Annotated in this window: 44 protein-coding genes (1 of these 44 only partly in view); 21 read left to right on the forward strand and 23 right to left on the reverse strand. The window is 66.6% G+C overall.

Features of this window, described 5'->3' with window-relative positions; all coding sequences use genetic code 11:
- From ACFU5V_RS10710 to ACFU5V_RS10720, 3 genes are all read left to right on the forward strand, one after another.
- Positions 1 to 431: the 3' end of an acyl-CoA dehydrogenase family protein gene (locus tag ACFU5V_RS10710; RefSeq protein WP_378698992.1), read on the forward strand. 712 nt of this gene lie to the left of the window's left edge; 431 of the gene's 1,143 nt are visible here — the last part of the coding sequence; its start codon lies beyond the left edge, outside the window; the stop codon is at positions 429 to 431.
- A gap of 89 nt (positions 432 to 520) precedes the next feature.
- Positions 521 to 1,183 (forward strand): TetR/AcrR family transcriptional regulator, encoded by a 663-nt coding sequence (locus ACFU5V_RS10715; RefSeq protein WP_378437463.1) that lies wholly within the window; start codon positions 521 to 523, stop codon positions 1,181 to 1,183.
- Entirely contained in the window at positions 1,180 to 1,779 is a 600-nt protein-coding gene (locus ACFU5V_RS10720; protein WP_378698995.1) for a hypothetical protein, read from the forward strand. Before ACFU5V_RS10715 ends, ACFU5V_RS10720 begins: the two co-directional genes overlap by 4 nt.
- Here the strand turns inward: ACFU5V_RS10720 and ACFU5V_RS10725 are convergent.
- Together ACFU5V_RS10725 and ACFU5V_RS10730 are read right to left on the reverse strand one after the other, a co-directional pair.
- Entirely contained in the window at positions 1,776 to 2,033 is a 258-nt protein-coding gene (locus tag ACFU5V_RS10725) for a Txe/YoeB family addiction module toxin (protein ID WP_378437467.1), read from the reverse strand. The two genes, ACFU5V_RS10720 and ACFU5V_RS10725, sit on opposite strands and share 4 nt — an antisense overlap.
- The gene (locus ACFU5V_RS10730) at positions 2,030 to 2,278 is read right to left on the reverse strand and encodes a type II toxin-antitoxin system Phd/YefM family antitoxin (RefSeq protein WP_378437469.1); all 249 of its coding nucleotides are present in this window, start codon (positions 2,276 to 2,278) and stop codon (positions 2,030 to 2,032) included. The genes ACFU5V_RS10725 and ACFU5V_RS10730 overlap by 4 nt, the downstream gene beginning before the upstream one ends.
- Positions 2,279 to 2,597: 319 nt before the next feature.
- Here ACFU5V_RS10730 and ACFU5V_RS10735 point away from each other — a divergent pair, with 319 nt between their 5' ends.
- Positions 2,598 to 3,206 carry a hypothetical protein gene (locus ACFU5V_RS10735; RefSeq protein ID WP_378698998.1) on the forward strand — a complete coding sequence of 203 codons (609 nt, stop codon included), beginning with the start codon at positions 2,598 to 2,600 and terminating at the stop codon, positions 3,204 to 3,206.
- Position 3,207: 1 nt separating this feature from the next.
- Here ACFU5V_RS10735 and ACFU5V_RS10740 read toward each other — a convergent pair whose 3' ends face one another.
- From ACFU5V_RS10740 to ACFU5V_RS10760, 5 genes are all read right to left on the reverse strand, one after another.
- A complete protein-coding gene (locus ACFU5V_RS10740; protein ID WP_378699000.1) occupies positions 3,208 to 4,536 on the reverse strand; it encodes an MFS transporter in 1,329 nt (442 codons plus the stop codon).
- Positions 4,529 to 5,917, reverse strand: coding sequence for an aromatic amino acid ammonia-lyase (locus tag ACFU5V_RS10745; protein ID WP_378699095.1), 1,389 nt, complete (start codon positions 5,915 to 5,917; stop codon positions 4,529 to 4,531). The genes ACFU5V_RS10740 and ACFU5V_RS10745 overlap by 8 nt, the downstream gene beginning before the upstream one ends.
- A 214-nt stretch (positions 5,918 to 6,131) precedes the next feature.
- On the reverse strand, positions 6,132 to 6,950 hold the full coding sequence (locus tag ACFU5V_RS10750; protein WP_378699002.1) for a hypothetical protein: 819 nt from the start codon (positions 6,948 to 6,950) through the stop codon (positions 6,132 to 6,134).
- A 224-nt stretch (positions 6,951 to 7,174) separates the two neighbouring features.
- On the reverse strand, positions 7,175 to 8,101 hold the full coding sequence (locus ACFU5V_RS10755) for a LysR family transcriptional regulator (RefSeq protein WP_378699004.1): 927 nt from the start codon (positions 8,099 to 8,101) through the stop codon (positions 7,175 to 7,177).
- Between the two features lie 217 nt (positions 8,102 to 8,318).
- Positions 8,319 to 9,845, reverse strand: a complete 1,527-nt coding sequence (locus ACFU5V_RS10760) for a purine-cytosine permease family protein (protein ID WP_378699006.1) — start codon at positions 9,843 to 9,845, stop codon at positions 8,319 to 8,321.
- 214 nt (positions 9,846 to 10,059) lie between these two features.
- On the opposite strand from ACFU5V_RS10760, the gene ACFU5V_RS10765 reads away from it, so the two are divergent.
- The 3 genes from ACFU5V_RS10765 to ACFU5V_RS10775 all read left to right on the forward strand — a co-directional run bounded on the left by ACFU5V_RS10765 (position 10,060) and on the right by ACFU5V_RS10775 (position 12,561).
- Positions 10,060 to 11,112 (forward strand): Rieske 2Fe-2S domain-containing protein, encoded by a 1,053-nt coding sequence (locus ACFU5V_RS10765; RefSeq protein ID WP_378699008.1) that lies wholly within the window; start codon positions 10,060 to 10,062, stop codon positions 11,110 to 11,112.
- A 232-nt stretch (positions 11,113 to 11,344) separates the two neighbouring features.
- Positions 11,345 to 11,584, forward strand: coding sequence for a hypothetical protein (locus ACFU5V_RS10770; protein WP_378699010.1), 240 nt, complete (start codon positions 11,345 to 11,347; stop codon positions 11,582 to 11,584).
- A complete protein-coding gene (locus tag ACFU5V_RS10775; protein ID WP_378699012.1) occupies positions 11,581 to 12,561 on the forward strand; it encodes a PDR/VanB family oxidoreductase in 981 nt (326 codons plus the stop codon). Before ACFU5V_RS10770 ends, ACFU5V_RS10775 begins: the two co-directional genes overlap by 4 nt.
- Before the next feature lie 12 nt (positions 12,562 to 12,573).
- Here the strand turns inward: ACFU5V_RS10775 and ACFU5V_RS10780 are convergent, their stop codons facing one another.
- Both ACFU5V_RS10780 and ACFU5V_RS10785 read right to left on the reverse strand, forming a co-directional pair.
- On the reverse strand, positions 12,574 to 14,085 hold the full coding sequence (locus tag ACFU5V_RS10780) for a PucR family transcriptional regulator (protein ID WP_378699014.1): 1,512 nt from the start codon (positions 14,083 to 14,085) through the stop codon (positions 12,574 to 12,576).
- Positions 14,086 to 14,281: 196 nt separating this feature from the next.
- Positions 14,282 to 14,515, reverse strand: coding sequence for a hypothetical protein (locus ACFU5V_RS10785; RefSeq protein WP_043824622.1), 234 nt, complete (start codon positions 14,513 to 14,515; stop codon positions 14,282 to 14,284).
- A gap of 256 nt (positions 14,516 to 14,771) precedes the next feature.
- Between ACFU5V_RS10785 and ACFU5V_RS10790 the strand changes: the two genes are divergently transcribed.
- Complete coding sequence (locus ACFU5V_RS10790; RefSeq protein WP_378699017.1) at positions 14,772 to 16,313, forward strand: DUF4118 domain-containing protein; 1,542 nt, start codon at positions 14,772 to 14,774, stop codon at positions 16,311 to 16,313.
- Between the two features lie 52 nt (positions 16,314 to 16,365).
- Positions 16,366 to 16,782 carry a LytR/AlgR family response regulator transcription factor gene (locus ACFU5V_RS10795; protein ID WP_378699019.1) on the forward strand — a complete coding sequence of 139 codons (417 nt, stop codon included), beginning with the start codon at positions 16,366 to 16,368 and terminating at the stop codon, positions 16,780 to 16,782.
- Here ACFU5V_RS10795 and ACFU5V_RS10800 read toward each other — a convergent pair.
- Complete coding sequence (locus ACFU5V_RS10800) at positions 16,760 to 17,395, reverse strand: response regulator (protein ID WP_378699097.1); 636 nt, start codon at positions 17,393 to 17,395, stop codon at positions 16,760 to 16,762. The two genes, ACFU5V_RS10795 and ACFU5V_RS10800, sit on opposite strands and share 23 nt — an antisense overlap.
- Positions 17,396 to 17,744: 349 nt before the next feature.
- Between ACFU5V_RS10800 and ACFU5V_RS10805 the strand changes: the two genes are divergently transcribed.
- Entirely contained in the window at positions 17,745 to 18,026 is a 282-nt protein-coding gene (locus ACFU5V_RS10805; RefSeq protein ID WP_378699021.1) for a hypothetical protein, read from the forward strand.
- Positions 18,027 to 18,090: 64 nt separating this feature from the next.
- Here the strand turns inward: ACFU5V_RS10805 and ACFU5V_RS10810 are convergent, their stop codons facing one another.
- Positions 18,091 to 18,396: a WhiB family transcriptional regulator gene (locus ACFU5V_RS10810; RefSeq protein WP_378699023.1), complete on the reverse strand. Its 306-nt coding sequence runs from the start codon at positions 18,394 to 18,396 to the stop codon at positions 18,091 to 18,093.
- A 197-nt stretch (positions 18,397 to 18,593) separates the two neighbouring features.
- Positions 18,594 to 19,451, reverse strand: coding sequence for an SGNH/GDSL hydrolase family protein (locus ACFU5V_RS10815; protein ID WP_378699026.1), 858 nt, complete (start codon positions 19,449 to 19,451; stop codon positions 18,594 to 18,596).
- A 153-nt stretch (positions 19,452 to 19,604) separates the two neighbouring features.
- On the opposite strand from ACFU5V_RS10815, the gene ACFU5V_RS10820 reads away from it, so the two are divergent.
- Entirely contained in the window at positions 19,605 to 20,465 is an 861-nt protein-coding gene (locus ACFU5V_RS10820) for an SDR family oxidoreductase (RefSeq protein ID WP_378699028.1), read from the forward strand.
- 71 nt (positions 20,466 to 20,536) lie between these two features.
- Here the strand turns inward: ACFU5V_RS10820 and ACFU5V_RS10825 are convergent, their stop codons facing one another.
- Both ACFU5V_RS10825 and ACFU5V_RS10830 read right to left on the reverse strand, forming a co-directional pair.
- Positions 20,537 to 21,292, reverse strand: coding sequence for an IclR family transcriptional regulator (locus tag ACFU5V_RS10825; RefSeq protein WP_378699030.1), 756 nt, complete (start codon positions 21,290 to 21,292; stop codon positions 20,537 to 20,539).
- The gene (locus ACFU5V_RS10830; RefSeq protein WP_378699032.1) at positions 21,289 to 22,743 is read right to left on the reverse strand and encodes an APC family permease; all 1,455 of its coding nucleotides are present in this window, start codon (positions 22,741 to 22,743) and stop codon (positions 21,289 to 21,291) included. The genes ACFU5V_RS10825 and ACFU5V_RS10830 overlap by 4 nt, the downstream gene beginning before the upstream one ends.
- Positions 22,744 to 23,162: 419 nt before the next feature.
- On the opposite strand from ACFU5V_RS10830, the gene ACFU5V_RS10835 reads away from it, so the two are divergent.
- The 4 genes from ACFU5V_RS10835 (at position 23,163) to ACFU5V_RS10850 (ending at position 28,753) form a co-directional block, all read left to right on the forward strand.
- Positions 23,163 to 24,668 (forward strand): aldehyde dehydrogenase family protein, encoded by a 1,506-nt coding sequence (locus tag ACFU5V_RS10835; RefSeq protein WP_378699034.1) that lies wholly within the window; start codon positions 23,163 to 23,165, stop codon positions 24,666 to 24,668.
- A 169-nt stretch (positions 24,669 to 24,837) separates the two neighbouring features.
- Positions 24,838 to 26,328 (forward strand): APC family permease, encoded by a 1,491-nt coding sequence (locus ACFU5V_RS10840; RefSeq protein ID WP_378699035.1) that lies wholly within the window; start codon positions 24,838 to 24,840, stop codon positions 26,326 to 26,328.
- Complete coding sequence (locus ACFU5V_RS10845) at positions 26,325 to 28,271, forward strand: primary-amine oxidase (protein ID WP_378699037.1); 1,947 nt, start codon at positions 26,325 to 26,327, stop codon at positions 28,269 to 28,271. Before ACFU5V_RS10840 ends, ACFU5V_RS10845 begins: the two co-directional genes overlap by 4 nt.
- A gap of 5 nt (positions 28,272 to 28,276) precedes the next feature.
- Entirely contained in the window at positions 28,277 to 28,753 is a 477-nt protein-coding gene (locus ACFU5V_RS10850; protein WP_378699039.1) for a hypothetical protein, read from the forward strand.
- A 72-nt stretch (positions 28,754 to 28,825) separates the two neighbouring features.
- Here ACFU5V_RS10850 and ACFU5V_RS10855 read toward each other — a convergent pair whose 3' ends face one another.
- Complete coding sequence (locus tag ACFU5V_RS10855) at positions 28,826 to 29,500, reverse strand: GntR family transcriptional regulator (protein ID WP_378699099.1); 675 nt, start codon at positions 29,498 to 29,500, stop codon at positions 28,826 to 28,828.
- A gap of 124 nt (positions 29,501 to 29,624) precedes the next feature.
- On the opposite strand from ACFU5V_RS10855, the gene ACFU5V_RS10860 reads away from it, so the two are divergent.
- Both ACFU5V_RS10860 and ACFU5V_RS10865 read left to right on the forward strand, forming a co-directional pair.
- Complete coding sequence (locus ACFU5V_RS10860; protein ID WP_378699101.1) at positions 29,625 to 31,403, forward strand: CocE/NonD family hydrolase; 1,779 nt, start codon at positions 29,625 to 29,627, stop codon at positions 31,401 to 31,403.
- A gap of 117 nt (positions 31,404 to 31,520) precedes the next feature.
- Positions 31,521 to 32,660: a serine hydrolase domain-containing protein gene (locus tag ACFU5V_RS10865; protein WP_378699041.1), complete on the forward strand. Its 1,140-nt coding sequence runs from the start codon at positions 31,521 to 31,523 to the stop codon at positions 32,658 to 32,660.
- Between the two features lie 12 nt (positions 32,661 to 32,672).
- Here the strand turns inward: ACFU5V_RS10865 and ACFU5V_RS10870 are convergent, their stop codons facing one another.
- From ACFU5V_RS10870 to ACFU5V_RS10890, 5 genes are all read right to left on the reverse strand, one after another.
- On the reverse strand, positions 32,673 to 33,581 hold the full coding sequence (locus ACFU5V_RS10870) for an ABC transporter substrate-binding protein (RefSeq protein WP_378699043.1): 909 nt from the start codon (positions 33,579 to 33,581) through the stop codon (positions 32,673 to 32,675).
- 11 nt (positions 33,582 to 33,592) lie between these two features.
- A complete protein-coding gene (locus ACFU5V_RS10875; protein ID WP_378699045.1) occupies positions 33,593 to 34,342 on the reverse strand; it encodes an ABC transporter permease in 750 nt (249 codons plus the stop codon).
- Positions 34,339 to 34,989, reverse strand: coding sequence for an ABC transporter permease (locus ACFU5V_RS10880; protein WP_378440555.1), 651 nt, complete (start codon positions 34,987 to 34,989; stop codon positions 34,339 to 34,341). The genes ACFU5V_RS10875 and ACFU5V_RS10880 overlap by 4 nt, the downstream gene beginning before the upstream one ends.
- On the reverse strand, positions 34,986 to 36,095 hold the full coding sequence (locus tag ACFU5V_RS10885; protein WP_378699047.1) for an ABC transporter ATP-binding protein: 1,110 nt from the start codon (positions 36,093 to 36,095) through the stop codon (positions 34,986 to 34,988). The genes ACFU5V_RS10880 and ACFU5V_RS10885 overlap by 4 nt, the downstream gene beginning before the upstream one ends.
- 66 nt (positions 36,096 to 36,161) lie before the next feature.
- Positions 36,162 to 37,658: an aromatic amino acid ammonia-lyase gene (locus tag ACFU5V_RS10890; RefSeq protein ID WP_378699049.1), complete on the reverse strand. Its 1,497-nt coding sequence runs from the start codon at positions 37,656 to 37,658 to the stop codon at positions 36,162 to 36,164.
- A 317-nt stretch (positions 37,659 to 37,975) separates the two neighbouring features.
- Between ACFU5V_RS10890 and ACFU5V_RS10895 the strand changes: the two genes are divergently transcribed.
- The 4 genes from ACFU5V_RS10895 to fdhD are packed head-to-tail and all read left to right on the forward strand — an operon-like array spanning position 37,976 to position 42,826.
- A complete protein-coding gene (locus ACFU5V_RS10895) occupies positions 37,976 to 39,061 on the forward strand; it encodes an S-(hydroxymethyl)mycothiol dehydrogenase (RefSeq protein WP_378434907.1) in 1,086 nt (361 codons plus the stop codon).
- A complete protein-coding gene (locus tag ACFU5V_RS10900) occupies positions 39,058 to 39,690 on the forward strand; it encodes an MBL fold metallo-hydrolase (protein WP_378699051.1) in 633 nt (210 codons plus the stop codon). Before ACFU5V_RS10895 ends, ACFU5V_RS10900 begins: the two co-directional genes overlap by 4 nt.
- Before the next feature lie 4 nt (positions 39,691 to 39,694).
- Positions 39,695 to 42,001: an FdhF/YdeP family oxidoreductase gene (locus ACFU5V_RS10905; protein ID WP_378699053.1), complete on the forward strand. Its 2,307-nt coding sequence runs from the start codon at positions 39,695 to 39,697 to the stop codon at positions 41,999 to 42,001.
- 3 nt (positions 42,002 to 42,004) lie between these two features.
- Positions 42,005 to 42,826 (forward strand): formate dehydrogenase accessory sulfurtransferase FdhD, encoded by an 822-nt coding sequence (fdhD, locus tag ACFU5V_RS10910; protein ID WP_378434914.1) that lies wholly within the window; start codon positions 42,005 to 42,007, stop codon positions 42,824 to 42,826.
- Positions 42,827 to 42,873: 47 nt separating this feature from the next.
- On the opposite strand, the gene ACFU5V_RS10915 is transcribed toward fdhD, so the two are convergent.
- The 3 genes from ACFU5V_RS10915 to ACFU5V_RS10925 all read right to left on the reverse strand — a co-directional run bounded on the left by ACFU5V_RS10915 (position 42,874) and on the right by ACFU5V_RS10925 (position 44,914).
- Positions 42,874 to 44,109: a LuxR C-terminal-related transcriptional regulator gene (locus ACFU5V_RS10915; RefSeq protein ID WP_378699103.1), complete on the reverse strand. Its 1,236-nt coding sequence runs from the start codon at positions 44,107 to 44,109 to the stop codon at positions 42,874 to 42,876.
- A gap of 101 nt (positions 44,110 to 44,210) precedes the next feature.
- Positions 44,211 to 44,702 carry a Clp protease N-terminal domain-containing protein gene (locus tag ACFU5V_RS10920; protein ID WP_378699055.1) on the reverse strand — a complete coding sequence of 164 codons (492 nt, stop codon included), beginning with the start codon at positions 44,700 to 44,702 and terminating at the stop codon, positions 44,211 to 44,213.
- Positions 44,699 to 44,914, reverse strand: a complete 216-nt coding sequence (locus ACFU5V_RS10925) for a hypothetical protein (RefSeq protein WP_378699057.1) — start codon at positions 44,912 to 44,914, stop codon at positions 44,699 to 44,701. Before ACFU5V_RS10925 ends, ACFU5V_RS10920 begins: the two co-directional genes overlap by 4 nt.
- Positions 44,915 to 45,071 lie beyond the last annotated feature (157 nt).

Consider the following 45,071-nt stretch of genomic DNA (forward strand, 5'->3'; position numbering starts at 1 on the left):
ACAACCTGCCGCAGGAGCGGCTGTCCCTGTCCGTCGGCGCCGTCGCGGCCGCCGAAGGAGTCCTCGAGCAGACCCTGGCGTACGTGAAGGAACGCAGCGCGTTCGGGCGTCCGATCGCCGGATTCCAGAACACCCAATTCGTTCTCGCGGAACTGGCCACGGAACTCGACCTGGCCCGCACCTACCTCGACGACTGCATCCGCCAGCACGTCCGCGGAGACCTGACCGCGGCCCGTGCGGCGCGGCTCAAGTGGTGGACCACCGAACTGCAGGTTCGCGTCGCCGACCGGTGCCTGCAACTCCACGGCGGGTACGGCTACATGCGCGAGTACGCGGTGGCGCGCGCGTTCGTGGACGCGCGGATCCAGACCATCTACGGCGGCACCACCGAGATCATGAAGACGATCGTCGCGAAGGATCTCGGCATCTGACACGGACCGGACTGCGGTTCCGGTCCCGCGCGGGATACTGTGAATACCCATTCACCGCAGGTTCTGCCACCAAGGAGAGGTCATCTGTCATGGCGAAGGACACGTCCGCCCTTCCACTCGACGAGGCGGTCCGCGCCGTCCGCGTCAGCTCGCGTCGACGTCAGGTGCTCGACGCCGCTGTCACGGTGATGCAGCGGACCGGGTTCCATCAGATGTCCATGCAGGCGCTCGCCGACGAGGCGCAGGTGAGCGTGGGGCTGATCTACAAGTACTTCGGCGGCAAGGAGGAGATCCTCCTCGCCACGATCGTCGACATCCTCGACGCCTTCCGTGATCAGCTCGAGCCCGCGATGGACGCCGCGGGAACCGACCCCATCGAGCGGCTGGCCGCCGGGTTCCGGCGGTTCGTCGAGATCGTCGACGAGAATCTGGACGCCGTCGTGCTGACATACCGGGAGAGCCGGACCCTCGACCAGGACGGGCGTGAGCGGATCAAGGAACTCGAGGTGGCGACGTCCACACCGCTCCACGACGCCCTCGAAGCCGCGATCGCCTCCGGGATCGCCGGCGACCTCGACGTCGACCTGACGACGTTCGACATGATGATGCTCGCGCACGGGTGGGCGCTCAAGCACTGGCATTTCGCGCCCCGCTATACCGTCGACCAATACATCACGGCGCAAACACGATTCATTCTCCGCACCGTCCTGTCGGATCGGAGCGCCGCCGCGTACCGGCACCTGACCGAATGACCCGATGGCGTTTCGACGGTGAGATCACCGGCCTGGGCACCGGGTCGGGAGTCCGCATCGTCGTCGGCCACTGGTCCCGATCGCCGCTCGGGGAGTTCACCGACGTGATGGTCGAATACGCCGACGGCCTGCGGGTGCTCCTCGCGCCGTCGGACGCCGTCCGCGATTTCGTCACCGAGACGTACACTTTCGACCGGATGGTGATCACGCCCGTCCACTACACGCGGTCCGGCGACAGTCGGACGGTCCGGGCAGGCGACCTGCACGTGCGGTTCGAGGTCGGCGCCCGCACCCCGCTCGGGCGCCTGCTGAATCTGGTGCCGCGTCCCGTCGCGAGCGCGCCGTGGGTCTGCGCGGTCAGCGACCCGATCGCCCGTGTCGTTCTCCGCGGGGTGCGCACCCGTGGCAGTGCGGGCAATGGGCGTCGCGAGTTCTACGGAGCCGTCGACCAGCGGCGGCTGGCCGGAATGTCCGCCACCTGGTGCGGCGAGAACCTCGGCGCCCTGACGCCGGTCGATCCGCCTGTCCGGTTCGGGTTCGGCTCCACCCCGCGGACCCCGGCGGTCACGTCGATCGTTACCACGATCGACGGCTAGTCGTAGTGGTAGCGGGCCTGCTGTACGACGACAGTGTCGTCGACGATCACGTACACCAGGCGATGCTCGTGGGTGATGCGCCGAGACCACACGTTGTCTTCCATGTGGCGGAGCCGTTCGGGTTTTCCGATCCCCTGGTAGGGCGACCGTTTGATGTCCTTGATCAGCGCGTTGATCTTGGCGAGAACCTTCCGATCGTTGGTCAGCCAGTACGTGTAGTCGTCCCAGCCGTCGTCGGTGAAGGCGGTCTTCACTCGATCAGTTCCCTGTCGGTGTATTCACCGCGCCGGGTCGCCTCCAGGCTGCGGAACAGCCGGCGAGCGTTCGCCGGGCTGGCCAACAGGTAGGCGGTCTCCATGATGGAGTCGTAGTCGTCCTTCGAGATCAGGACTGCGTTGCCGTTCTTCGACACGATCTCCACCGGGGTGTGGTCCTCGTTCACCTGGCTGACCAAGCCGAACAGATTTTTCCGGGCGTCGGTGGCGGTAATAGCGGACATGGGTCACCTTCTTTTCCTCGCATCGCAGGCGGGGCCGCACCTGCCGTGGGCAAGCGATACCCGACGCTGCCAGGATACCATGTACGTACTTGATCTGGTACGTAATGAAGGCGTGAACGACGTCATTTGTGGACACGAAATCCTCGTGATCTAGTCGAAGAGCGTGGGCGCCTCTCCCGGCTGATCGCGGGCGGTTGGTTCGACCTCGCCCGCCGGGCTCGTCGCCTTGTGCACCACCGACAGCGTCGTCGTCCGGACCGACAGTCGATGTCCGTCGGGGTTCGGATCGGAGCGCCGCCGCGTACCGGCACCTGACCGAATGACCCGATGGCGTTTCGACGGTGAGATCACCGGCCTGGGCACCGGGTCGGGAGTCCGCATCGTCGTCGGCCACTGGTCGCGATCGCCGCTCGGGGAGTTCACCGACGTGATGGTCGAATACGCCGACGGCCTGCGGGTGCTCCTCGCGCCGTCGGACGCCGTCCGCGATTTCGTCACCGAGACGTACACTTTCGACCGGATGGTGATCACGCCCGTCCACTACACGCGGTCCGGCGACAGCCGGACGGTCCGGGCAGGCGATCTCCACGTGCGGTTCGAGGTCGGCGCCCGCACCCCGCTCGGACACCTGCTGAATCTGGTGCCGCGTCCCGTCGCGAGCGCGCCGTGGTTCTGCGTGGTCAGCGACCCCATCGCCCGCGTCGTTCTCCGCGGTGTGCGCACCCGTGGCACCGCGGGCAACGGGCGTCACGAGTTCTACGGCGCCGTCGACCAGCGGCGGCTGGCCGGAATGACCGCCACCTGGTGCGGCGAGAACCTCGGCGCGCTGACGCCGGTCGATCCGCCCGTCCGATTCGGGTTCGGCTCCACCCCGCGGACCCCGGCGGTCACGTCGATCGTCACGACGATCGACGACTGGCCTCATTGACTCAAACGAGGTGTTCGGTCTTGGTTTCGGGTGCCCAGAGGAGTGTTCCGAACATGCCGAGCAGGAGCACACCTGCCAGCCAGTACATGGTGATCGGAATTCCCCAGCTGGTGAGGCTGAGCGGGAGGGCGAATGTTCCGATTGCGGATGCTATTCGGCTCAGCCCATTGAGTAGCCCGACACCGGATGCGCGCAGTTGTGTTGGAAAGAGTTCCGGAGGATAGACCTGGGTGATGTTGGAGGCGGCGGACATCACGAAGGTGTAAATGACAAACGGGATCATCATGACCATCGCGGATGCCGTGCTCGAGGCACCAAGTGCGATCAGCGACACTGCGAGTATGAAGAACGACCAAATAGTGAATGAGCGCCGGGGCATCTTGGCGACAAACCAAATACCAGCGATACCGCCGGCGAGAAGGAACAAGTTGAGTACGAGGTACTGAAGATCGGCATCCTGAACCTTCAGATCCGACAGGATGGTGGGAACGAAGGTGTAAATCGCAAAGTACGGCAGGACCAGCGCGCTGAAGAACAGAACGCCGAACCAGGTGCGCGTCCTGTTGCCCGCTGTGAACAATTCGCTGTAGCGCGCTGAAGTCGACTCCGCCTTGAAGTCCTGAGGATCGAGTTCGACGTTGAAATAGCGGCGAACGATGCTCCGTGCTTCGTCCGTCCGGCCCTGGCTGATCAGCCAGCCCGGAGACTCCGGCGTTCCAATGCGAACGATCAGTACGATTACGGCCGGAATGGTGCCGCTTGCCAGCAGCCACCGCCATGAATCTGGTCCGGAGTTGAGGTACGTTCCCAGAACATTCGCGGCGACGTACCCGACGGTCCACGCCACTGTGAGCGAGGCAAGCATTGCGCCGCGCTGTTTGCGTGGCGCGAATTCGGACATGAGCGTCGGGCCCACTGCGTAATCGGCGCCGAGGCCGAATCCGATGAGTACGCGAAGAATGAAGAGAGCTACGACGCTTGGTGACCAGAGTTGCAGGACTGACACGACTGCGATGAGTGCGAAATTCAGAACGTACAGGCGCTGGCGACCGATGATGTCTCCGACGCGCCCCAGGATCAAACTGCCGAAGAACAGCCCGATGAGCGCCGAACTCGCGATCATCCCCTCCCAGAACGAGGTGAGACCGAGTTCTGCGCTGACGCTCGGCAGGACAGCGCCGATCATTCCCAGGGCGTAACCGTCGGAGAAGTTCGCCCCAAAGGTCATTGCGGTGATCTTGGCATGAAACCGGTTGAAGGGAATCTGATCCAAAGGTGTGGTTGCGAGAGGCTCTTGGCCCAATCCAGCCGTCGCTGCAGAGTTAGACATCAGTGTTGCCTTTCAGGCCGGCGGGCTGCCGCAAGAACGTAACAGCAGCTGCGTGATCGTCTCCCAGCGGCCGGTCGACCATGCTGGAGTTTAGGTGATGGCGTGCGCGCAGGAAATAGGAGCCAAGGGGGGTGCTCGAATCCAGCGACACCTTACTCAAGCTCAGTGCCCGTACGGCGGCTTGGAGCTCGCACGCCAGTACCTCGTTGGCGGCCGAGATGCAGTCGTGGAGTTGGTCGGTCGCTTGTGATCCGAAGCTTGCGTGGTCTTCGGTTCCGCGTGAGATCACGGTGGTCCCGAGTGTCGCGGGGAAGGCGGCCGATCTGAGTCGCGAGAGGGCTGCGGCGCCGATGTACTCGAGCAACATGATGCCGCTACTGCCCGGCGGTCCGCCGGCAAGGAAGGGCCGTAAGTCGGTGATTGCCGGTTCGGTGAGGTTCGCAAGTCGCCGGCCGGACAGTTGTGCCGCACTGGCGAGTGCCAACTTGCTGTGATCACATGCCGCAGCCAGCGGCAGGGCGTGGAAGTTGGCGTTGTGGAAGACGTCGTCGTCGATGGCGCTGACGAGTGGGTTCTCGGCGGCGGAGTTGAGTTCGATGTTCAGCGTGGTCGAATACGCGTTCAACGCGTTCCGGGCGGAACCGAGCACCTGGGGCAGGGCCCGGAATCCGTACGAGTCTTGAACGCGTTTCGGGTGCCAGTGGTGTCCGCGCAAGAGGTGACGAACGTCTGCCGCCACCTCTGCCTGGCCGGGTTGTGGGCGGGCTTGGTGGACCTGGTCGGCGAATGGCTCAGCTGACCCTTGCGTCGCAATCAACGCAAGGCAGGCGGTTGCTTGGCAGTGGTCGAGCCATCGCTCGAACAGTTGGTTCGCCAGAAGGCCGCGCGCGATGCCCATGGCGTTGGTTGAGATGAGCGCCAGTGCGTCGCCGACGCTGGGAGTCCACAGTGTGTGGACTCGTCCGCTCTCCAAGGCGGCTTCGCCGATCAGACCGAGCCCGATCTCGGCGAATTGGCTGAGATCGCCGGTGCCGATCGAGCTACTCGCGTGTACGCGAGGTAGGTCATCGCTGTCGAGTGATGCCACCAGTGCATCGATAATGGCGGGGTGCATTCCGGATCCGCCTGCGAGCAACTGGTTGAGGCGGACGAGCATCGCGGCGCGCACAGTGCCATGGGGTACGAACTCGCCCGCTCCGGTCGCGTGGCTGCGGAGCAGTCTCGAGTCTTGTTCGATCTGCTGTTCGACCTGGGTATCTCGGTTCGCGCCGACTCCGGTGGTGCGGCCGTAGACCTGTCGGCGCTGAGCGGCTCGGCCGGCGGTCTTCCAGGATTGATACACCAGATCGAGAGCGACGGAGTCGACAGGGGGGAGTGGCATCTCCCCTGACGCGAGTTCCAAGATCTCCGCGCCGGTGACTTTCTGGCAGCCCAGAGTGTTGGAAACTTCTAGAATTTTCACGGGGATACTCCTACGAGGAGAGATGATTCGTGCTGAATGCCCAACTCAGATGCTGAAGGGCCCGGAATTGCACTGTGGATTCATTCCTCGGCGCAATTCCGAGCCCCCATTTGATGCTTCGATATTCGGAAGTTTAGGTGGTTCGTCCGTAGAACAAGCTCTGAGTGAGTGAGTTGAGTTTGTCATCCGGCTTTTCCGAGTACGCCAACACTGCGTTCACTCGTGTTGTCTCGCCGAGTACGGGCTTGACGCGATGCATGGAGTAGCGGCCCCGGAAGAGGCTGAGCGTTCCGGGTTCGTTCGCGAGCCGGATGACGCCCTCACTCGATCCCCTGAGGCGACTGACAACGCCCTGCTCGTTCTCGTCCCCGGGTGTCCGCAGCATGTGGAAGTACTCGTACTCACCGCCGGCATCGGTGGGCTGGAGCATCAGCGTCACGGCGAAGTGGGATCGGTCGAAGTGCCAACCCAGCTCATCGCCCTTCTCGAACAACGCTACCGAGCAGGCTCCCAGCGTGTCGTCGTAGCGGTAGAACTGGGGCATCTCGAGGGCTTGCCCGATGAAGTTGGTCAGGGCATCCCAGTTGTAGACGGCGCGCAGGGGGGAGTCCTGGTCGATGCGATCCCAGGCGATCGTGAGTTTGGAGGAATGCTGCCGCATGCCCCTCGGGTCGTCGTCGGCGACCGAGTCGGGGATTGTCTCGAAATAGACGTTGTGCGTGTCATCGGTCCGGTACGCGGAGTCAGCCTTACCGAGGGCTTCGGCAACGAGGCGCTCGACCGCATACGGACGGAGGAATCCGTCCAGCTGGCATGCGCCACGAGTGCGCAATTCCCGTTGGCATTTCTCGAGCAGGCTCTGGCCTTCAGGAGTTTCGAGTCGGTGAATTGGATAGCGATTCAGGTCGATGAATTCGGAGACCTTTTCCGCTTCGTCGGTTGCCGACAGCATCTCACGGGACATCAAGTCGCCTTTCTAAGAACTGGATTCGTGCTTGCCTGCTAATGATTGGTGATGCCCGTCACGTGGCGCAAGCGACGAATTTTACTGACCCCCATTACTGATTCTTCTCAGGGAAAGTCGAAAGAATCCAACTACGGCCGGTCATGGGGTATTGCGGCCGAAGGACGTGTGCACGCGTCTCCCCGGGACGGGGCCGCACGAGCGGGGTTCGGTCAACGTCTCGATTTGATTTGCGCCGCGATGGTGGTTGCCACGTCGATGAAGGCCTTCATTGCCGGCGTGACGCGGCGACCGTTGTGCCAGGCAATCCCGACAATACGAGGACTCACGCGTTCCAGTTCGAGGACTTTTATTCCTGGCTGGTACGGGTCCACTGAGAGCTGGGGCATCACGGCAACGGCCAGTCCCTGGGCGGCCATGCCGAGAATCGTCCCGTTGTCGTTGCTTCGGAGTATCACCTGCCTGCTCAAACTCGGACGCCCGAGTCGCGCGGCGATACCGTGGACATCACGCAGTTCACCGTAGGTGGCCAGTGGCAACTCGGACAGGCGATCGAGCCGAAGGGGCAGGTCCTCGTGCAACAGCGGAGAATCATCGGAGACAACGAGAACGTAGGGATCCTCGAGCAGTTCCGTGGCTGAGAACGGGCCGGGGATCAGAGGGAACACCATGAACGTCAGATCGAGTTCACCGCGTTCGACGTGGCTGAGAAGTATCTCGTCGTCGTCGTGCTCTTCGAGTACGACTTGGATATGCGGCCACTGGGTCGAAAATTCTTTCAGTGCGTGCGGGAGGATCCGTGCTCCGACACTTTCGTAGCTTCCGAGTCTCAGGTGCCCCGCGACTCCGTCTCTCAGCGCTTGGAGATCTGCTTCCGCACTGGCCAGACGTGCCTCGATCGCTTCGGCATGTGAGACGAGTACTTGTCCCGCGGTAGTCAGCGCGACTGGTTGTGCGCCACCCGAACGCTCTACCAGCTGCTGTCCGACAACAGTTTCCAATCGCTTTATCTGCTGACTGACCGCGGACTGCGTGTAGCCGAGTGACGTGGCAGCAGCTGTGAACGAGCCCGTTCTCCCGACCTCGGCAAGCGCGATGAAGTGCCGCAACTCAATCGAACTCCACAGCGACTTCTTCATACCGTGAGTCTAGTTAACGCACCGAGTAGCAGTGGCTTGATGATCGCGCTGGATGAAGGTTGCTGCTTTCGCCCATCCGAAGGTCTCCCTGCCGGGGTGTGCAGCGGGCCCAATGTTGATCGGCGCGGATGTGCATTATTGTTGTGGAACATCGGCTTTCGCAATCGGGATCGAGTACCGGCTGGTGGGTTGCGCGGTATCGTGACCAGTTGGAGGCCTACTGCGAGAGGTCAGGTGAGCCGGCGCCGCGTGTGGCGGCGAAGTCGGGCCCGGTGGCGGCGACCGCTGGAGTCGGTGCTTGGTCGCGGGGCTTCTCGGCGACCATGGTCAGGTCGGCGGGGTAGATCATGTGCGCGGGTGGGTTGCTGGTCCGGCGGGCGGCGGGGTAGTACACCAGTCCTGTGACCAGCAGTGAGACGATCCATGAGATGTCGGCCCCGCCGAGTAGTTCCGTCACGGGACCTGTGTACAGCGATTGCGCGAGGAAGGGGATCTGGACGACGACACCGACCAGGTAGCAGGTCAGTGCGGTCATGTTCCACTTGCCGTAGCGGCCCGCTTTGTCGTACAGGGCCGGAATATCGACGCGCTCTTTGGATATGAGGTAGTAGTCGATCAGATTGATCGCACTCCATGGCACGAAAACCGTCAACAGTAGAAGGACGAAGTTCTTGAAGTTGTTCAGGAAATCGGCGCTGGCGAAGAGAGCAATCACCACCGAGGTGGCGGTGAAGGAGGTGATGAACAGGACGCGTGTGAGTCTGGAGATGCGGGTTTGGCCTGTGAAAGCGGTGACTGCGGTGATGATCGACATGAATCCGCAGTAGGCGTTGAGGCAGTTGACGGTCAGCTTTCCCACGATGATCACGAAGTACATCAACATCGCGACCGTCGCCGGGCCGGCGAGTGTTCCGATGAAACCGACCTGATTGCTGATGAAGGTGGGACCGACCACTGCTGCGATCAGTGCGCCGAAGGTCATTGACCATTGTGAGCCGATGACGCTTCCGGCAAAGGTGGACCAGAACGTGGTTCGTTCGCTTGTTGTGCGTGGCAGGTATCGCGAATAGTCCGCGACGTAGGGCCCGAAGGTCAGTTGCCATCCGGCGCTCAGCGAGATGGCGAGCAGGAAGGTGGCGACGTCGAACGACTTGACTCCGACGAAGGCAGCGACGTCGTAGTTTGCGAACAGGCGGATCGCGAGATAGCTGAAACCGGCGATTCCGACGACGGTGGCGATCTTGCCGATGATGTGGATGAGCTTGTAACCGGTGATCGCGACGATCGCGGTGAACGCCCCGAAGAGGATGATCCCGACGGTGGGGTCGTCGATATGCAGTAGTGCGTTGACGGCTTGGCCGGCGAGCACCGTTCCGGTGGCCGCGAATCCGAGGCACAGCAGCACAACCAGGATCAGCGGAACTGATGCTCCGAGGACACCGAACTGGGCCCTGCTCGAAATCATCTGAGGTAGACCCAGCCTGGGGCCTTGTGCTGAGTGCAGTGCCATCACTGCGCCCCCGAGGAGGTTCCCGATGAGCAATCCGACAATCGCCCAGATGGCGTCTGCTCCGAAGATGACCGCGAGAGCGCCGTCCACGATTGCGGTGATCTGCATGTTCGCGCCGAACCACAGGGTGAATTGGCTGCGCGCAGTTCCATGCCGTTCGTTGTCGGGAATCACGTCTATCGTCCGCCGCTCGACCGTGAGGGTCGCCTCGGTCGAGGGTCGATGGTCTGTCATGAGCTGCCCTTCTGCCGCACACCCCTCCAGTCAAGGGTGCATCGAGATGTGTGGAAAGACCACGGTCCTTCGCTGTCGTCTCACACCCTCCCCGGCTGTGCGGCGCAGGTCACTATGCAATCGAACGGCAGTTGTGGCTATTTCTGGATATCTGCACAGTGTCTTCGCCTCCGCTCTTGCTTAACGTCGCAGAGACGCCCGAATTGGAGGTCGAATGTTTATCAAGAACGCGTGGTACGTCGCAGGCTGGAGCCACGAGGTCAGCGCTGGGAAACCGCTTCAGCGCATGATCTGCGGCGAAGCGATCGTTTTGTTCAGATCAGGTGATGAGGTGGTGGCGTTGGCCGACGCCTGTGCACACAGGCAGTACCCGCTGTCGTCCGGTCAGCTGGTGGACGGCAGGATTCGATGTGGTTACCACGGCTTCGAATACGACAGCGATGGCGTCTGCCAGCGCGTGCCCGGACAGAAGACCGTGCCGGCGAAAGCACGTGTTCGCAGGTATCCCGTCGTGCTCAGGAACGGATGGATCTGGATCTGGCCGGGAGACACTGCGGGCGAGGGTGCGGCGGACCCCGGATCGATACCCGATACGCCGTGGCTCACCGCGCCGGAGTGGGACGGCGTGACGTTCACTCACTTGTACGACTGTCGATCGTCGCTGGTCCATGACAACCTCCTCGATCTCACCCATGAGGCGTTCATTCACGAGACATCGATCGGCGACGACGCGGTGTACGAAAACGGCATCACGGTGGAGGTGACCAAGGACGCGGTAGTGGTCGACCGGTTCATGCCCAATTGCCACCCGTCCGATCTGTACGTCACCGCGATGGGAGTTCAGCCGCCAATGGATCGATGGCACACAACCGAATTCAGGCTGCCCTCTCTGCATGTCATCCATTGTGGCGTCACATCTCCCGGTGCCTCGCGAGAGTCCGGCTACCACATCGAAGTACTCAATGCGATCACCCCCGCGACCGAGAACTCCACATGGTACTTCTACGGCAATTTCCGTGACTTCGCCCTGGGCGACGACGACATCAACGCACTGATGCGGAGTTCGTTGAGCCAGGTACTTGCCGAGGATGCGGACGCATTGGCAAAGCAGGAACGGATGTTGGCCGAAGGCCATGCCAGTGGCAGTGACGTGCTGATCGCCCAGGACGCCGGAGTTGCACGAGCACGGCGGATGATGCAGCAACTGCTCGATGCCGAACTCACCGAACCGAAGCGGGACCGGCATGCGGCTGCTGTTGACGCGTGAGGTGCACCGCCCAGTGGACAGCGGCGCGGAGATCGCGGCCAGTCCCGACAGCCGCAGGCCCGAGCCCTGGCTGTGGGATCTCCACATACGGAGGCAGCCGCAGTCCAGTCCGAGCGGACGCGCTCAGGCCGACGTCGCGATCAGGGTACTCGACGGGCCCCTGCTCGAGTGGAGAGCGAATCGGCACCTGCGTCTACGCCATCATCGACGTGACATTGCTGCGGAGGTCGACATGATCGACGCTGTGGGAACGATGTGTTTCGATCGGCCGCAGCAAGAGATGTGGATTCTTGTCGGTATCACGGGCCTCGTCTACGAGGGCGGACGACGCATCGGGCCCGGAGACGCCTTGATCCTCGAAGGTGACGACCCGTCGCTCGTCGAATTGGTTTCGGCTGATCACGCGAACATCAGGATCGCGCGATTTCGCCTGCGCCGCACAGCCGGCTCCGATCTCAGGTGGGTCCCATGACACAATCAGACGAGCCATTGACGCTGCGGGTACTGCAGCTTCGATGGGAGGCCGACGACGTCGTATCAGCACAATTCGAGTCCGCCGATCACCGTCCACTCCCGACCTGGTCACCGGGCGACCACATCGATCTTCACCTGCCCGGTGGACTGGTGCGGCAGTACTCACTGTGCAGCGATTCCAAGGCTGGTGCGCCATGGCGCATCGCGGTGCTGCGGGTCGCCGGCGGCCGAGGTGGCTCCGCCGCGGTCCACGACAGCATCCGGCCGGGTGATGTGTTGCGCGCGGCCGGGCCTCGAAACAACTTTGAGTTCCGCGCTGCCGATAGATACTTGTTTCTCGCAGGAGGTATCGGCATCACACCCATCATGCCGATGATTCGCGAGGCAACAGCGGCGACGGCAAAATGGCAACTCTGGTACGGCGGACGCAGTCTGTCGAAGATGGCGTTCGTGTCCGAACTAGCGGCACTGGAAAATAAATCAGGATCTGAAGTGTCCGAACGGGTGAGGGTTACCCCGCAAGACGCCCACGGCATGCTGCCCCTCGAAGCAATCTTGCGAGAACCACAGCCCGAGACCCTGATCTATTGCTGCGGGCCGACCCCGATGCTGGACGCGGTCACACGGGCTTCGGCGCATTGGCCGAAAGGCAGTCTGGTAGTCGAGCGATTCGCTCCGAAAGCAGACTCCAGTGACAGTGCACCCCGGTCGGGCTTCGAGGTGGAGGCGGCTCGCTCGGGAATAACCGTCCATGTCCGACCGCAGTCGAGCATCGTGGAAGCGCTCGAGGAAGCCGGAATCACACCAGATACCAGCTGTCTCGAGGGTATCTGCGGGACCTGCGAAACCAAGGTCCTTGCCGGCATACCAGAACACCGGGACTCCCTGCTCAGCGACGCCGAGCGGGAAGCGAACGACACCATGATGATCTGCGTCGGCCGATCCCGAGGAGCGAAACTGGTTCTCGATATCTGAGGAAGCCTTGACTCAGGGCATCTCCATGGCGGACAGGGCCAACCACAAGTGAGCACGATCATCGAACGATGCGAGATTGCGCCCGGTCAGTTCTGCGATTCGCTCGAGCCGGTACTGCATGCCGTTTCGGTGGATGAAGAGCAGCCGCGCCGCGCGACTGGGGGAGCAATCGGTCTCCAGGTACACCTTCAGCGTCTTGATCAAGTCTCCGTTGCGGCTGTTGTCGTAGTCGATCAGTGGCGCAAGGGTGTGCATTGCGATGTCGCGCACAGGAACGGTCGAATTGCTCAACAGCAACCCCGCAAGTGTCAGCGGTTCGACGCTTGTCTGACCGTGCCGGCCGGGACCACGCGCAACGGCCGTGCCGGCTTCGAAATGTCCGATCCGCAGACCATGCACTCCTCGGTGCACTCCACTGACGCCTACCGCAGCGTTCGGCCCCAACTGGGAGAGGGCTTCGAACAAGGCAGTCGAGGACTCCGCGGGATCGCGATCTTCGGGGCTGATCACGACCACAGCCTCGCCGATCAACGCCGCGAATTGCTCGCTGGAATGCTCGCCGGTCAAATCGAGCACATTCCACGGCACCCGGCGCAGCCGCACGGTGCTGCAGTCCACTCGGCCGATCAGTACTCGGAAACTCGAGTCGACGTCGAGTCCGTGGAGGGCAAGGCGTCGGACGGCTTCCGACGGAGGTAGGTGTTCGGAGATGATGTCTTCGAGCACCTGCCCCAGCATTTCTCGGTTCCCGGTCAATACCGCCTGGCGACGTGCGAGTTCCAATCCGATGAGACTGATAGCGAATGGGATGACTGGACTGCGCTCGGGAGACGTCGCAGCACAGAGATACGCGACCACAACCCCCTCGATCTCCACGGCGGCCGAGGTCAGTGGCTCAGCACCGGGCAGTTCATGATCGGCTTGTTCGATGGCAATCGATCGGAGCTCCGTGATGGCCGGCCACTTCCTCCGTGCAGGATGGCTTGCGAGGACCTGACCGTGTACGTCGATAACCGCGACAGGCGCGCCGAGTATCTCGCGCAGTTTTCGGACCAGAGATGTCAGCCCGAGGTCGTTCACCAGTGCACTGGTCAACTCCTTCTGCGCGAAGGTGATCTGCCGTATGAGGTCGTATTTTTCTTCGAAGAGGCGATCGGCGAACCATCGGCTGATGGCGATGAATGGGGTGGAAAGTGGCACCTCGAAGAGGGCGAGTCCTGCAGCGTCGGCGGCGGCTGTCACTTCCGGCGGCACACTTTTGTGCACCAATCCTGTTGCAAAGCCCAGGCCCGAGATCGGGACGGAGGCCAGCCGCGCAACGAACTCTTCTCGTTGTGCCGCGCTCTCATGATGGACGCCGGTTGTGAGGACCACCTCCCCTCCGCGCAGAAACTGGGAGGGGTCGTCGAGCTCCGTGGTCGAAACCCAGGTGACCGGGTCCTGATCGCCGCTGGTCGCCATGCTGTTCAGGGGAACGAGACCCAACTCCGGTGAGGCGACGAACTCGCGCACGTAGACGGCCATCGCGGAAGTGTGCACTCATACAGCTGGGATTTCAAGTGCCGTTCATGTGCACAGTCCGATAGCGCCTATCCCGTGCTGATGCGACGGTCGAGGCGGGCCCTCGGCAAGGCGCTCGAGCTCGGCGTCCTGATCGCGCGGCCCGATCTCCGACGAAACCTGCTCTCGGTCGGGTAACTCCCTGACGCGGAGACCCGGACTAGTCGAAGAGCGTGGGCGCCTCTCCCGGCTGATCACGGGCGGGTGGTTCGACCTCGCCCGCCGGGCTCGTCGCCTTGTGCACCACCGACAGCGTCGTCGTCCGGACCGACAGTCGATGTCCGTCGGGATGCTGCAGTGAAGCCATGCCCTTGCTGACCTCGACGACCAGCCAGGGGCCGGCGTGACCGGACGCCTGCACCAGATCACCCACCTGTATCTGTACGGCTACCACCGCGTCCTCCCAAGGTCTACTGCTTCGGCCTGTGCCCAGCGTAGCGACATCGGCCTCTGTCAGCCGACCAACGGGAGCAAGCCGTCGAGACGGGGAAGGTCACCTCGATATGATGCACATCGAGGTCTGTCCGAGAACTTCACGACTGATCCGAGCAAGCACGATGACGCGACAGTGGTCACGGTGGTCGATCGGAGCGCAGTCACGGCGCGACGCGGCGTCCCGCTTCGGGGCTTTCGATGCAGACGCGCGAGAAATGCCTGCGCGTCTGACAGCGCTCCTGGTGCGCCCGACCACCCCTCCGCTGTGGCTGGGCATCGTGGTCGCCGCCACAGTGATCACCGTGGAAACCGTTGTGGTGCATCAGCTCGACACGGTCGCGCCGCAGAACGCCTTCGGTGCGGTGTTCCTGCTCGGCGTCCTGGTGGTCTCGGCGCGCTGGGGATTCGGGTTGTCGGTGATGACGACGTTGGTCAGCGCAGTCGTCTACGTCTACTTCCACCTCCAGGTGGCGGGGTCTCTGCTTCCGACCAAACCCGGCGACTGGGTGGCCGTCCTGGTCTTCCTCCCGGTCGCGCTGGTGGCCAACCTGATGGCCGGTCAGGCCAGATTGCGCACCGCCGAGGCGGTCCTGCGCCGGCGCGAGGCCGAGGCCAGTCGCGACGAACTGGGGATTCTCGCCGCACACCAGGCCGCACTGCGCCGGGTGGCGACTCTGGCGGCGCGCGGGGTGAGCCCGCCGGAAGTGTTCACCGCGGTCGCCGAGGAACTCGCGCTCTGGCTGCACGTGGTCAATGCCGTGCTCCTTCGCGACGACGGGGACGGCACGGGGACGTTGGTCGCCGTGCGATACGAGCCCGGGGTCACCGGGATGTCCGTTACCGGAGACAGAATCCCGATGAAGGGCGACGACGTCGGGGCGATCGTTCTCCGCACCGGCCGTGCCGCCCGGATCGACAACCACGACGACGTCGGTGGGGAAGTCGCCACCCGCATTCGCGAGGGGGGTTTCGGATCGATTGTGGGAGTCCCGATCGTCGTGGACTCCCGGGTGTGGGGTGCGGCGATCGTCGGATCGCGGAGCGCCGAGCCGTTGCCACCGGACACCGAGGCGCGGCTCGGTGATTTCGCCGATCTCGTCGCGACCGCGATCGCCAATGCGGTGACCCGCGCCGAACTGCTCGCGTCACGCGCGAGGATCGTCGCGGCCTCCGACGAGGCCCGGCGTCGCCTGGAACGCGATCTGCACGACGGGGCTCAGCAGCGACTGGTGTCGCTGGGGCTCGAGGTGCGAATGACGGAGGCATCGGTGCCTGCCGAATGGGTGGACGTGAAGGAACAGCTGTCGGCCATTGCTTCGGGGTTGAAGGGGGTGTCGGAGGATCTGCGCGAACTCTCGCACGGAATCCATCCGGCGATCCTGTCGAAGGGAGGGCTGGGGTCTGCGGTACGGACTTTGGCGCGTCGCTCGGCGGTCCCCGTCTCCCTCGACGTCTCCGTCGAGGACCGCTTCGCGGAATCGGTGGAGGTAGCCGCCTACTACGTGGTCGCCGAGGCGCTCACCAATGCCGCCAAGCATGCGCGGGCCTCCGAGGTGTCCGTGTCGCTGAGGACGGCGGACGGCATCCTTCACCTCGTGATCCGGGACGACGGCGTCGGCGGTGCCTCGCACGCCGCGGGCTCCGGGCTCCTCGGATTGCAGGACCGCGTCGAGGCCCTCGGCGGCCACCTTCGGATGACGAGTCCACCGGGTCACGGCACGACGCTGGACATCACCATCCCGGTCGCCGGCGAATGAACGGGGATCTTCCTGCTAGCGGGAATGCGTATCCGGGAGGATCGGGTCGACGATGGACGGCATGGTGGTGCAGCACGGTCGTCCACGATGCCTGATCGTCGATGACAGCCCGTGTTTTCTGGACAGTGCTCGGCGACTGCTCGAGCAGCAGGGCATCCCCGTGGTCGGCACGGTGACGAACACCGCCGATGCGGTGCGGACGGCCGCGGAACTGCAGCCCGACGTCGTTCTCGTCGATGTCGAACTGGGTGCGGAGAGCGGATTCGACCTCGCGTGGCGACTCGACGAGTCGTGCGCAGCGGCGGTGATCCTGACTTCCACGCACGCCGAGCAGGACCTGGCCGACCTGATCTCCGCGAGTCCGGCGGTGGGATTCGTGTCGAAGACCGAGCTGTCGTCGGACGCCGTCCGGGATCTGCTCGACCCTGCAGATCTCGCGGCTCCGGTCAGCGAGCCTCGAGAAAGGTGACGACTGCGAGAACCCGTCGGTGATCGTCGCCGGTCTCCGGGAGGTTCAGTTTGGTCAGGATGCTGCGCACGTGCTTTTCGACGGTTCCCTCGGTGACCCACAGTCGGCGGGCGATGCCGGCGTTGGACCGTCCTTCCGCCATGAGGGCCAGAACCTCCCGCTCCCGCGCGCTGAGTGCCGCGAGCGGGTCGTTGCGCCGACGGGCGGAGAACAACTCCTGCACCAGTGCCGGGTCGACGACGGAGGCCCCCGCGGCGATGCGCTGCAGGGTGTCGATGAAATCGTCGACGTCGGTGATGCGGCTCTTGAGCAGATAGCCGATTCCCCGGCCGCTGGCCAGTAGTTCCATCGCGTGCTCGACATCGGCATGCGCCGACAGCACCAGAATGCCGACTTGGGGGAACTCGTCCCGTATCACCCGGGCGGCGTCGAGGCCCTCGGTGGTGTGGGTCGGGGGCATCCGGATGTCGACCACCACCAGGTCGGGCGGCCGTGTGCGGACCAAATCGAGGAGGGTGGTTGCGTCGCCCGTCTGCTCCAGGACATCGAAGCCGGAGCGGGCGAGCAGGCTCGCCACACCCTCGCGGAGCAGAACGTCGTCCTCGGCCAGCATCACCCGCACCCGTGGCGTCGCCGGCTCGGACCGCGCCGCCGGAGGATGGAATTCGGCCATCGTCGACCCCGAGCTTCCGCGTCGTCCGAGAGAGAGCGCCCGATCACCGTCGAAGTGATCGACTTCGAGCGTACGTCATCGGTATCCCGCCGACAAGCCACGACGCGGTCTGCACACGCCGGCGGGTAATGGAATTGCAGCTACCAGGAAGACCGGGATTGCGGCTGGCAGCCCCGGCAACCACCTGCTGGCGGTGGCGACTCCGGGCCGCGTTCGGACGAGAATTTTCATCAATGGTCGTTCGATCATCGACCCGATCACAGCTCCAGAGAAACGAAAGGTGAGAACAATGTACAAGCTCGCAATCCGCGCGGCGGTCGCCGCAGCCGCAATCGCACCCCTGATCGTCCTCGGCGCCGGAACCGCCTCCGCGGCAACGGTAACCGACAGCGTTGCTACGCCCGCCGCGCGGGTCGTGCCGGATGCGCCCGTGACCGACGTGCCGCAGTCGGGCTTCCCCTGGGGCTGGCCGGGAACCTACGGGCCCCAGCGACCGGAGGCCGGCCCATTCTTCGGGGGCTTCGGCGGGTTCGGCCACTTCGGTGGTTTCGGTGGCCACGGCATGTTCTAGACCAAGGGCGTATTCGATTCGGCCGCATCCACGTTCGGGAACGACTCCTCGGGTGCGGAACCGGTCAGCGGTGCCCGCCGGAACGGGTTCGGCGGGCGTGACGTCGGCGGTCGGCCTCGGTCATGCCTCCCCAGATTCCGTACGGTTCGTCCGCGGTGAGGGCGTGGTCGCGGCACTGGGCGAGGACTGGGCAGTCTTCGCAGATCTGCCGGGCGTTCGCCTCGCGGCGGGCCCGGGCGCGACCGCGTTCGCCGTCGGGGGAGAAGAACACCGACGATGCGACTCCGCGGCATGCGGCCACCTCGCGCCACTCCTCGTGGTGGGGTGCGGCCGCGGGGGCCCGTATTTCTGACGTTTCTGCCAACAGCACTGCGGTCCTTCCGTTCCCGGCCCGTGGACGATCCACGCGTCGGGAAACAGATGTCGTTTTCTTTATGTGAGTGTCGGTATCGGTTACGGCCGTTGCCGGATAACAAACCGTACGACCCGTTTGAAGGTATACCGGATGGCGCCCGGGTGTGCCACCAGGTCGGGCGTCCAGCGGTGCCTGCGCGCGACGCCCGCTGGTCAGGGAAGGGCTGCGACGATGAGCGAGGCCATCGCTCTGTGCCCTTCGTGGGTGGGGTGCAGGGGCATCGTGAACGATCGGGGGACGAGGCCCTCGAACCAGCGTCGATCGGGTCCGGCGCACGCGTCGTGCCCCACCGCGGCGGCGGCAACGTCGACGAACCGGGCGCCGTTCGCGCGCGCCGCATCGGCGAGAACGGCGTTCATTCTCGCGAAGAACTGCACGACGAAGGCGGCGTCGGCGTCGCTCGCGGGGATGTAGGGCCAGCAGCCGCGGTCGCCGAAGATGCCGCCGTGTCCCACCAGGAGCGCAGTTGCCGCGGGCGCCTTCGCGGCGATGGCGGCCAGGGTGGCGGACACCTTCGGGCCGAGCACGGTGAGGGCGTCGGTCATGCGCCGGGCCGTGGTGGCGTCGGAGCGACATTTCGCGTCGAATCCCGGGGCGGGCGTGTAGCAGGGCTCGACCAGCGACGACCACGCGATGTCGTTTCCGCCGATGCTGACGGTGACGAGCGTCGTGTCCGGCTGGAGCGCCCCGATCTGCGGTGGGTGCGGGCCGGTCACGGTGAATTGCGATGTCGTCGTGATGTTCTCGGTCTTCGCGCCAGCGCACGCCCGGCTGACATAGGATTCCGCGCTCAGGGTGTCGGCGACGATCTGCGGGTACGCGTCGGACGTGCGGAAGCACCCGTTTCGAATCGACAGCAGATCCTGCGGCGACCCGGTGGCTCGCGAATCCCCCAACGCGACATACCGGACGGCGTGGTCCGGCGCGGTGTCGGCCACGGCCGGTTGCAACCACGGGAGCGCGAGCGCCACCGCGCACGCGACGAGGGCGGAGGACGGGCCCGGCTTCACGGGACCACTTCGAGGACGACCGGATGGTGCGGGCCCGGCGGGTTTTTCGTCATCACTCATCTTATTTCCGCCCGCCGGATATCGCCTGACTTCGACGGACTCGGAGAAAATCGGGCTACCGACGTAACTCAGATACTGCTAGTCTCCGGAACCATGGGAATCTTCAGCGGACGGAACTACCCCGAGATCGACCCGGACGGTGCGGTCGTCGTCGTGACCGGGGGAGGGCGGGGCATCGGACGCGCCACTGCGGAACTGTTCGCCGCCAGGGGCGCGACCGTGTGCATCGGCGACCTCGATCGTGCGGTCGCAGACGAGGCCGCGGCGGCGATCGGCGCCCGCGCGTACACGGTGGACGTCGCTTCCGCGGAGTCGTGGCGGCAGTTCGCCGACGACGTGCTCGCGGACCGCGGCCGCATCGACGTGCTGGTCAACAACGCCGGCGTCATGCCGCTCGGCGGGTTTCTCGACGAATCCGGCGAGACCAGCCGGATGACGATGAACGTCAACGTGTGGGGACCGCTGCACGGCATGCGAACGGTGTTGCCCGGCATGATCGAGCGTGGTCGTGGCCACATCGTGAACGTCGCATCCATGGCAGGCAAACTGCCCGTGCCCGGGATGGCCGTCTACAACGCCAGCAAGTTCGGGGCGGTGGGACTGTCGGCCGCCGTCCGCGCCGAGTTCGCTCCGGCCGGTGTCAGCGTGAGCACCGTCCTTCCCAGCGCGGTGCGCACCGGGCTGTCGTCGGGGGTGCCGCTGGGCGGTGGGATGCCGACAGTCGACCCCGAGGACGTGGCGGACGCCATCGTCCGGACGCTCGAGCATCGTCGCGCCGAAACCACGGTGCCCCGTTACCTCGCCGGGTGGGACCTGATCTACGCCGTGGTCCCGGAGCGCCTCCTCGACCTCGGACGTCGGCTGGTCGACGACCGGCGGGCACTCACCGCCGTCGACCCCGCCGGGCGTGCCGAATACGACCGTCGCCTCGCCCGGCAGTCGCGGTCGACGTGAGCGGCAAAGAGTGCCCCGGCACTCTTTGCCACTCACCTGCGGCGTGACCGAAGCGCCAGTACCACGTGACGTCAGGCCATCAGCGGGGCGAGCCGTTCCGCATGCTCCCGCAGTGACGGGACGTGCCGCAGCATGAGGTGTTCGTGATCGACGTGCCCCGACAGCGCCAGACTGCCGACGAGTGCCCCCGTTCCGGACCGGACGGGGACCGCGACGCACGCCGACGCGTCCCGCAGCTCCCCCAGTTGGGTGGCGAACCCCTGGCTTCGGATCAAATCCAGATTCGCGAGCAGCTCACTCCGCACGACGATCGTGCGGGCCGTCAGCGCCCGCGGCTCCCAGCGGGGAATCACGGATTCGAGTTCCGACTTCTCCGCGAGGAGAAGCTTCCCGACCGCGCACGCGTAGAGGTGCCGGTTGAGAAACGACTCGTCCTCCGGCGGCGGGTATTCGGGATCGGCGTCGGCGGTGCGGACGGCGACGTTGGTGTAGTAGAAGAGATGGACCCCGAAGCGCACCGACAATCGCAGCTCGGCCAGGACCTCCCGCGCCGCCGCACACACGGTGGGCACCACGGCGGCGTCGACGAGGACCCCGATCTTCTGGCCCAGGGCGAACCCCGACAGGTCGGGGAGCCGCACCACATAGCCTTCGCCGACGAGGATGTTGAGCAGCCGGTACGTGGTCGCCGACGGCATCGACAGGCGGGCCGCGATGTCCTTCGCCGTGACGCCCGAACCGGCGCGGGCCACTTCCTCGAGCACCCGCAGCGCGCTGGTGACGGCCTTCGGCTGCCGCCCAGACAGGGCCCTGTCGTCGGCGTTCACCGGCGGACCTCCCACGGGCGGTAGCGGCCCAGCAGGTCGTCGGCCACGGCCTCGTCGTACACACCCATCCGTTCTCCGATTCCGGGGGATCGCCTGGCGCGGATCGCGAACACCGCGGCGCCGAGGAGCATCAGAAGCACGTAGACCGCGGTCGCCGCGCCCGCGACATACGTCCGCGAGAACGCCGCCCACCCGACCAGTGCCACCATCGCCGTCGCCGCCAGCGCGCCGATGACCAGCGGGAGCCGGGTCAGTTCGCCGATCCGCCGGAGGAACGCCGGCGTCGCGACGCACAGCAGGACGTACGCGAGGACGTAGCCGTGGGCGGACACGGCGAGCAGCCCGATCAGGACGTCGCGGCTCGAACCGCTGACGAACAGGTAGAGGACGGGGACGGCGACGATCACCGGCATCGCGACCGTCAGCGCCACGTGCGGGGTGTGGAACCGGTGGTGCGTCCGGCCGAACACGGTCGGGACCACCCCTTCGCGGCCCATCGCGAACAGCGTTCGCGACAGTGCTGTCGTCGAACCGAGGACGCAGGCGAACCAGGAGGCGGTGATGCCGAGTTCCATGACGATCGACAGCGCCGACGAACCGGCGCCGGACGGGTCGGGCAACGTGAGGACGATCGGCAGCGAGTCGACTCCCTGCCGCACCGGTTCCGGCAATTGCAGGGCGGCCGCGAACACGTACAGGACGCCCAGGGCGATCGGGGTCCACCGGATGGCTCGGGGAACGGTGACGAACGGGTTGCGGGCTTCGCGCGCCACCGTGCCCGCGCTCTCGAATCCGACGAACGACGTGATCGCGAGCAGTACGGCGAACCCGACCGCGGACCCCGACTTCGCGCCGCCCGACGACGGGGTCGCCCCCTCCCGGACCGATTGGACGAACGCGACCACGAGCGCGGCCGAGGCGGCGACGATGGCGAAGACCTCGATGGCGAGCATGATCCGCGCCGACAACTTCACCCCCCGGATCATCAGCATCAGGGCGAGCAGTCCGACGATCGCCGCGAGGACCGCGATGAGCGTCGACCCCGTCGGAAGTCCGACTCGGCCGAGCAGCGCCGCGAGGTAACTCGCGGCGCCGAGCGTGCTCGCCATGGCGGCGGCCGCATAACCGACGAGCAGCGACCAGCCGCCGCCGAAACCGGGCACCGCCCCGAGTCCCTTCACGATGTAGCTGTAGAGACCGCTGACGGCCACCATCCGAGTCGCGAACTGTCCGACGCAGTAGCCGACCGCCGTCATCAGAATCGCGGCGGCGACGAACACCGCGATGGTCGCCCGGCCGGCGTCGGGGATGACGAGAGCGGGCAGCGTGACCATCACGGCCGACGGTGCGACCGCGGACACGGACTGCCCGAGCACCTGGACGAAACTCAGGCGCGCGCGCTCGAGACCGGCGACCGGTGATCTACTTCTGATTCTGGGTGTACCGGACACCACGCACCTGCTCTCCACACTTTCTCGCCTGCCCGCGCGTGATCGACGCCGGGCTGCATGAGTTGCACGCTAGCGCAGCAGCCGAGCGTGATGCGCCGATCGGAATTAATTTTCGGTCACCTCGAATGAGAATGGCCGCGGGATTCCTTCCCGATTCCGGAGCCTGCGCCCGCGTGCAGGGCGGATCAGCTGCGCCAACCCGGAAAGCCGGAATGAGAATCGCCGCCGCCGTGGCCGGAAAAGTCGAATGAGAATGCCGCAGGACCGGATTCCCATCCGGATTTAGTAGTGACCGGCGACACATCCGGGGTTTATCGTGGGTTCGGGCCACAGCACGACGAGGCGAAATTTCCCGCCAAAAGTGTTCTGCCGAAGCCGGATTCATTCACAGTTTCGTTCACTCCATCGAAGAGGACATGATGACTGCACTCGTTCACACCACCGCCGCCCTCGACCCCCGGGTCGTCGACTTCGTGTCGTCCCCGAAGCGCATGTTCGTCGACGGCCGCTGGGTGGACTCGGCGTCGGGCCGGACGTTCGAAACGGTCGATCCCGGCACCGGACAGGTGATCACGACAGTCCCGCACGCCGGCATCGAAGACGTGGACCGGGCGGTGGCGGCGGCCCGGCGGGCGTTCGAGTCGGGGCCGTGGCGCGCGCTCACCCCGGCCGAACGCCAGCGGATCCTCTGGAAGATCGGCGAGGGAATCCTCGCCCGGGCGGATCAGTTCGCGCAGCTCGAGTCGATCGACAACGGCAAGTCCGTGGCGGTGGCGAAGGCCGTCGACGTGACGTGGGCGGCGGAGATCTTCTTCTACTACGCCGGCTGGGCCACCAAGATCGAGGGCCGCACCATCCCGGTGTCGGTGCCGTGGGCGCCCGGAGCCCGATTCCACGCCTTCACTACCCGCGAACCGGTCGGCGTGTGCGCGCAGATCATCCCGTGGAACTTCCCGCTGGTGATGGCCGCGTTCAAGGTTGCGCCCGCGCTGACCTGTGCGAACACCATGATCCTCAAGCCCGCGGAGCAGACCCCGCTCACCGCGCTGCTCCTCGCCGAGGTGATCGCCGAGGCCGGCGTCCCGGACGGCGTGTTCAACGTGCTCACCGGTTTCGGCGACATCGGCGCGGCGCTGTCGAGTCACGACGACGTCGACAAGGTCGCGTTCACCGGTTCGACCGAGGTCGGAAAGAAGATCGTCAATGCCGCGTCGGGGAACCTCAAGAAGGTGTCCCTCGAACTCGGCGGCAAGAGCCCGCAGGTCGTGTTCTCCGACGCCGACCTCGAGGCTGCGATCCCGGGCGTGGCCAGCGGGTTCCTGTTCAACCACGGCCAGGCCTGCACGGCCGGAACGCGGCTGCTCGTGGAGGATCGGATCTTCGACGAATTCACCTCCGGGGTAGCCGATTTCGCGAAGTCGCAGAAGATCGGCCCCGGGCTCGACCCGACCAACGACATCGGCCCGCTGATCTCCGGGGAGCAGTTGTCCAAGGTGACCGGATACATCGATGCCGGACTCGCCGACGGCGCCCGCGCCCTCTCCGGCGGGCAGCGGCATGGCGACACCGGCTTCTACGTCGAGCCCACCCTGCTGGTCGACGTGAGCCGTGACTTCAGCGTGTACCAGGAGGAGATCTTCGGACCGGTCGCCGTCGCGGTGCCGTTCAACCGCGACGAAGGCGTCCGCGCAGCCGCCAACGACACCCCCTACGGCCTCGCCGCCAGCGTGTGGACCCGGGACGTGTCCCGCGCCCACGTGGTGGCCGCCGAGATCAAGGCGGGCACCGTGTGGGTGAACTGCCACAATGCGTTCGACACGGCGCTTCCGTTCGGCGGCTACAAGCAGTCCGGGTGGGGACGCGAACTCGGTGAGGGCGCCATCGCCGAATATACCCAGAGCAAGTCCGTCAACATCGCGCTCTAGGGACCGTGACCGGAGCCGAATGAGAACAGCTTTGCGCGCGTTCTCATTTGCCGTCGACGAACCGTGACGCTTCGGCAACCGCGCCGACAACCCGCCGCCGCATGCTCGTTCCGGAGCCCACCGCGGAGCATCCACGCAGACCCTCTCCTCGTGAAAGTCGAAGGAAGCCATGACAACCAACGCCTCACCGCACCCGAGTGCAGTCAGCGACGGCGCATCTCGCAGACTGGCAGGCACTCTCGGCCCCGGTGCCATCGTGTTCATGGTCGTCGCAGCGGCGGCCCCGTTGACGGTGATCGCCGGCACCGTCCCGCTGGGGATCTCGGCGGGAAACGGCGCCGCCTATCCGGCGTCGTACCTCGTCTGCACGGTGGTGCTGCTGTTCTTCGCCGTCGGATTCACCGCGATGGCCAAGCACCTCCCCGGCGCCGGCGCGTTCTACACCTACATCACGCAGGGCCTGGGCCGGCATGCCGGTCTCGGCTCCGCGTTCCTCGCGCTGCTGTCGTACACCGCCGTCCAGGGCGCGGTCTACGGATACATCGGGGCCGCCGTCAACGATTTCGTCACCGCGCACGGCGGTCCCGAACTTCCCTGGTACGTGTGGGCCCTGGCCGTGACCGCCGTCGTCGCGATCCTCGGATACCGGCACATCGACCTGTCCGGCAAGGTGCTCGGCGTCCTGCTCGTCTGCGAGGTCGGCATCGTCCTCGTCATCGACGCCGCCGTCATCCTCCGCGGCGGCGGTGACGAGGGATTCTCGACGGCGGCATTCCACCCCGGCGAGTTCTTCTCCGGGGCGCCCGGCATCGCCCTGATCTTCGCCATCGCCGGGTATATCGGATTCGAGGCCACCGCCGTCTTCCGTGACGAGGCCCGCGATCCGGGCCGCACCATTCCCCGGGCCACCTACCTCGCGTTGCTGGTCATCGGCGGCTTCTACGCCCTGTCGAGCTGGGCGATGGTCAGCGCGTGGGGCGACGTGGGCGCGGTGGCCGTCGCCACCGAGAACCCCGAGGGCATGATCACCGAGACCGCCACCCGGTACGTCGGCGCGATCGCCGGCGACCTGGTCCAGATCTTCCTGATCACGAGCCTGTTCGCGGCGCTGCTGTCCTTCCACAACGTGCTCTCCCGGTACATCTTCTCGCTCGGGAACAGCGCCGCCCTGCCCGCCGGCTGCGGCCGTTCGCACGACAAGCATGCGTCGCCGTACATTGCGTCGGTCGTGCAGACGGCGTCCGCCCTGGTCCTGATCCTCGCGTCCGCCGTCGCCGGACTCGACCCGGTGACCGAGGTGTTCGCCTGGTTCGCCGGGGTCTCCTCGGTCGGCATCGTCGCCCTGATGACTCTGACGTCCGTGGCCGTCCTCGTCTACTTCGGCCGGACCCGGGTGGACCGGCGGCTGTGGAACACGGTGATCGCACCGCTGCTCGGACTCGTCGGCCTGGCCGCGCTGCTGATCATGACCGTCGCCAACCTTCCCCTTCTCGTCGGCGGGTCCAGCACGCTCGCCGCCGTCATCGGGGTCCTGCTCGTCGGAACCTTCGCCGGCGGAGCAGCCGTCGCAGTGCTCCGGCCCCACGCCGCACGACACGACACCGCACTACCTCAGCACCACACGAACGACACCGTCCTCGACAAGGAGATCGCACGATGAGTACCGCCACCACCGAGACCCCGGCCACCGTGAGGTCCGCAGCCCCGGATCACCCGCTCACTCCGCTGTCCGCGGACGAGATCCGCTCGGCGAAAGCACTCCTCACCGATGAGGGGCTGATCGGCGAGAACGTGCGCTTCGTGTTCGTCGCGCTCGCCGAGCCGCACAAGTCCACGGTCCTCGCGTTCACCCCCGGCGACCCCATCGAGCGGCGCGCCCGGATCCTGCTGCTCGATCGGTCCACCGGCATCGGCACCGACCTCGTCGTGTCGGTGACGGAGAACCGCGTGATCAGCAGGGCCACCGTCGATTCCGCCACCGACGGCCACGTCCCGATCCTCGACGAGGAGTTCGAGGACATCGAAGCGTTCCTGCTCGGCAGCGCCGACTGGCTCGCGGCGATGGGCAAGCGCGACATCGAACCGTCGAAGGTCCGGGCGGTTCCCCTGTCGGCCGGTGTGTTCGGCCACGAGGACGAGGTCGGGCACCGCATCGTCCGCGTCCTCGCCTTCCACCAGGAGGACAAGGCGGACCTGCCGTGGGCGCACCCCATCGACGGGGTGGTGGCCTACGTCGACCTCACCGAGCGCCGCGTCCTGAAGGTGGTCGACGAGATCGAACTCCCGGTGCCCGCCGAGCGCGGCGAATGGGATGCCGAGCCGCACGCGACACCCACCCGCACCGACCTCAAGCCGATCGAGATCACGCAGCCCGAGGGGGCCAGCTTCTCCGTCGACGGCAACGAGATCACCTGGGCCGACTGGAAGTTCCGCTTCGGTTTCGACGTGCGCGAGGGACTCACGCTGCACCAGCTCTCGTTCGACGACGGCGGGGTGGAACGGCCCGTGATCTACCGCGCGTCGATCGCCGAGATGGTGGTCCCGTACGCCGATCCCTCCCCGGTCCGTTACTGGCAGAACTACTTCGACCAGGGGGAGTACCTGTTCGGCCGGTACACGAACTCACTCGAACTCGGCTGCGACTGCCTCGGTGAGATCCAGTACTTCGACGTCACCATCGCCGACGAGTCCGGCGACCCGCGGGTGATGAAGAACGCGATCTGCCTCCACGAGGAGGACTACGGCGTCCTGTGGAAGCACACCGACATGTTCAACGGCATGACCGAGACCCGCCGCTCGCGCCGCCTCGTCATCTCGTTCTTCCTCACCATCGGCAACTACGACTACGGGTTCTACTGGTACCTCTACCTGGACGGCACCATCGAACTCGAGGCGAAGGCCACCGGAATCGTCTTCACGTCCGCGTACCGCGGCGCGGAGGGATTCTCCACCCAGATGGCACCCGGGCTCGGCGCCCCGTTCCACCAGCACCTCTTCTCCGCTCGACTCGACATGGCCGTCGACGGTAACGTGAACACGGTCGAGGAGGTGGATGCCGTGCCCGTCCCGATGGGACCGGAGAACCCGTGGGGCAATGCCTTCCGCTGCCAGAAGACCACGCTGACCACCGAATCCGAGGGGCAGCGCACCGCCGACAACCTCAAGGCCCGCGTCTGGCACATCACCAATCCCACCAAGCAGAACCGCCTGGGTCAGGACGTCGGCTACGCGCTGCACCCCGAGGGACAGCCGGTGCTCCTGGCCGACCCGTCGAGTTCGATCGCCGCCCGCGCCGCGTTCGCGACCAAGCACCTGTGGGTGACGCAGTACGACGAGTCCGAGCGCTATCCCGCGGGCGACTTCGTCAACCAGCACCCGGGCCAGGCCGGTCTGCCCTCGTTCGTGGCCGGCAACCGGGACATCGACGGCGAAGACCTGGTGCTGTGGCACACGTTCGGGCTGACGCACTTCCCCCGGCCCGAGGACTGGCCGGTCATGCCCGTCGACTACGCCGGGTTCAAGCTCAAGCCCGTCGGGTTCTTCGACCGCAATCCCGCGCTCGACCTGCCGGCGAGCACCGCGAAGCACTGCTGCGAAGGCTAGACGTCGTGACCACCGTCTTCTCGACGTCCTCTTCTTCGGCCTTCTCGACGGCCGCCCGCCGCACCAGCCACTGGTGGCGGCGGGCGGCCGCGGCCCTCGCGGTCGCCACGGCAGGCCTGCACGCCGCGACGCTCGGTGAGCATGCGGCGGCGTCGCCGATGGTCGGGGCGGTGACCGTCGCGATGATCCTCGGGTGCCTCTACTGCGCGGGGCACCTGTGGATGCGGGGGTCGCAGCGGGACTGGGGGCTGGTCGCGATGATGAACGTCGGGATGATCGCGCTGCACCTCACCGTGATGAGTCCCGGTTCGGGTGGCGGCGGCCACCACGGGCACGCGATGCATGCGGCAGCGTCGGCTCCTCCGATGGCGCATGCGATGTCGGCCCCGATGGCGGCGGCCCTCGCGACCGCCGCCCTCGAGGCGGTGGTCGCCGTGACGGTGCTCTTCTACCGCAGCCGGCTCGACCAACCCCCCATGTGAGTGGCAAAGCGTGCCCGGGGACGCTTTGCCACTCACATGGGGGTGGTGGGGGCAGGCCGGGGCAGTGAGTGTCTAGCCCGCGTCCTGCTGCGCGAGTTGCGTCTTGATCCGCGCGGTCGCGTCGAGGAGCGAATCGTTGTTGACCGCGGCGGCCGCAGCGTCGTCGTGCTCCCGGGCGGCCTCGACGAGACGCTGCTGGTACTTCCACAGCGAGTCGTCCTCGGTCGTGTCGACGGTGCCCTCGGCGCCGACGATCTTGTACGCCCGGCAACGCTGCCACAGCGTGCGGATCGTGTCGACCAGCACGGGATTCTCGGCGGCCTCGTACAGGATCGTCAGCAACGCCTCGTCGTGGTCGAGATAGGCCACCACACGCCGCTCGTCGAGGGCGGTGCGCATGAGAGCGAACTCGTCCTGCATCCGGGTACTGTCCGCAGCGCTGATCCGCTGGGCGCCCAGCCGGGCGGCCTCCACCTCGAGCAACCGGCGCACGTCGTAGACGTGCACCAACTCGGCGAGGGTGAGGCCCTTGACCACTGCCCCCTTGTGCGGTGACCGCTCGGCCAACCCGGCTTCCTCGAGCCGGCGGATCGCCTCGCGCACCGGCATCACGCTCGTTCCCACCTGTTCGGCGAGATCTCGCACCCGCAGGCGGGCACCGGCGGGCAGATCACCGTTCATGATCGACTCGTGGATCATGTCGTAGACCTGGTCGGTCAGCAGTGACGTTTCGGCGCGCTTGGACATAGCCACGACTCAAATATAAACAGTTCACAGTTCCACAGCGTTTACGCTCTTCGGAGGTGCTCCGGACGGCGTGACGGATGGCGGGTGGGCTGTGAATCGCAGGGTGGGCAGATCGACGCTGACGATGGCGGTGGCCGCGGCCGCTGTCCTGACACCGATCGCGGCGGCCGCTCCGGCGACCGCCGACGCGGGCGGGTTCACGAAGACGACGCTCCATTTCCAGGTCTTCGTCGGACCGAACCGCGACGTGCCGTGCGACGTGATCGGGGACGTGTACAAACCGGATGCGGCGTCGGTGTCGAATCGCGTTCCCGCCGTCCTCACCACCAACGGCTTCGGCGGTTCCAAGAACGATCAGGCGGGTATCGCCTCGTTCCTCGCCTCGCGGGGCTACGCGGTGCTCGCCTATTCCGGGCTGGGGTTCGGCGGTTCGGGCTGCAAGATCCACATGGACAATCCCGAGTACGACGGAGTTGCGGCGAGTGAACTGGTGAGCTTCCTCGGCGGCCGCGACGGGATGGCGTTCGTCGATCCCGAGCACACCGTTCCCGTTGCGGGTCTCGACTACGTGGTGCAGGACGCGACGGCCCACCACGGCACGGCCGAGGCGAACGATCCGCGGGTGGGGATGATCGGTGGGTCGTACGGCGGGGCGGTGCAGTTCGCCGCGGCGTCGGTGGACCCACGGATCGACACGATCATCCCGATGATCACCTGGAACGACCTCAGCTACTCGCTCGCGCCCAACAGCATCGACCAGACGTCCGGGGTCAGCACGTCGGTTCCCGGTGCGTCGAAGGTGGTGTGGTCGCTCACGTTCGGGGCCGTCGGCGTCACCAACCCGCGCGCGGAGGGCTATGCGCAGGACCCGGTGCGGGCCCTGGGGTGCCCCAACTTCGCCGACCCCGCCTGCCCGGCACTGGCACAGTCGGCGGTGCAGGGTTTCCCGGACCCGGCGTCCGTCGACTTCCTGCGGCAGTCCTCCGTGGTGTCGTACGCCGATCGCGTGAAGATCCCGGTGCTGCTGCTGCAGGGTCAGCAGGACACGCTGTTCGACCTCAACGAGTCGAAGGCCACCTTCGAGACGCTGCAGGCGCAGGGCAACGACGTGAAGATGATCTGGCACAGCTGGGGGCATTCCAACCTGACCCCCGCCGAAGGCGAGATCAACATGAAGGACCCGAACCCGGACACCCAGTACGAGACGGGCCGGATCATCGACTGGTTCGACCACTACCTGCGGGACAGCGGGGCCGACACCGGACCGGTATTCAGTTACTTCCGCAACTGGGTCGACTACACCGGCAACGCCGCACCCGCGTACGCCGAATCCTCGGACGTCTCGGTGGGTCAGGACTTTTCGCTGTACCTCTCCGGCGACGGCGCACTGACCGACCGCCGCGACCGCATCGTGGCCGGCGCCCAGACGCTGAACACGCTGCCCGGCGGATTTCCCACCGACCGCGAGGCGCCGGACACGAGGCCGAACGCCCCGGTCCCGCAGAGTGTCGAGCCCGGAACCGAGGCTGAGTGGTCGTCGGGGATCCTCGATGCCCCGCTGGACGTGGTCGGCGCGCCGGTGCTCGACGTCCGGGTCACCGCCGCACCCGCGGTCACCGGTGTCGAGGACTCGGTGGTGGTCTTCGCCAAGCTGTACGACGTGGCTCCCGACGGCACCGAGACGCTGATCAACGGGCAGGTCGCGCCGGTGCGGATGGTGGCACCCGGCGAGCCCGTGCAGGTCGTGATGCCGGCGATCGTGCATCGCTTCGGTGAGGGGCACCGTGTTCGCCTCGTGGTGGCCGGCGGCGATCCGAGCTTCCGCGGCGGGCTGGTGCCGCATCAGGTCACCATCGCCGCGGGCGACCCGGGGCAGGCGCTGGTGCTGCCGGTGTCGGGCTGAAAACGAGCCCCGAGCAGCACGTGATTGACATCACACCGCCTCGGGATCACACTGGGACCCGCAGTTGAATCCGATGTCAATATCAATATGACGTCGGCCGGTGGAGAGGAACCGCAGGTGACCGAGCTCGGAGGAGTGTGCGACCAGCGCTTCGCGGCGTTGCAGGACGCACTGAAGGACAATCTCGACTCCGGTGAGGAGCTCGGCGCGTCGATCGTCGTGACCCTTGACGGACAGCCGGTGGTCGACATGTGGGGCGGATGGTCCGATCCCGATCACACCGCCGAATGGGGGCGCGACACCCTCACCAACGTGTGGTCGTGCACCAAGACGGTGACCGCTCTCGCCGCGCTGATGCTCGTCGACCGCGGTCTGCTGGACGTGTACGCGCCCGTCGCGAAGTACTGGCCCGAGTTCGCCGCCGCCGGCAAGGAGCGCGTCGAGGTCCGGCATCTCCTCTCGCACACCTCGGGGGTGTCGGGGTGGGATCAGCCGATCACGGTCGAGGACACATTCGACCTCGCGGAGTCGACGAAACGACTTGCCGCCCAGGCTCCGTGGTGGGAGCCGGGCACGGCGTCCGGGTACCACGCGCTGAACTACGGTCACCTGATCGGCGAGGTGGTCCGACGGGTCGACGGACGCACCCTGGGCCGCTTCGTGGCCGAGGAGATCGCCGGACCGCTGGGCGCCGACTTCCACATCGGATTGGACCCGTCGGAGTTCGGCCGGGTGTCGAACGTGGTCCCGCCGCCGCCGTTGCCGATCGACCTGGCGTCCCTCGACCCCGCCAGCGTCATCGTCAAGACGTTCACCGGGCCCGGACCGGACGCCTCCGCGTCCTGGTCCGACGCGTGGCGCAGAGCCGAGAACGGCGCGGCCGGCGGTCAGGGCAACGCCCGGTCGCTCGCCCGGATCCAGTCCGTGGTGGCCTGCGGCGGTGAACTCGACGGGGTCCGCCTGCTGTCGCCGGACACCATCTCCCTCATCTTCGAGGAGCAGTCGAACGGCGTGGATCTGGCGCTGGGGCAGCCGATCCGGTTCGGCGTCGGCTACGGATTGCCGACACCCGTGTCGGTGCCGTTCGTCCCCGAAGGGCGGATCTGCTTCTGGGGTGGCTGGGGCGGTTCGCAGGTCGTCGTCGACACCGAACGCCGGATGACCATGACGTATGTGATGAACAAGATGGGTCCGGGACTGCTCGGGTCCGACCGCACCGCCCAGTACGCGACGGCGACGTTCGACGCACTGGGCTGACGCGGGGGAGGATCAGGACGCCAGACCCTTGTCCTGCAGCCACTCCCGGGCGATGTCGCCCATGTCCTCGAGGTCGGCCACCCGCTCGTTCATCGCGATGAGATCCTCGGTCGTCAACGCCGCCGACACGTCCGCCAGCACGGCGCGGACGTCGTCGCCGGCCTTGTTCTCGTTGATGATCGGGGTGATGTTCTCCGCCAGGAACAGGTGCTTGGTGTCCTCGAGGGCCACGAGGTTCTCCGAACGCATCGCCGGGTCGGTGCTGAACACGTCCGCGACCTCGATCTGACCGCTGAGCAGGGCGTTGAGCGTGAGGGGTCCGCCGGCGTCCAGTGCCAGGAACTCCTTGAACGTCAGCCCGTACCTGTCCTTCAGGCCGGCGACGCCGTTCTCGCGGGTCTTCCACTCGGGCGGGCCGCCGAGGGTCAGTTCGCCGGCGTGGGGCACGAGGTCCTCGATCGTCTGGAGCGAGTACTCGTCCGCGGTCTCCTGCCGCACCGCGAGAACGTCCTTGTCCTCGGCGGGCGAGGGTTCCAGCGCAATGAGCCCGGCGGGGAGTTTCGCCTTGATCTCCTCGGTCACCTCGTCCGACGCCGTCGCGGTGGTCGCGCTGTCCAGATACTGGAGCAACGCGCCCGAGTATTCGGGCAGCAGGTCGATGGAACCGTCCCGGATGGCCGGGACATACACTTCCCGGCTCCCGATGTTCAGCTTCTCCGTCACGTCGATGCCGTTCGCCCGCAACGCCTCCGCGTAGATGGTGGCGATCAGCTGGCTTTCGGGGAAGTCCGCGGAACCGACGACGATGGCGCCCTCGCTGCTCCCGCCGCCGTCGGCCGCGAGCGGATCCTTGCCGATCCCGCAGGCCGTCAACGACATCAGGGTGGCGCCTGCCAGCGCGACGATCAATGCCTTCTTCATGGTGATGTCCTTCAGATCAGCGAGGGCTCGGGTACGGACGTGGGACGGGCCGCGACCGCGGTGTCTTCGGAGGCGGAGCGCGTGCCGCTGCGCACCCGCCGGGTGAGTCCGGGCGAGACGACCCGCACCGTGAGGAACCCGATCGCGAGATCGAAGGCGAGCGCGAGGAGCGACACGAGGACCGCCCCCGCCGCCATCTGCGCGTAGTCGCTCTGCGCCTTGCCGTCGATGAGGAGTCGGCCGAGGCCGCCGAGCGAGATGTACGCGGCGACGGTCGCCGTCGAGACGATCTGCAGCACCGCGCTCCGGACACCCGACAGCATCAACGGCAGCGCGCAGGGCAACTCCACCTCGGTGAGGATGCGCATCGACCGGAACCCCATTCCCCGGGCCGCGTCCACGGCGGCCGGGTCGACGGAGCGGATGCCCGCGTACGTGTTGGTGAGGATCGGCGGAATGGCCAGCAGCACCAGCACGATCAGGCTCGGAATCAGGTAGGCCAGCTTGCTCGAGAACGACGGCGCGATGACGAGCACCAGCAGGATCAGCAAACCGATGGTCGGGAGGGCGCGCAGCGAGTTGGCCAGACCGGCGACGACGACGGACCCGCGCCCGGTGTGCCCGATGTACAGGCCGAGAGGAACGGCGATCAGCGCGGCGGCGAACAGGGCGAGGAACGTGTACATCAGGTGCTGGAGGAGCAGGGCCGGAATACCTTCGGGCCCTGTCCAGTGAGCACCGTCCAGCAGGAAGTCGATCATGAGGTGACCACCTTCGGGGTCCACGGGGTGAGTAACCGGTTCGCGAGCACAATGAGGAGGTCGAGAACCAGGGCCAGCAGCAGACTGAGCGCGATGCCGGCGATGATGGGTGTGTAGAAACGCAACTGGAAGCCCTGGGTGAACAGCGAACCGATCTGCGGGATCCCGAGCAGAGCGGCGAGCGAGACCAGGCTGACGTTCGACACCACGGCCACCCGCAGGCCCGCGCAGATGACGGGAACACCCACCGGGAGCTGAACTTTGAGCAGCGTCTGATACGGCCGGTAGCCCATCGCCGTCGCGGCGAGCACGGTTTCCCGGGGCACCGAGTCGAGGGCGTCGGCGACGACCCGAACCAGCATGGCGACGGTGTAGATCGTCAGGGCGACGATGATGTTCATCGGATCGAGGATCTTCGTCCCGAGGATCGGTGGCAGCAGGACGAACAGGGCGAGCGACGGGATCGTGTAGAGCAGGCCGGCGGTCCCCACGACGTACGGGTTGATCCGGCGATTGCGGTGCGCGAGCCAGCCGATGGGCAACGCGACGATCACGCCGACGACGATCGGCACGAGGGAGAGCAGGATGTGCCAGCCGACGAGTTCGACGATGCGGTCGGACTGGCGGCCGAGCCATTCGACGTTCATCGGGCCACCGCCCCCGCGAGATCCGCCGACTCGATCGCCGCCACCGCCGCGTGCGCCGTCACGGTGCCCACGAGCACTCCGTCGCCGTCGACGACCACACCCCGCTTGCTGGGTGCGGACAGGGCGGCGTCGAGCAGCGCCCGCATCGTGCCGTGCGCATCGGCGACCGTGCCGCTGAGATTCACGTCGTCCGGGCGAATGCTGCCGACGACCTTCGACGGCTGAACCCACCCGATCGGCTTGTTCGCCGGGTCGACGACGAGAAGCCAGTCGTCGGACGTCCGCGCGAGCGCTTCGCCCGCCGAATCACCGAGACGGGCAACGGGTTCGGTGGCCGTCTCCACGCGTCCGTCGAGATTCGCGAAACCCAGCGATCGGTAGCCCCGGTCACGTCCGACGAAATCGGCGACGAAGTCGTCGGCGGGCTCGGTCAGCAACTCCAGCGGAGTGGCCGCCTGCGCCAGGACTCCGCCGGTCCGCAACACGACCACCTGGTCACCGAGTTTGAGCGCTTCGTCGATGTCGTGGGTGACGATGATGATCGTCTTGCCGATCTCCTTCTGCAGTCGGAGGAATTCGTCCTGCAGCTGGCTCCGGACCACCGGGTCGACGGCACTGAACGGCTCGTCCATCAGCATGAACGCCGGATCCGCGGCCAGTGCGCGCGCCACCCCGACGCGCTGCTGCTGCCCGCCCGAGAGCTGCCACGGATACCGGTCCGCGAAATGCGCGGCGAGACCTACCGTCTCGAGCAGTTCCATGGCCCGCGTCCGGGCCTCCTTCTTCGTCTTCCCCAGCAGCTTCGGCATCGTCGCGACGTTGTCCACGATGGTGCGATGCGGGAACAGTCCGGCGTGCTGGATGACGTACCCGATCCGCCGGCGCAGCAACGCCGGGTCCATGTCCGCGGTGGACTCGCCGTCGAGGGAGATGGTTCCGGACGTCGGCTCGATCAACCTGTTGATCATGCGCAGCGACGTCGTCTTGCCGCAGCCCGACGGACCGACGAGGGCCGTGATCTTGCCGCTGGGGCACTCGAGGTCCAGTTCGTTCACCGCTGTCGTGCCGTCCGGGTACGCCTTGGTGACTTTGTCGAATGTGATCATCCGCGTGCTACTTTCGTGTAGTCCGGGAGGTGAGGCACCCGGAAGTTCGGTGTCGGTGGGACTGCTTTACCGAGCTGTGTCTTTCTCCGGATTCGGCAACTGTTCCAGGAACTTCACCGCAGCTTTCAGGTCGTCGCTCAGGGGGCGGTCGGTGGTCCGGGGGTCCAGGCAGGTGCGAGCACGGTGCAGGTAGGCGCCGAGTTCGGTGTCCGTGTCGAGATCGCGGTGCTGCTGGCCGAGCGCCCGCACCGCCGAGATCAGTTCGCACGCAAGGACGATGCGGGACTGCGCGAGGATGTCGGTGAGCTGGGTGGCGGCCTGCGACGCGAAACTCGCGTGGTCCTCGGTGCCGCGGGAGATGACCGTGTGCCCGAGGGAACCCGGCGCGGCGGCCATCCGGATCTCCGCGATGGCCGCGGACGTCGTGTACTCCAGCAGCATGGTGCCGCTGCTGCCTGCCGGACCGTCGGCCAGGAACGGCCGCAGCCCGGTGACCGCCGGATCCGACAGGTTGGCCAACCTGCACTGCGACAGCAACGCCGCGCTCGACAGCGCGAGTTTCGCCTCGTCCACGGCGAGGGCGATCGGCATCCCGTGGAAGTTGCCGTTGTGGAACACGGCGTCGTCCTCGACGGAGATGAGCGGGTTCTCGGAGGACGAGTTCATCTCGATCGCGAGGGTCCCCCGCAGTCGTTGCAGCGCCTGCCAGGTGGCGCCGAGGATCTGGGGGAGGGCGCGGAACCCGTAGGAGTCCTGCACCCGGGCGGCCCGGACGTCGTGATCGGCGAGGAGTTCCCGGACCCGGCCCGCCACCTCCTCCTGGCCGAGGTGCCTGCGGGCCGCCTGCACCCGCGCGGCGAACGGCTCGACGGAACTGCGCGTCGCCAGCAGCGACAGCACGCCGACGATCAGCGAATGCTCCAGCCAGTTCGCCACGCTGTCGGTGGCCGTGGCGGCGAGCGCGACGGTCATCGCATTCGTCGAGATCAGGGGGAGCGCGTCACCCTGGTGCGCCGTCCACCGGGGCACGATCCGGCCGTCCCGCAGCGGTGTCTCGCCCATCAGCCCGAGTGCGATCTCGGAGAACGCGCTGAGGTCGCCGGTGCCGATGGCCCCGCGTGCGTGCACGGCGGGCAGTTCGTCCGCGGCGACGGCTTCGATCAGCGCCGTCACGATGTCGGGGTGCAGCCCGGATCCGCCGTTGAGGATCTGGTTGACGCGAATGATCATCGCGGCGCGGACGACGTGGCCGGGCAGCGACGGGCCCGAGCCGGTGGCGTGGCTGCGGAGCAGGCGGAGATCCTGTTCGACACCGTCGGAGACGGACGTGTCCCGGTTTCCGCCGACACCCGTGTTGCGTCCGTAAATCGGCTGACGCGAGGCGATGCGCACCGCGGTCTCCCAGGAGCGGCGTGCGTGGTCGAGCGCGGCGGGGTCGGGCGCGACGACGACCGGCTCCCGGGCCAGAGTCGTCAGCTGGTCGACGGTGAGCTGGGAGCCGTCGAGCAGCACCGGAACGGGCGGGTGCGGTTCCTCGGTCGGGCGGGGATCTTTCGGGGTCATCGGAACTCCGTGATCGATGCGGTGTGCGGGTACTCACGAGGCGGGTGCGGACGGCGTCGTGCGGCGTCTGCGTTCAGTGTGGTCTGCCTCACTCGTTCGAGATGTATAGTCCTGTATATACCGCACCCTGTCAACCGTCGATTTCCGCCGATCGACAGGTTCGCAACCCCGCCCCGGGGGGCTGGCATTCCGGCTAGGTCGACCTCTCACTTCGATCAGTCCCTCTGTGATCGTCCGGAACGTAGGGTCTCGGGAGAGGTGCATATATGGCCATGCATCGATTCCGCTCTGACTGATCGACCGAAGGAATGAGTCCAATGCCGCAGCAGGTACGAGGCGTCATCGCCCGATCCAAGGGTGCCCCCGTCGAGATCGCGACCGTGAATATTCCGGATCCGGGTCCGGGTGAGGTGGTGGTCGACATCGCGGCGTGCGGTGTGTGCCACACGGACCTGACCTACCGCGATGGCGGGATCAACGACGAGTTCCCGTTCCTGCTCGGACACGAGGCGTCCGGGATCGTGGAGAGTGTCGGCGAGGGTGTGACGTCGGTGGCGGTCGGCGACTTCGTGGTGCTGAACTGGCGGGCCGTGTGTGGTCAGTGCCGGGCGTGTAAGCGCGGTCGCCCGCAGTACTGTTTCGACACTCACAACGCGGCGCAGAAGATGACGCTCGAGGACGGCACCGAACTCACCCCGGCGCTGGGGATCGGCGCGTTCGCCGACAAGACCCTCGTCCACGCGGGGCAGTGCACGAAGGTGGACCCGTCCGCGGACCCCGCGGTCGTCGGGCTGCTCGGGTGCGGTGTGATGGCCGGCCTCGGTGCCGCCGTCAACACCGGCAACGTGGGCCGCGGCGACTCGGTGGCCGTCATCGGCTGCGGCGGAGTCGGTGACGCCGCGATCATGGGTGCCCGCCTGGCCGGGGCGAACAAGATCATCGCGATCGACCGGGACGAGAAGAAGCTCGAATGGGCCAAGGACCTGGGTGCGACGCACACCATCAACGGCGGCAACGTCGACGCGGTCGAGGCCGTGCAGGAGCTGACCGGCGGTTTCGGTGCGGACGTGGTGATCGACGCCGTCGGTCGCCCGGAGACGTGGAAGCAGGCGTTCTACGCCCGCGACCTGGCCGGCACCGTGGTGCTGGTCGGGGTCCCGACCCCCGACATGACGTTGGAGATGCCGTTGATCGACTTCTTCTCCCGCGGTGGGTCGTTGAAGTCGTCGTGGTACGGCGACTGCCTGCCCGAACGTGATTTCCCGATGCTGGTGGACCTGTTCCAGCAGGGCCGGTTGCCGCTGGAGAAGTTCGTGACCGAGCGCATCAAGATCGACGAGGTCGAGGAGGCGTTCCACCGGATGCATGCCGGTGAGGTGCTGCGTTCGGTGGTCGTGCTGTGAGCGGGCAGTTGCGGATCGAGCGGGTCGTCACCGAGGGCACCTTCGCCCTCGACGGCGGAGAGTGGAACGTCGACAACAACATCTGGCTGGTCGGGGACGACACCGACGTGGTGATCGTGGATGCCGCGCATGCGGCGCAGCCGATCATCGACGCCGTCGGCGGCCGGCACGTGAACGCGGTGATCTGCACGCACGGGCACAACGATCACGTCACCGTCGCCCCGGAACTGGCCGAGCGGTTGCACGCCCCCGTGCTGCTGCATCCGGGTGATGACGTGTTGTGGAAGATGAGCCACCCGGACGCCAAGTACTGGAACCTCGAGGACGGGCAGCGGATCGCCATCGCCGGCACCGAGATCCAGGTGATCCACGCACCCGGGCATTCGCCGGGGTCGGTGTGCCTGTACCTGCCGGAGGCGGGGGCGTTGTTCTCCGGCGACACCCTGTTCTCCGGCGGCCCGGGTGCGACGGGTCGGTCGTTCTCGGATTTCCCGACGATCATCGGGTCGATCCGGGACCGGTTGTTCGCGCTGCCCGAGGAGACCGTGGTCCACACCGGGCACGGGGACGGGACCACGATCGGTACCGAGGCCCCGCATCTCGCCGAGTGGATTGCCCGAGGAAACTGATTCCATGACCGACATCACCGACAGGTACACGTTCGACGAGGACGACGTCGTCGTCACGCACGAGAAGTCCTATGCGGCAGGTGTTCCTGCGGTGTTGGTCTCGCTCAAGCGCGGTTTCGAGCAGATGGGTCCGGTGCGCACGGCCCGCACGTTGATGAAGTTGAATCAGCGGCAGGGATTCGACTGCCCCGGGTGTGCGTGGCCGGAGACTCCGGGGCACCGCAAGCATGCGGAGTTCTGCGAGAACGGGGCGAAGGCGGTCGCGGAGGAGGCCACCACGCGGACGGTGACCCCGGAGTTCTTCGCCGAGCATTCGGTGGCGGAGTTGCTGGGTCGCACCGAGTTCTGGCTGGGTCAGCAGGGCCGGCTGACACATCCGATGGTCCTGCTGCCCGGGGCCACGCATTACGAGCCGATCGGGTGGGACGCGGCGTTCGACCTGATCGCCGGCGAGCTGCGCGGTCTGGCGTCGCCGGACGAGGCGGTGTTCTACACCTCCGGGCGCACCAGTAACGAGGCGGCGTTCGTGTATCAGTTGATGATCCGGGCGTTCGGGACGAACAACCTGCCGGATTGTTCGAACATGTGCCACGAATCCTCGGGTAGTGCGTTGGTGGAGACGATCGGGATCGGGAAGGGGTCGGTGTCGATCCCCGACATCGAGAACGCCGACCTGATCGTGATCGCCGGCCAGAACCCGGGGACGAATCATCCCCGGATGCTCTCGACGTTGGAGAAGGCGAAAGCCAACGGGGCGAAGGTGATCGCGATCAACCCGCTGCCGGAGGCCGGACTGCTGCGGTTCAAGGACCCGCAGAAGGTGCACGGTGTGGTCGGCGACGGCGTGCAGATCGCGGACGAGTTCCTGCAGATCCGGATCGGCGGTGACCAGGCCCTGTTCCAGGGTTTGGGCCGGTTGCTGCTCGAGGCCGAAGACGCGGCACCGGGCACCGTGCTGGACCGGGAGTTCATCGACCGGCACACCGCCGGGTTCGAGGCGTGCGCGGCGCACCTGCGGCAGGTCGACCTGGACACGGTGGTGGCGGCCACCGGCCTGACCCTCGAGCAGATCCAGCAGACGGCGGACGCGTTGATCGGATCGAAGAAGACCATCATCTGCTGGGCGATGGGATTGACGCAGCAGACCCATGGGGTGGCGACCATCCAGGACGCAGTGAACCTGCTGCTGCTGCAGGGGATGATCGGCAAACCGGGTGCCGGGGTGTGCCCGGTGCGCGGGCACTCCAACGTCCAAGGCGACCGGACGATGGGCATCTGGGAGAAGATGCCCGAATCGTTCCTGACGGCGTTGGACACGGAGTTCGGGATCCGGTCCCCGCGTAAGCACGGATTCGACGCGGTCGATTCGATCCGGGCGATGCGCGACGGGAGGGCGTCGGTGTTCGTGGGGATGGGCGGCAACTTCGTGTCCGCGACCCCGGACACCGAGACCACCGAGGCGGCGCTGCGCCGGTGCGCGCTGACGGTGCAGGTGTCGACGAAACTGAACCGGTCGCACCTGGTGACCGGGCAGAGCGCGCTGATCCTGCCGTCGCTGGGCCGCACCGACAAGGATCTCCAGAACGGTCGCAAGCAGCAGGTGACGGTCGAGGATTCGATGTCGATGGTGCACCTGTCCCGCGGCAGCCTCACCCCCGCGAGCGATCAGTTGCGCAGTGAGGTCGCGATCGTCTGCGGGATCGCGCAGGCGTTGTTCGGGCCGGAGCATTCGGTGCCGTGGGCGGAGTTCACCGCCGACTACGACCGGATCCGCGATTCCATTGCCCGGGTGATTCCGGGGTTCGAGGACTTCAACCGGAAGGTGCGCGGGCCGGACGGGTTCGCGTTGCCGCACCCGCCGCGGGACGAGCGCCGGTTCGTGACGCACACGGGGAAGGCCAATTTCACGGTCAGCGAGTTGTCCTGGGTGCCGGTGCCGGACGGGAAGCTGATCCTGCAGACCATGCGGTCGCACGACCAGTACAACACCACCATCTACGGTCTCGACGACCGCTACCGCGGCGTCAAGGGCGGACGGCGGGTGCTGTTCATCAGCACGCAGGACCTGGAATCGTTCGGGTACGCGGCGGGGGATCGGGTGGACCTGGTCTCGGAGTGGTCGGCCCCGGACGGCAGCGTGGAGGAGCGGCGGGCGGAGGATTTCCGGTTGGTGCCGTACCCGACCCCGGTCGGGAATGTGGCCGCCTATTATCCGGAGACGAATCCGCTGATCCCGCTCGATCACGTCGCGAAAAAGTCGAACACGCCGGTGTCGAAGGCGGTCACGATCCGCCTCGAGAAGCGGGGCTGACCCGTGGGGCGGGTGACGACCCGGACCCCGGTCACCCGGATCACCGACACCCGGCACTCGACCCGGCCGGACACCGTTGTGGTGGAGGAACCCCTCGAGATCCGGGTGAACGGCACACCGTTGGCGGTGACGATGCGGACCCCGGGTTCGGATGTCGAGTTGGCGCAGGGGTTTCTGTTGACCGAGGGCATCATCGCCGGGCGCGGTGATGTCGCGTCGATCCGGTACTGCAACAGTGTCGACGAGCACGGCCGCAACACGTACAACGTCCTCGACGTGGATCTGGCGCCGGGGGTGTTCCTGCCCGACATGGGAATCGAACGCAATTTCTACACCACCTCGTCGTGTGGGGTGTGTGGTAAGGCGTCGCTCGATGCGATCCGGCAGCGCACCCGGCATTCCCCGGCGACGGACACGGTGCGGGTGGAGGCGGCGACGATCGCGGAGTTGCCGGATCAGTTGCGTGCGGCGCAGAAGGTGTTCGACACGACCGGGGGTCTGCATGCGGCGGGGTTGTTCACCCGGACCGGGGAGCTGCTCGCGGTCAGGGAGGACGTCGGTCGGCACAACGCGGTCGACAAGCTGATCGGGTGGGCCACCGAGCAGGACCGGGTGCCGCTGCGCGGGACGGTGCTGCTGGTGTCGGGTCGGGCGTCGTTCGAGTTGGCGCAGAAGGCGGTGATGGCCGGCATTCCGATCCTCGCGGCGGTGTCCGCGCCGTCGTCGCTGGCGATCGACCTCGCCCACGACACCGGCCTGACCCTGATCGGGTTCCTCCGCGGCGCCACCATGAACCTCTACACCCACCCGGACCGCATCACCTGACGTGAGCGGCAAAGCGTGCGCCCGCACACCGTGCCACTCACGTGGGGTCAGTGCCTGCCGGTGGTGTCGGCGCGGACGCCGGCCTCGAGGGCGATCGCGCCGGCCTCGCCTCGGGACGCCACCCCGAGTTTCTTCAGCACCCCGGCGACGTGGAATTTGACCGTGCTCTCGCTGATGCCGAGGCTGTCGGCGATCGCCTTGTTCCTCTTACCCGTGGCCAGGTGACCCAGCACCTCGAGTTCGCGGGGGTTGAGGTCGCCGAGTTGCTGTTCGTCCGGTCGGGCGGCGGGGACGTCGAGGGGGATCGCGACCGCCACCCGGGACCCCCACCCGTCGACCGACTCGACGTCGATCCGGCCACCGAGCGTGTGCACCCGGCCGGAGAGTTGCCGCACCAGTGCGCCGGTGTCGAGTCCGCCCTCGCCGTCGTCGCGGACCTCGACCAGGAGGTTCGAGCCGTCGCAGTCCCAGGCGATGCGAATGCGCTCGAGGGTGGACTGGGTCGCGAACGCCAGGACGGCGCTGCGCACGACGGCCCGCGCGGCGCTCGCCACCTCACCGGGCAGCGCGCGACCGTCCACCGGCGGATCGACGTAATCGACCCGCACGGGACGGTGCTGGAGCAGCGGTCGCAGTTCGCCCTGCAACCGGGCGAACGCCGTGGTGACGGCTTCCTCCGCGAGGATGCGATCGGATTCGCCCGCCGACCGCAGGGTGATCAGCGCCGACGACGCCGTCTCGCTCGCCGTGATCCGCGACCGACGGTCGTCGAGGTCCTTGGACCGCAGCGTCGACAGGATGGATTCGAGGGTCGCGGCGTGCAGGTCCGTCAACTCCACGATGGTCCTGGCCCGCTCGCTCGACGCGGCCCGCGACTCCGCCAGATACGCCGGGCTCGCCTGCGCGACCTGATGCCGGATCGACACGGCGACGACACCGAAGGCGCCCGCCACCAGCGGGACCTCCCGGATGTGCTGCCGCGGCTTCGGCAGCACGAGGAGGAGGGTTCCGGTCGCGTCGAGCAGCGCCCACACCTTCCGCTTCGAGCCGGCGACCACGGTCTGGTCGTCGAACGGTGTGCCTTCCGTCATCCGGGTGCGCAACGCGTCCAGTTCGGCGATGGTGACGCGTTCGACCACCGCGGGGTCGCCGCTGACCTTGCGGGGACGCCCCGTGCATTCCCGGGTGAAGATCACCAGCGCGGTGTGCGGCCAGATGTCGGCGAGGAACTTGGAGAAGCGGACGGCGATGTCGGGCAGGGGACCGTCGATGACGTCCCGCATGGAACCGAGAACATCCGCCGGTGACACCGAAGTCGTGCTGGGAAGAACCACGTGTCGAGCCTATCCGCGCAGGCGGCGAACACCGATCCTGGGCTGTCCGGTCATCGTGCCTGCTCCGCCCGCGCGGCGTCGACGACGTCGGATCGGACGAGCCCCAGCGATTTCAGCGCCCGCGCCGCCGTGCCGTGGGTGACGGTGGCCACGGCCGCGACGACGTCGGCGCCGACGATCGGTCTGCGTTCCGATTTCGCGAGAGCCACCGCGTTGCGGAACGCGCCCTGGGCCGGTTCGGTCAGCCGCAGCGGACCGGTGCGGGGGCGGCTGAGCGCGCTGGTTGCGGCGCCCGCGTCGGTCATCCCTGCCGCCGCGAGGGCCTCGCCGTGCACGTGAACGACCGCCTCGCGCAGCGCGTCCCGGTTCGATCCGAGACGATCGAACACCCGGCCCGTCGTTCCGTCCGGCAGCGCGAACGACGCGAGGAGCAGGTGCTCGAGGCCGGGCTCGCGGTCACCGAGGCGGTCGGCCTCGGCCTCCGTTTCGGAGAACAGTGTCTTCATCGTGCGCATGTCGCGCCAGGCCCGGGTGAATGTCATCGTGGTCCCCTCGTCTTCTTGTCGGTGGATCGTCCCGGCCCGAGGCGTTTGTGCGCCGCCTGACCCGAGACGCCGAGCGCCTGACCGATGTCTGCCCAGGTCCAGCCGGCGGACAGTGCGTCGGCGACGGCGTCACGCTCGAGCTGATCGGCCTGCCGACGCAGCGCGACGACGGCGGCGAACGCGGTGGCCGGGTGCGGATCGTCACTCACAGGTATCAACTTAAGTTGATAATGCGAACCTCGTCAACCTTTGTTGATGAGGTTCGCGGCCCCTAGTGTGTCGGTCCGGAAATTATCGCTGTAATTACCTATGGTGTTGTAGTGGCGGATTTCGGGCGTGATGGCGAGTTTGTGTTGACCGGTGACG

The organism is Rhodococcus sp. NPDC057529, from assembly GCF_042802055.1.
GTDB lineage: Bacteria > Actinomycetota > Actinomycetes > Mycobacteriales > Mycobacteriaceae > Rhodococcus_F.

Excerpts from the sequence above, each read along its gene's own strand:
- ACFU5V_RS10780 (WP_378699014.1), bottom strand. The coding sequence starts at position 14,085 with ATGGCCGTCTACGTGCGCGAGTTCGTCGCCTCACCGGAGTTGGGTCTC.
- ACFU5V_RS10895 (WP_378434907.1), top strand. The coding sequence starts at position 37,976 with ATGCCGCAGCAGGTACGAGGCGTCATCGCCCGATCCAAGGGTGCCCCC.
- ACFU5V_RS10885 (WP_378699047.1), bottom strand. The coding sequence starts at position 36,095 with ATGATCACATTCGACAAAGTCACCAAGGCGTACCCGGACGGCACGACA.
- ACFU5V_RS10855 (WP_378699099.1), bottom strand. The coding sequence starts at position 29,500 with ATGTCCAAGCGCGCCGAAACGTCACTGCTGACCGACCAGGTCTACGAC.
- ACFU5V_RS10915 (WP_378699103.1), bottom strand. The coding sequence starts at position 44,109 with ATGCGGGACGTCATCGACGGTCCCCTGCCCGACATCGCCGTCCGCTTC.
- ACFU5V_RS10790 (WP_378699017.1), top strand. The coding sequence starts at position 14,772 with ATGCCTGCGCGTCTGACAGCGCTCCTGGTGCGCCCGACCACCCCTCCG.
- ACFU5V_RS10845 (WP_378699037.1), top strand. The coding sequence starts at position 26,325 with ATGAGTACCGCCACCACCGAGACCCCGGCCACCGTGAGGTCCGCAGCC.
- ACFU5V_RS10715 (WP_378437463.1), top strand. The coding sequence starts at position 521 with ATGGCGAAGGACACGTCCGCCCTTCCACTCGACGAGGCGGTCCGCGCC.
- ACFU5V_RS10740 (WP_378699000.1), bottom strand. The coding sequence starts at position 4,536 with ATGTCTAACTCTGCAGCGACGGCTGGATTGGGCCAAGAGCCTCTCGCA.
- ACFU5V_RS10870 (WP_378699043.1), bottom strand. The coding sequence starts at position 33,581 with ATGAAGAAGGCATTGATCGTCGCGCTGGCAGGCGCCACCCTGATGTCG.
- ACFU5V_RS10730 (WP_378437469.1), bottom strand. The coding sequence starts at position 2,278 with ATGTCCGCTATTACCGCCACCGACGCCCGGAAAAATCTGTTCGGCTTG.
- ACFU5V_RS10890 (WP_378699049.1), bottom strand. The coding sequence starts at position 37,658 with ATGACCCCGAAAGATCCCCGCCCGACCGAGGAACCGCACCCGCCCGTT.
- ACFU5V_RS10750 (WP_378699002.1), bottom strand. The coding sequence starts at position 6,950 with ATGCTGTCGGCAACCGACGAAGCGGAAAAGGTCTCCGAATTCATCGAC.
- ACFU5V_RS10805 (WP_378699021.1), top strand. The coding sequence starts at position 17,745 with ATGTACAAGCTCGCAATCCGCGCGGCGGTCGCCGCAGCCGCAATCGCA.
- ACFU5V_RS10835 (WP_378699034.1), top strand. The coding sequence starts at position 23,163 with ATGACTGCACTCGTTCACACCACCGCCGCCCTCGACCCCCGGGTCGTC.
- ACFU5V_RS10840 (WP_378699035.1), top strand. The coding sequence starts at position 24,838 with ATGACAACCAACGCCTCACCGCACCCGAGTGCAGTCAGCGACGGCGCA.
- ACFU5V_RS10905 (WP_378699053.1), top strand. The coding sequence starts at position 39,695 with ATGACCGACATCACCGACAGGTACACGTTCGACGAGGACGACGTCGTC.
- ACFU5V_RS10820 (WP_378699028.1), top strand. The coding sequence starts at position 19,605 with ATGGGAATCTTCAGCGGACGGAACTACCCCGAGATCGACCCGGACGGT.
- ACFU5V_RS10770 (WP_378699010.1), top strand. The coding sequence starts at position 11,345 with ATGATCGACGCTGTGGGAACGATGTGTTTCGATCGGCCGCAGCAAGAG.
- ACFU5V_RS10800 (WP_378699097.1), bottom strand. The coding sequence starts at position 17,395 with ATGCTGGCCGAGGACGACGTTCTGCTCCGCGAGGGTGTGGCGAGCCTG.
- ACFU5V_RS10765 (WP_378699008.1), top strand. The coding sequence starts at position 10,060 with ATGTTTATCAAGAACGCGTGGTACGTCGCAGGCTGGAGCCACGAGGTC.
- ACFU5V_RS10860 (WP_378699101.1), top strand. The coding sequence starts at position 29,625 with ATGGCGGTGGCCGCGGCCGCTGTCCTGACACCGATCGCGGCGGCCGCT.
- ACFU5V_RS10875 (WP_378699045.1), bottom strand. The coding sequence starts at position 34,342 with ATGATCGACTTCCTGCTGGACGGTGCTCACTGGACAGGGCCCGAAGGT.
- ACFU5V_RS10880 (WP_378440555.1), bottom strand. The coding sequence starts at position 34,989 with ATGAACGTCGAATGGCTCGGCCGCCAGTCCGACCGCATCGTCGAACTC.
- ACFU5V_RS10745 (WP_378699095.1), bottom strand. The coding sequence starts at position 5,917 with ATGCCACTCCCCCCTGTCGACTCCGTCGCTCTCGATCTGGTGTATCAA.
- ACFU5V_RS10760 (WP_378699006.1), bottom strand. The coding sequence starts at position 9,845 with ATGACAGACCATCGACCCTCGACCGAGGCGACCCTCACGGTCGAGCGG.
- ACFU5V_RS10795 (WP_378699019.1), top strand. The coding sequence starts at position 16,366 with ATGGACGGCATGGTGGTGCAGCACGGTCGTCCACGATGCCTGATCGTC.
- ACFU5V_RS10920 (WP_378699055.1), bottom strand. The coding sequence starts at position 44,702 with ATGACATTCACCCGGGCCTGGCGCGACATGCGCACGATGAAGACACTG.
- ACFU5V_RS10735 (WP_378698998.1), top strand. The coding sequence starts at position 2,598 with ATGACCCGATGGCGTTTCGACGGTGAGATCACCGGCCTGGGCACCGGG.
- ACFU5V_RS10775 (WP_378699012.1), top strand. The coding sequence starts at position 11,581 with ATGACACAATCAGACGAGCCATTGACGCTGCGGGTACTGCAGCTTCGA.
- ACFU5V_RS10720 (WP_378698995.1), top strand. The coding sequence starts at position 1,180 with ATGACCCGATGGCGTTTCGACGGTGAGATCACCGGCCTGGGCACCGGG.
- ACFU5V_RS10755 (WP_378699004.1), bottom strand. The coding sequence starts at position 8,101 with ATGAAGAAGTCGCTGTGGAGTTCGATTGAGTTGCGGCACTTCATCGCG.